Source organism: Marinomonas vaga (assembly GCF_055388305.1).
The window spans coordinates 1535515-1593185 of the sequence record NZ_AP043903.1 but is presented as its reverse complement, the minus strand read 5'-3'; the positions used below and the strand labels follow the sequence as shown (position 1 = coordinate 1593185).

General features: G+C 48.4%; 51 protein-coding genes, 2 tRNA genes and 1 pseudogene (2 of these 54 only partly in view). 26 read left to right on the top strand and 28 right to left on the bottom strand.

From position 1 onward, the window contains the following. On the top strand, positions 1 to 1009 hold the 3' portion of the coding sequence (gene nspC / locus ACZ5DR_RS07395) for a carboxynorspermidine decarboxylase (RefSeq protein ID WP_377366590.1). Its footprint begins 89 nt before the window's first position; the window shows 1009 of its 1098 coding nt (coding positions 90-1098); its start codon lies off the left edge, out of view; the stop codon is at positions 1007 to 1009. A gap of 42 nt (positions 1010 to 1051) precedes the next feature. Then, the gene (locus ACZ5DR_RS07390; RefSeq protein ID WP_377366592.1) at positions 1052 to 2296 is read left to right on the top strand and encodes a saccharopine dehydrogenase family protein; all 1245 of its coding nucleotides are present in this window, start codon (positions 1052 to 1054) and stop codon (positions 2294 to 2296) included. Between the two features lie 57 nt (positions 2297 to 2353). Here ACZ5DR_RS07390 and soxR (ACZ5DR_RS07385) read toward each other — a convergent pair whose 3' ends face one another. Further along, positions 2354 to 2800, bottom strand: a complete 447-nt coding sequence (gene soxR / locus ACZ5DR_RS07385; RefSeq protein ID WP_377366594.1) for a redox-sensitive transcriptional activator SoxR — start codon at positions 2798 to 2800, stop codon at positions 2354 to 2356. Between the two features lie 197 nt (positions 2801 to 2997). On the opposite strand from soxR (ACZ5DR_RS07385), the gene ACZ5DR_RS07380 reads away from it, so the two are divergent. Next, positions 2998 to 4128, top strand: a complete 1131-nt coding sequence (locus ACZ5DR_RS07380; RefSeq protein ID WP_377366597.1) for an efflux RND transporter periplasmic adaptor subunit — start codon at positions 2998 to 3000, stop codon at positions 4126 to 4128. A gap of 2 nt (positions 4129 to 4130) precedes the next feature. Then, positions 4131 to 7178, top strand: coding sequence for an efflux RND transporter permease subunit (locus ACZ5DR_RS07375; protein WP_377366599.1), 3048 nt, complete (start codon positions 4131 to 4133; stop codon positions 7176 to 7178). A 66-nt stretch (positions 7179 to 7244) separates the two neighbouring features. On the opposite strand, the gene ACZ5DR_RS07370 is transcribed toward ACZ5DR_RS07375, so the two are convergent. Further along, positions 7245 to 8435 carry a leucine-rich repeat-containing protein kinase family protein gene (locus ACZ5DR_RS07370; protein ID WP_377366601.1) on the bottom strand — a complete coding sequence of 397 codons (1191 nt, stop codon included), beginning with the start codon at positions 8433 to 8435 and terminating at the stop codon, positions 7245 to 7247. A 198-nt stretch (positions 8436 to 8633) separates the two neighbouring features. Between ACZ5DR_RS07370 and ACZ5DR_RS07365 the strand changes: the two genes are divergently transcribed. Further along, the gene (locus ACZ5DR_RS07365; RefSeq protein WP_377366604.1) at positions 8634 to 10253 is read left to right on the top strand and encodes a carboxylesterase/lipase family protein; all 1620 of its coding nucleotides are present in this window, start codon (positions 8634 to 8636) and stop codon (positions 10251 to 10253) included. A 63-nt stretch (positions 10254 to 10316) separates the two neighbouring features. Here ACZ5DR_RS07365 and ACZ5DR_RS07360 read toward each other — a convergent pair whose 3' ends face one another. The 5 genes from ACZ5DR_RS07360 to ACZ5DR_RS07340 all read right to left on the bottom strand — a co-directional run bounded on the left by ACZ5DR_RS07360 (position 10317) and on the right by ACZ5DR_RS07340 (position 14320). Continuing rightward, positions 10317 to 11333 (bottom strand): adenosine deaminase, encoded by a 1017-nt coding sequence (locus ACZ5DR_RS07360; RefSeq protein ID WP_377366606.1) that lies wholly within the window; start codon positions 11331 to 11333, stop codon positions 10317 to 10319. Positions 11334 to 11548: 215 nt separating this feature from the next. Then, positions 11549 to 12211, bottom strand: coding sequence for an anthranilate synthase component II (locus tag ACZ5DR_RS07355; RefSeq protein ID WP_377366607.1), 663 nt, complete (start codon positions 12209 to 12211; stop codon positions 11549 to 11551). A gap of 9 nt (positions 12212 to 12220) precedes the next feature. Next, a complete protein-coding gene (locus ACZ5DR_RS07350) occupies positions 12221 to 13606 on the bottom strand; it encodes an anthranilate synthase component I family protein (RefSeq protein ID WP_377366609.1) in 1386 nt (461 codons plus the stop codon). Then, a complete protein-coding gene (locus ACZ5DR_RS07345) occupies positions 13599 to 13784 on the bottom strand; it encodes a Trp family transcriptional regulator (RefSeq protein WP_464543909.1) in 186 nt (61 codons plus the stop codon). The genes ACZ5DR_RS07350 and ACZ5DR_RS07345 overlap by 8 nt, the downstream gene beginning before the upstream one ends. 152 nt (positions 13785 to 13936) lie before the next feature. Then, positions 13937 to 14320: a septal ring lytic transglycosylase RlpA family protein gene (locus ACZ5DR_RS07340; RefSeq protein WP_377366613.1), complete on the bottom strand. Its 384-nt coding sequence runs from the start codon at positions 14318 to 14320 to the stop codon at positions 13937 to 13939. A gap of 180 nt (positions 14321 to 14500) precedes the next feature. Here ACZ5DR_RS07340 and ACZ5DR_RS07335 point away from each other — a divergent pair, with 180 nt between their 5' ends. Further along, entirely contained in the window at positions 14501 to 14923 is a 423-nt protein-coding gene (locus tag ACZ5DR_RS07335) for an SRPBCC domain-containing protein (RefSeq protein ID WP_377366615.1), read from the top strand. Here ACZ5DR_RS07335 and soxR (ACZ5DR_RS07330) read toward each other — a convergent pair. Then, positions 14913 to 15383, bottom strand: a complete 471-nt coding sequence (gene soxR, locus ACZ5DR_RS07330) for a redox-sensitive transcriptional activator SoxR (RefSeq protein WP_377366617.1) — start codon at positions 15381 to 15383, stop codon at positions 14913 to 14915. The two genes, ACZ5DR_RS07335 and soxR (ACZ5DR_RS07330), sit on opposite strands and share 11 nt — an antisense overlap. Before the next feature lie 110 nt (positions 15384 to 15493). Between soxR (ACZ5DR_RS07330) and ACZ5DR_RS07325 the strand changes: the two genes are divergently transcribed. The 10 genes from ACZ5DR_RS07325 to ACZ5DR_RS07280 all read left to right on the top strand — a co-directional run bounded on the left by ACZ5DR_RS07325 (position 15494) and on the right by ACZ5DR_RS07280 (position 28169). Further along, positions 15494 to 16396 (top strand): hypothetical protein, encoded by a 903-nt coding sequence (locus ACZ5DR_RS07325; protein WP_377366619.1) that lies wholly within the window; start codon positions 15494 to 15496, stop codon positions 16394 to 16396. A 77-nt stretch (positions 16397 to 16473) separates the two neighbouring features. Continuing rightward, on the top strand, positions 16474 to 16785 hold the full coding sequence (locus ACZ5DR_RS07320) for a cupin domain-containing protein (protein ID WP_377366621.1): 312 nt from the start codon (positions 16474 to 16476) through the stop codon (positions 16783 to 16785). Between the two features lie 169 nt (positions 16786 to 16954). Then, the gene (gene cysP, locus ACZ5DR_RS07315) at positions 16955 to 17968 is read left to right on the top strand and encodes a thiosulfate ABC transporter substrate-binding protein CysP (RefSeq protein WP_377366623.1); all 1014 of its coding nucleotides are present in this window, start codon (positions 16955 to 16957) and stop codon (positions 17966 to 17968) included. 131 nt (positions 17969 to 18099) lie between these two features. Next, positions 18100 to 18957 (top strand): sulfate/thiosulfate ABC transporter permease CysT, encoded by an 858-nt coding sequence (gene cysT / locus ACZ5DR_RS07310; protein ID WP_377366625.1) that lies wholly within the window; start codon positions 18100 to 18102, stop codon positions 18955 to 18957. A 15-nt stretch (positions 18958 to 18972) separates the two neighbouring features. Beyond that, positions 18973 to 19830: a sulfate ABC transporter permease subunit CysW gene (cysW, locus tag ACZ5DR_RS07305; RefSeq protein WP_377366627.1), complete on the top strand. Its 858-nt coding sequence runs from the start codon at positions 18973 to 18975 to the stop codon at positions 19828 to 19830. 11 nt (positions 19831 to 19841) lie between these two features. Next, positions 19842 to 20963, top strand: coding sequence for a sulfate/molybdate ABC transporter ATP-binding protein (locus ACZ5DR_RS07300; RefSeq protein WP_377366629.1), 1122 nt, complete (start codon positions 19842 to 19844; stop codon positions 20961 to 20963). Between the two features lie 122 nt (positions 20964 to 21085). Then, positions 21086 to 23167, top strand: coding sequence for a sensor histidine kinase (locus ACZ5DR_RS07295; protein WP_377366631.1), 2082 nt, complete (start codon positions 21086 to 21088; stop codon positions 23165 to 23167). A 15-nt stretch (positions 23168 to 23182) separates the two neighbouring features. Further along, positions 23183 to 24550 carry a sigma-54-dependent transcriptional regulator gene (locus ACZ5DR_RS07290; RefSeq protein WP_377366632.1) on the top strand — a complete coding sequence of 456 codons (1368 nt, stop codon included), beginning with the start codon at positions 23183 to 23185 and terminating at the stop codon, positions 24548 to 24550. Between the two features lie 333 nt (positions 24551 to 24883). Beyond that, a complete protein-coding gene (locus tag ACZ5DR_RS07285; protein ID WP_377366634.1) occupies positions 24884 to 25915 on the top strand; it encodes a TAXI family TRAP transporter solute-binding subunit in 1032 nt (343 codons plus the stop codon). Between the two features lie 121 nt (positions 25916 to 26036). Beyond that, a complete protein-coding gene (locus ACZ5DR_RS07280; protein ID WP_377366636.1) occupies positions 26037 to 28169 on the top strand; it encodes a TRAP transporter permease in 2133 nt (710 codons plus the stop codon). A gap of 63 nt (positions 28170 to 28232) precedes the next feature. On the opposite strand, the gene ACZ5DR_RS07275 is transcribed toward ACZ5DR_RS07280, so the two are convergent. Continuing rightward, positions 28233 to 29156: a histone deacetylase family protein gene (locus ACZ5DR_RS07275; RefSeq protein WP_377366638.1), complete on the bottom strand. Its 924-nt coding sequence runs from the start codon at positions 29154 to 29156 to the stop codon at positions 28233 to 28235. Between the two features lie 251 nt (positions 29157 to 29407). Between ACZ5DR_RS07275 and ACZ5DR_RS07270 the strand changes: the two genes are divergently transcribed. Continuing rightward, positions 29408 to 31843 carry a bifunctional acetate--CoA ligase family protein/GNAT family N-acetyltransferase gene (locus ACZ5DR_RS07270; RefSeq protein WP_377366640.1) on the top strand — a complete coding sequence of 812 codons (2436 nt, stop codon included), beginning with the start codon at positions 29408 to 29410 and terminating at the stop codon, positions 31841 to 31843. Positions 31844 to 31882: 39 nt separating this feature from the next. Here ACZ5DR_RS07270 and cdd read toward each other — a convergent pair whose 3' ends face one another. The 10 genes from cdd to radC all read right to left on the bottom strand — a co-directional run bounded on the left by cdd (position 31883) and on the right by radC (position 41221). After that, positions 31883 to 32281 (bottom strand): cytidine deaminase, encoded by a 399-nt coding sequence (cdd, locus tag ACZ5DR_RS07265; protein WP_377366641.1) that lies wholly within the window; start codon positions 32279 to 32281, stop codon positions 31883 to 31885. Then, on the bottom strand, positions 32281 to 33249 hold the full coding sequence (locus ACZ5DR_RS07260; RefSeq protein ID WP_377366643.1) for an ABC transporter permease: 969 nt from the start codon (positions 33247 to 33249) through the stop codon (positions 32281 to 32283). Before ACZ5DR_RS07260 ends, cdd begins: the two co-directional genes overlap by 1 nt. Before the next feature lie 9 nt (positions 33250 to 33258). Next, a complete protein-coding gene (locus ACZ5DR_RS07255; protein ID WP_377366645.1) occupies positions 33259 to 34356 on the bottom strand; it encodes an ABC transporter permease in 1098 nt (365 codons plus the stop codon). Beyond that, positions 34353 to 35906, bottom strand: a complete 1554-nt coding sequence (locus tag ACZ5DR_RS07250) for an ABC transporter ATP-binding protein (protein ID WP_377366647.1) — start codon at positions 35904 to 35906, stop codon at positions 34353 to 34355. Before ACZ5DR_RS07250 ends, ACZ5DR_RS07255 begins: the two co-directional genes overlap by 4 nt. 77 nt (positions 35907 to 35983) lie before the next feature. Continuing rightward, positions 35984 to 36979, bottom strand: coding sequence for a BMP family lipoprotein (locus tag ACZ5DR_RS07245; RefSeq protein WP_377366648.1), 996 nt, complete (start codon positions 36977 to 36979; stop codon positions 35984 to 35986). Positions 36980 to 37200: 221 nt separating this feature from the next. Beyond that, positions 37201 to 38019 carry a bifunctional DNA-formamidopyrimidine glycosylase/DNA-(apurinic or apyrimidinic site) lyase gene (gene mutM, locus ACZ5DR_RS07240; protein WP_377366650.1) on the bottom strand — a complete coding sequence of 273 codons (819 nt, stop codon included), beginning with the start codon at positions 38017 to 38019 and terminating at the stop codon, positions 37201 to 37203. Positions 38020 to 38097: 78 nt separating this feature from the next. After that, positions 38098 to 39747 (bottom strand): leucine-rich repeat domain-containing protein, encoded by a 1650-nt coding sequence (locus ACZ5DR_RS07235; RefSeq protein WP_377366652.1) that lies wholly within the window; start codon positions 39745 to 39747, stop codon positions 38098 to 38100. Between the two features lie 166 nt (positions 39748 to 39913). After that, complete coding sequence (gene rpmG / locus ACZ5DR_RS07230; RefSeq protein ID WP_111637483.1) at positions 39914 to 40084, bottom strand: 50S ribosomal protein L33; 171 nt, start codon at positions 40082 to 40084, stop codon at positions 39914 to 39916. Positions 40085 to 40096: 12 nt separating this feature from the next. After that, on the bottom strand, positions 40097 to 40333 hold the full coding sequence (gene rpmB / locus ACZ5DR_RS07225; protein ID WP_055463997.1) for a 50S ribosomal protein L28: 237 nt from the start codon (positions 40331 to 40333) through the stop codon (positions 40097 to 40099). A 213-nt stretch (positions 40334 to 40546) separates the two neighbouring features. Next, positions 40547 to 41221, bottom strand: coding sequence for a RadC family protein (radC, locus tag ACZ5DR_RS07220; RefSeq protein WP_377366654.1), 675 nt, complete (start codon positions 41219 to 41221; stop codon positions 40547 to 40549). Positions 41222 to 41331: 110 nt separating this feature from the next. Here radC and coaBC point away from each other — a divergent pair, with 110 nt between their 5' ends. The 4 genes from coaBC (at position 41332) to slmA (ending at position 44882) form a co-directional block, all read left to right on the top strand. Continuing rightward, positions 41332 to 42558: a bifunctional phosphopantothenoylcysteine decarboxylase/phosphopantothenate--cysteine ligase CoaBC gene (gene coaBC / locus ACZ5DR_RS07215; RefSeq protein ID WP_377366656.1), complete on the top strand. Its 1227-nt coding sequence runs from the start codon at positions 41332 to 41334 to the stop codon at positions 42556 to 42558. Further along, positions 42555 to 43013 carry a dUTP diphosphatase gene (dut, locus tag ACZ5DR_RS07210; RefSeq protein ID WP_377366658.1) on the top strand — a complete coding sequence of 153 codons (459 nt, stop codon included), beginning with the start codon at positions 42555 to 42557 and terminating at the stop codon, positions 43011 to 43013. The genes coaBC and dut overlap by 4 nt, the downstream gene beginning before the upstream one ends. 320 nt (positions 43014 to 43333) lie before the next feature. Further along, positions 43334 to 44242: an acetylglutamate kinase gene (gene argB / locus ACZ5DR_RS07205; protein ID WP_377366660.1), complete on the top strand. Its 909-nt coding sequence runs from the start codon at positions 43334 to 43336 to the stop codon at positions 44240 to 44242. A gap of 43 nt (positions 44243 to 44285) precedes the next feature. After that, the gene (gene slmA, locus ACZ5DR_RS07200) at positions 44286 to 44882 is read left to right on the top strand and encodes a nucleoid occlusion factor SlmA (protein WP_377366662.1); all 597 of its coding nucleotides are present in this window, start codon (positions 44286 to 44288) and stop codon (positions 44880 to 44882) included. Between the two features lie 21 nt (positions 44883 to 44903). Here slmA and pyrE read toward each other — a convergent pair whose 3' ends face one another. Beyond that, a complete protein-coding gene (gene pyrE, locus ACZ5DR_RS07195) occupies positions 44904 to 45551 on the bottom strand; it encodes an orotate phosphoribosyltransferase (protein ID WP_377366664.1) in 648 nt (215 codons plus the stop codon). A 117-nt stretch (positions 45552 to 45668) separates the two neighbouring features. Here pyrE and ACZ5DR_RS07190 point away from each other — a divergent pair, with 117 nt between their 5' ends. Further along, complete coding sequence (locus ACZ5DR_RS07190; RefSeq protein ID WP_377366666.1) at positions 45669 to 46445, top strand: exodeoxyribonuclease III; 777 nt, start codon at positions 45669 to 45671, stop codon at positions 46443 to 46445. A 59-nt stretch (positions 46446 to 46504) separates the two neighbouring features. On the opposite strand, the gene ACZ5DR_RS07185 is transcribed toward ACZ5DR_RS07190, so the two are convergent. Continuing rightward, the gene (locus ACZ5DR_RS07185) at positions 46505 to 47419 is read right to left on the bottom strand and encodes a D-hexose-6-phosphate mutarotase (RefSeq protein WP_377366668.1); all 915 of its coding nucleotides are present in this window, start codon (positions 47417 to 47419) and stop codon (positions 46505 to 46507) included. Positions 47420 to 47668: 249 nt separating this feature from the next. On the opposite strand from ACZ5DR_RS07185, the pseudogene ACZ5DR_RS07180 reads away from it, so the two are divergent. Further along, a pseudogene (locus tag ACZ5DR_RS07180) lies at positions 47669 to 48028 on the top strand (ATP-dependent zinc protease family protein); the annotation flags it as partial. A gap of 120 nt (positions 48029 to 48148) precedes the next feature. After that, positions 48149 to 49054, top strand: coding sequence for a 30S ribosomal protein S6--L-glutamate ligase (gene rimK, locus ACZ5DR_RS07175; RefSeq protein WP_377366788.1), 906 nt, complete (start codon positions 48149 to 48151; stop codon positions 49052 to 49054). Between the two features lie 59 nt (positions 49055 to 49113). Here rimK and ACZ5DR_RS07170 read toward each other — a convergent pair whose 3' ends face one another. The 7 genes from ACZ5DR_RS07170 to ACZ5DR_RS07140 form a co-directional block, all read right to left on the bottom strand. After that, a complete protein-coding gene (locus ACZ5DR_RS07170; protein WP_377366670.1) occupies positions 49114 to 50073 on the bottom strand; it encodes a sensor domain-containing diguanylate cyclase in 960 nt (319 codons plus the stop codon). Between the two features lies 1 nt (position 50074). Next, positions 50075 to 51085 carry a response regulator gene (locus ACZ5DR_RS07165; protein WP_377366671.1) on the bottom strand — a complete coding sequence of 337 codons (1011 nt, stop codon included), beginning with the start codon at positions 51083 to 51085 and terminating at the stop codon, positions 50075 to 50077. A gap of 103 nt (positions 51086 to 51188) precedes the next feature. Further along, positions 51189 to 52367: a GAK system CofD-like protein gene (locus tag ACZ5DR_RS07160; protein ID WP_377366673.1), complete on the bottom strand. Its 1179-nt coding sequence runs from the start codon at positions 52365 to 52367 to the stop codon at positions 51189 to 51191. A gap of 37 nt (positions 52368 to 52404) precedes the next feature. Next, positions 52405 to 52752 carry an Hpt domain-containing protein gene (locus tag ACZ5DR_RS07155; RefSeq protein ID WP_377366675.1) on the bottom strand — a complete coding sequence of 116 codons (348 nt, stop codon included), beginning with the start codon at positions 52750 to 52752 and terminating at the stop codon, positions 52405 to 52407. Between the two features lie 3 nt (positions 52753 to 52755). Next, complete coding sequence (locus ACZ5DR_RS07150; protein WP_377366676.1) at positions 52756 to 55905, bottom strand: ATP-binding protein; 3150 nt, start codon at positions 55903 to 55905, stop codon at positions 52756 to 52758. Positions 55906 to 56061: 156 nt separating this feature from the next. After that, positions 56062 to 56137, bottom strand: a tRNA-Phe gene (locus tag ACZ5DR_RS07145). Positions 56138 to 56212: 75 nt separating this feature from the next. Continuing rightward, a tRNA-Phe gene (locus ACZ5DR_RS07140) sits at positions 56213 to 56288 on the bottom strand. Between the two features lie 119 nt (positions 56289 to 56407). On the opposite strand from ACZ5DR_RS07140, the gene trmL reads away from it, so the two are divergent. Together trmL and ACZ5DR_RS07130 are read left to right on the top strand one after the other, a co-directional pair. Then, positions 56408 to 56884, top strand: coding sequence for a tRNA (uridine(34)/cytosine(34)/5-carboxymethylaminomethyluridine(34)-2'-O)-methyltransferase TrmL (gene trmL, locus ACZ5DR_RS07135; protein WP_377366678.1), 477 nt, complete (start codon positions 56408 to 56410; stop codon positions 56882 to 56884). A gap of 12 nt (positions 56885 to 56896) precedes the next feature. Further along, positions 56897 to 57671, top strand: partial view of an ion channel gene (locus ACZ5DR_RS07130; RefSeq protein WP_377366680.1) — the 5' portion only. 326 nt of this gene lie beyond the right edge of the window; 775 of the gene's 1101 nt are visible here — the first part of the coding sequence; its start codon is at positions 56897 to 56899; the stop codon falls past the right edge of the window.

Below are 57671 nucleotides of genomic sequence, written 5' to 3'. Positions count from 1 at the left end.
GAAATCTTTGTTGGCACTGAAATGTTTTGCAACCTGGTCGGTGTTTGACCTGATGCAAGAGTACATGGATGGCACCACGTCCTCGTCTTTGTACGAAGTGAAGCTTGGGAAACAGAAGTTTGCCGGTGAGACACACGCTTACAGTGTGGCCTACGCAGACAATGAAATTGAAGACGTCCTGGAAAACAGTGACAAGATCATCTTCAACACCATTGGCCAATTCGAACGTTTTAAAGAAGCCAGCCAAGGCAAAACCCGTGGCCTGCGAGTGAACCCTCAGGTGAGTACCTCTGAGTTCATTATCGCCGACCCTGCGCGCCCATTTAGCCGCCTTGGGGAATGGGATCCAAAGCGTATCGAAAGCGTTATTGATGAGATCTCTGGCTTCATGTTTCACAACAATTGTGAGAACAACAACTTTGATCGCTTCGACGAGATGCTAACCTTAATTGAAGAGCGCTTCGGCCACTTGATTGAAAAAATGCAGTGGATCAGCCTAGGTGGTGGTATTCACTTCACAGGAGAAGGCTACCCAATTGACCAGTTCTGTGCGCGTTTAAAAGCGTTTTCAGACAAGTACGGCGTCCAAGTGTATCTTGAGCCAGGCGAAGCCTCTATTACTAAGAGCACGACATTGGAGGTCACCGTTTTAGACACCCTCTTTAACGGCAAAAATCTAGCCATTGTCGACAGCTCTATCGAAGCCCACATGCTGGATCTTTTGATCTACCGTGAAAGTGCGCGCATGTCTCCCTGTGACGGGGAACATGTATACATGATCTGTGGTAAATCTTGCCTAGCGGGCGATATCTTTGGTGAATTTAAATTCAACCATGAACTAAAAGTAGGCGACCGCATTTCCATTGAGGATGCTGCCGGCTACACCATGGTGAAGAAAAACTGGTTCAACGGCGTCAAGATGCCTTCCATCGCGGTGAAACAATTAGATGGCACCATTGAACTGGTTCGCGAATTTGATTACGACGACTTTATGCACAACCTTTCTTAATAAAGGTTGCTGCATCACTTCTAAACTGGAGAGTGTTCTACTATGAAAAAAAATGTACTCATCATTGGTGCTGGAGGGGTTGCACGCGTTGTGGCTCACAAATGCGCCCAACACAATGACACACTGGGCGATATCGCCATTGCCTCCCGCAGCGTTGCGAAATGCGAAGATATTGTTGCCAGTGTCCACGAGAAAGGCGCGCTAAAAGTTGAGGGCCGCATTCAGGCATATGCTCTTGACGCACTAGATGTTGCCGCAACGGTTAAATTGATCCAAGACACGAACTCTCAGATCGTGATCAACGTGGGTTCAGCCTTCATCAACATGTCGGTACTCGAAGCCTGCATGGAAACGGGCGTAGCTTACCTAGACACAGCCATCCATGAAGACCCAGCGAAAATCTGTGAAACACCACCATGGTACGCAAACTATGAATGGAAACGTCGCGAAGCATGTAAAGAGAAAGGCGTGACCGCAATCCTTGGCGTAGGTTTTGATCCGGGTGTAGTAAACGCCTATGCCGCCCTAGCGTACAACCACTACTTTGACAGCGTAAGCGATATCGACATTATCGACATCAACGCAGGTAGCCATGGAAAATACTTCGCGACTAACTTCGACCCAGAGATCAACTTCCGTGAATTTACCGGTGTTGTGTACTCTTGGCAGAATCGCGAGTGGAACGTCAACAAAATGTTTGAAGTAAGCCGTACCGACGATCTACCTGTCGTAGGTCAGCAAACGTCTTACATGAGTGGCCACGACGAAGTGCACTCTATTTCTCAAAACCTAGACGTACCAAACGTACGCTTCTGGATGGGCTTTGGTGAACACTACATCAACGTCTTCACGGTACTACAAAGCCTAGGTCTACTGTCTGAGCAGCCAGTTAAAACGGCAGAAGGTCTAGAAGTAGTTCCTCTTAAAGTCGTCAAAGCAGTCTTGCCTGATCCTTCTTCTCTTGCACCAGATTACACAGGTAAAACTTGTATCGGTGACAAGGTTAAAGGCATCAAAGATGGTGAAGAAAAAGAAGTCTTCATCTACAACGTTGCCGACCACAAAGACGCTTACAACGAAGTGGGCAGCCAAGGTATCTCTTACACGGCGGGCGTACCACCTGTCGCAGCAGCCATCCTGGTTGCCAACGGTACTTGGGACTGCGCAGAAATGCGTAACGTTGAGCAGCTAGACCCTCGCCCATTCCTCGGTCTATTGAACGAGATGGGGCTACCTACTCGCATCAAAGACGAAAACGGCGACCGTCCATTCGAATATCAGGCATAATTTCCAATGCCTTGAACCTAAAAGCCCAGCTCATGCTGGGCTTTTTTTATCGCTCACTTAAATACTCACATCTTTCAATAGTTGCGCTCCCGGACCTTGCTCAGCAACCACATCATCGGGGTTGCGCAATGGGCACTCTTCTAGAGATAAACAACCGCAGCCTATACACCCTTCCATTTGATCGCGAAGCTGTAACAAGTTGTTAATCCTGTCATTTAACATCACATGCCACTCGAAACTAAGCACACGCCATTCTTCCGCCGTGATTTTGCTCTGCGGTAATGTATCTAGATGTTCTTTAATCATAGCAAGTGAGATTCCCGCTCGCTGGGCAATGCGAATTATCGCTATACGACGCAGGACAGATCGATGATAGCGCCGCTGGTTTCCGGTATTACGCGAACTTTGAATCAGCCCCTTACTTTCATAAAAATGCAGGGTCGAAACCGCAACACCACTGCGTTGAGCAACCTCTCCTACCCCTAATAATTTGTTTGTATTCATGGTAAGAAATGTCATTGACCTCAAGTATACTTGAGGTAATATTATCCCCGTCGGTATGCACACTCAAGTGCCTTTTATCCATTTATTTTCATTGGAGCCGACATGCATTGCACAAGCTTTCCTACCTATCCCGGCATTAACTTTGTCTATGCCATGCCCCCATTAGTAGTCTTTATCTCCTTCCTTGGAGGTGGCCTATGAGCGACCAAGATCTTAAGTCACCTCTAGAAATAAACCAATCTACACCTATATGGATCTTTGCTGTGACGGGGCTGGTGTTAGCTGGGATCTTTGGTGGTATGTACTACATGAAAAATTATCGACAAGCCCAAGCTCCGGTTTGGCAACCTCAATCCGTCCCCGTCACAGCTATGCAAGTTAGGCCAACAGACTTACCTATCACACTCGCAGCAATCGGCACTTTAAGTGCAGCAGAGCAAGTGCTGTTAGCAGCAGAAACCGCAGGGCGTGTTGCCAATATTCATTTCAAGTCAGGTGACAGTGTCGAGCAAGGAGCTCCCTTGATTACCTTAAACGATGCTACGGAACAAGCGGCCTTAAATGCTGCAAAAGCCAACGCCAAATTAGCCAAAAGCCAACTGGATCGCTCAGAACGTCTTGCCGAAACAGGTGTTGAACCCTTAGATGCATTACAAGTTCGCCGCTCCACTTATGACCAATCACAAGCAGAGGTAACACGTGTCGAAGCCGCTATTCGTCAGAAGAAAATTTTCGCACCTTTCGCTGGGGAATTAGGTATTCGCCAAGTCAACCTTGGGGAGTACTTAAGTTTAGGTCAGCATGTTGTTTCTTTAACGGCATTAGACACATTATTGGTGACTTTCTCCGTTCCACAACAAGTGCTTGCGGAGATAAAAACAGGTGCTCAGGTAAAATTAAAAACTGACGCTTATCCAAATCGTTCGTTTACAGCAAGGGTTAATGCTATTGAGCCACAAGTGGATCCAGAGACACGCAACATCCAAGTTCAAGCAACACTTGATAACTCCGACCATGCATTACGTCCAGGTATGTATGTCAACGCCTCACTTTCTTTGAATACCCGCAAACAAGCATTGCTTGTCCCGAACACAGCAATACAAACCTCAGCTCAAGGCTACAGCGCCGTCATTATCCGTGGCAGCGATCCCCGCAAAGAGGGCAATGCCGAAATCATCAGCGTGCAAGTTGGTAAACGTATAGGTAATCAAATGGAGGTAACCTCCGGCCTCAATGCTGGCGATGTCATTGTCACAGTGGGACAAAACCGCATTCAACCTGGTGCCGAAGTCGCCGTGTCTGAGTTGAAAGGGACTGAGGAATACTAGCCATGCAGTTCACTGATTTATTTATCAAACGCCCAATCTTATCGATCGTTGTTAGTTTATTAATCTTACTAATAGGTGTCAGTGCTACCTACAACTTACAAGTACGCCAATACCCCAAAATGGAAAGTGCTACCATCACCATCGATACTGCATTACCTGGGGCGACTCAAGACATGATGCAGGGGTTTGTAACAACCCCCATTGCACAAGCTATATCCACCGCAAACGGTATTGAATACATTACCTCTTCATCGAAACAGGGTAAGAGTCATATTTCGGCAAAGCTGGTCCTAAACGCCGATGCGGATCGCTCGATGACAGAAATTTTATCTAAGGTTCAGACAATAAAATATCGACTCCCTGAGGGCGTCGCAGACCCAGTCATATCTAAAATCACAGACGGCGCATCAGCAATTCAATACATTGCATTTAAAAGCGATACCTTAGACGCCCCCCAAATTGTCGACTTTGCCGATCGTGTCGCCTTACCCCTAGTCACCTCTGTTTCAGGGGTAGCTTCAGCGCGAATGGATGGAGGGGCATCTTACGCAATGCGTATTTGGGTAGACACAACCAAACTCGCCGCTCGCAATATGACAGCCAGCGATATAGCCAACGCCTTACGCGCCAACAACATCCAAGCATCACCCGGACAACTGAAAGGCTCCGATACGGCGATTAATATTACCGCTGGTACGGATCTGCAAGATATTGATGCCTTCCGTGAAATGGTGGTCAAAGACAGCGTAAAAGGTGTGGTACGTTTAAGTGATGTAGCAACTGTGGAACTGGGGGCGCAAAATTACGACTCTGCTGCTATTGCAGATGGTACCAACGCGGTATTCCTTACTATTTCGCCAACACCAGACGGCAACCCGCTAGAAATCGTCGATGCTATTAAAAGCTTACTACCAGACATTCAGCGTGTTGCACCTCCTGGCCTAGAGGTGATCAACCGCTTCGATGTAGCACATTTTGTTAATGCCTCCATTGAGGAAGTCAAACACACCCTAATTGAAGCAATTCTCATTGTTATTGTGGTGATTTTTCTCTTTCTAGGCACGCTCCGGGCAGTGATTATTCCAGTCATCACAATCCCACTTTCGCTACTTGGTACCGCCGCCTTGATGCTGGCATTTGGTTTCTCTATCAACCTGCTCACCTTACTAGCAATGGTGTTGGCCATAGGTCTGGTTGTCGATGATGCCATTGTGGTAGTGGAAAACATTCACCGCCATATCGAAGAGGGATTAGAGCCTTTCAACGCTGCCCTGGTAGGGGCTCGAGAAATCATTAGCCCTGTTATTTCCATGACCATCACCTTGGCTGCTGTGTACGCTCCAATTGGTCTAATGGGAGGGTTAACAGGGGCGTTATTTAAAGAGTTTGCCTTTACCTTAGCTGGCTCAGTAATCGTATCAGGAGTGGTCGCTCTCACCCTATCGCCCATGATGAGCGGCAAGCTTCTCAGCTCAAAACAGTCTGAGTCAAAAATGGCTAAAATGGTCGAGTACTATATGGAAGGCATTACCAATGGCTATAGTCGCCTGCTCGATAAAATACTACGAGCTCGCGGTGCTGTACTCTTTGCTAGTGTCGCGATTCTAGCGGGCATAGTCATACTCTTCTTAGGCTCGGAAAAAGAGCTCGCACCACCAGAAGACATGGGCTACGTATTCGCTCAAACAAAAGCACCACAATACGCCAATGTTGATTATACTCGCCGCTACAGCGCTCAAGTCGATCAGATTTTTTCTGACATCCCAGAGTTCAACGGTAGCTTCTTTGCAATAGGTGGTGATAACGCCAACATAGGTTTTGGTGGCATAATTTTAGATGAATGGTCCCAACGAGAACGTTCAGCAGACCAAATTCAAGCAGAGCTTGCTGGCCGAACTGGACCAATCACTGGCGTCTATACGTCGTTATTTCAAGACAGCCCATTACCTGCCAGTAGCGGTGGTTTACCGGTACAAATGGTAATTCGTTCAACTAATGATTTCAGCACTATTTATGGCACATTAATGGGGTTAGTTGGTGCCTCTTGGGGAAGCGGCTTGTTTGCATTTGTCGACTTCGACCTGGCCTTTGACAGCGCCGAAGCACGAATCACAATTGACCGCGTTAAAGCAGGAGACATGGGGGTCTCTATGTCTGAGATAGCGAGCACTTTAGCCATTCTAGTGGGTGAGAACTACATCAACCGCTTTAATTGGTTTGATCGTTCATATGATGTGATAACCCAGTCACTCCAAGGACAACGTTTAACGCCCGACAACATCGGTGAATTTTATGTTCGCACTTCTGCTGGTAAGCTGATTCCTCTATCCACCATTGTGGATGTGGATGTGAAGCCTCAACCCAATATGCTACCTCAGTTTAACCAAATGAATTCCGCCACCTTATCAGCTGTATTAATGCCAGGCGTTACCATGGGACAAGCCGTCGACTTCTTACAATCACAACCACTTCCCGACGGCACAACCGTAGATTGGCTCTCTAATAGTCGCCAATTCATTCAAGAAGGCAACCAACTCACCATTTCATTCGGCTTTGCGTTAATTGTTATTTTCTTGGTGCTTGCCGCACAGTTCGAAAGCTTCCGGGATCCACTGGTTATTTTAATAACGGTTCCGCTGGCGATCTGTGGTGCATTAGCTCCTATCTATCTTGGCTACACCACACTGAATATCTATACCCAAATAGGACTGGTCACTCTAATTGGTTTGATTTCAAAGCACGGCATCTTAATGGTGTCCTTTGCCAACGATCTACAAATACAAAAACAAATGTCTAAAATAGACGCGATTCGTGAGTCCGCAGCGGTCCGTATGCGCCCGATCTTAATGACCACTGCGGCCATGGTGGCGGGACTCATTCCATTATTACTTGCAGCGGGGGCAGGAGCATCTAGCCGCTTCTCAATCGGTATTGTGGTCGTCATGGGAATGTTAATTGGGACATTATTTACTCTATTCGTGCTGCCCACATTTTATTGTCTGCTGGCTGGTGATCACCGCCACAGAGGCAAAGCCGTCCAAGATTTGTAATATTTGACTTATCTGACACTCAAAAGCCCAGCTCATGCTGGGCTTTTTTTATCAGCCTGACCCATCCTAGGGGGTTATCAGTCCGCGAATATCGTCTTCAAAATGGGCTAATGCTCGGCGTTCTATCGCCTGCACGCCTGCTTGTTGGGCAGGTGTTAGGTTGTGGTACTTTGACGCGGCCCCAAAATCCCCAAACAAGATATGTCCTGCTTGGTTAATCAGCACATTATGGGCGTATAAATCCCCATGACTGACTTGCTTGCTTTCTAGGTGTGCCACCAGATCCCGCATTTGCGTGATGATGTGTTCAGCTTGTTCTGCATTAAAGGTTTGCCCCTTGGTGAAGGTATCTCGAGTGCAGGTCTCCAAGCTCGGCGGCTGCCCTAAGTTATAATAGTCCGAGGAGATCAAATCCATGACTAAGGCAGCACAATCAGGCTCATGGATATGGGCCAAAGGTTTGACCAAGTTTTCGTGGCTGCCCACGGTCAAGCAAGCATCCAGCTCATCCTTGGGCGAACCATCGCTGGTGACTTCCCCTTTAAACACTTTCACGGCCACCTGCTCTGGAAAGGCGTATTCATCAGTACGCCAAGTGGCTCGGGAGATGACTCCTGACGCCCCCATGCCCAGCACTTCATGCAGCATGACATCTGATGAATGCACCTGTTTAAAGTCCAGATGCTCGTCCTGGGCTGGGCAAAACGGGTTCCCAGAAAAAGCCAACCAAGCCAACTTAGGTAAGGCCAATAGAGCCTCTGGGAAATGCGTTAAGGCGTTCGCAGAAATACGCAGTAAACCAAGATTGTGCAATTGAGCAAACGAAGTCGGCAAGGCTGTAAGCTGATTGCCCGCTAAGGCAAACTTTTCGAGTCTCGAAAGCTCACCTATGTTGTCAGGCAAAGCTTTAAGACAGTTATCGGTCAGAATCAGCCAACGTGTTTGTTTCGGCAAACACTGCTCTGACACGTACTCAATACGGTTATGCTTAAAGCCAATCATTTCTAGATTAGGCATGTCGCCTAACACATCTGGCACATGCTCAAACAGATTATTAGACGCAAAAAAGATTTTAAGATGCTTTAAGCGCGTCAAGTCAGAAGGTAAGTCCCGCAAACGATTATTTGATAAGTCGAGTACTTCGAGGGAATCCGCTAACTGATAAATTTCCTCTGGGAACTCTGCCAAAGATTCACTCAATTGCAGTCGCTTAATCCCCTTTAACTCGCCCTTACGTAATTGCTCTAAGGTGTGCACCTCGTCTCTCCGCCCCGTTCAAAAGCCCTATTATGCCTGAATCAAACAAGGCAATCCTGATCAATTAATAAACGCCCTATAATATTGACATTATCGCTATCTGATACCACCATTAGCGCTAATGTTCAGATGTACCGAACGTGATTGCACGATGCGATCATGCGCATCAAATGAGTAACATTATCAAGGAGAGTCGTTATGAAACCTAGCAATAAAGCAGGAAAGGTATTGCTGGCCGCCGCCATGGCTGGTTCTATCTCAGGCGGAGCCTTAGCTCAGCCCATCGTACAAGCGCCAGCAGGCCCTGTACAAGGTGTGACTGGCGAGACAGTCACCGTCTATAAGGGCTTACCTTATGCCCAGCCCCCTATCGGGGAAAAACGCTGGCGTGCACCAGAGCCCCTATCCCCTTGGACAGAAACACTCGTGGCAGACGAATTTGCCGCAGGCTGCCCACAACCCAGCGCTCCCGCTGATAACCTATACGCGCCTCAACTACCCAAGCTTTCCGAGGATTGCCTTTACTTGAATGTATGGGCCCCTAACAATGTAGAAAACGCCCCTGTAATGGTGTGGGTACACGGAGGCAGCTTGGTGTCTGGCGCGGGTCACGATCAGACCTATGACGGCACCGCATTAGCAGAACGAGGCATTGTGGTGGTCACCATCAATTACCGTCTTGGTATTCTAGGATACATGGCCCACCCTGAGCTGAGCGCGGAAAACCCAGACAATATCTCAGGTAACTACGGCTTACTGGATCAAATTCAAGCTCTGAAATGGGTACAAGACAACATCGCTGCTTTTGGTGGCAATCCTGATAGCGTCACCCTAGCGGGAGAATCCGCTGGCGGGTTAAGCGCTTTGTATTTGATGGCTTCCCCCAAAGCTCGAGGACTGTTCCAGCAGGCAATCGTTCAAAGCGCGTACATGATCTCCACCCCAGAACTGCGCACCTCTTCCCATGGAGATTTGCCCGCAGAAGCCATCGGCCAAAAAATATCACAGGCTTTGAAACTCAATGTGGAAGGGCTTCGTAAACTGGATGCCAATGATTTGGTTAACGCCGCTGCAAACGCTCACTATTTTCCATCCGGCACAGTGGATGGCAAGATTTTACGCCGTCAGCTAGTGGATACCTTTAATCGTGGTGAGCAAGCCCCTGTGCCAGTACTGGCAGGCTTTAACGCTGGGGAAATTCGCACCTTGCCGTTCCTCGCGCCACCAGCGCCTGATAGCGCCAGCGAATACGAATCCATTATCAAAGCCCGTTACGGGGATCTTGGCGAAGAGTTTTTGCGCCAGCACCCTTCCTCAGACATGAAGGAAAGCTCCCAAACTGCTGTACGGGATGCCATGTACGGTTGGACCGCAGAAAATCTAGTGCGCAAGCAAACAGAGCTAGGTAAGCCTTCCTATTTCTATTTCTTTGATCACCATTACCGTGCCACTGACGAGGCAGGCATTAACGCCTTCCATGCTTCAGAATTGCCCTATATCTTCGATACTTTTGATCGCACCGTTGCCGCTTGGCCGCGTCCACCTCTGACCCTTGAAGAAGCTCAATTCAGCGAGGCCGTATCAGAGTACTGGGCGTCCTTTATTCGTAATGGTCGACCAAAAGTAGAAGGCGCAGCAAACTGGCTTCCCTATGGTGAAGAGCGTAACTATGTGGCCTTGGAGCAACAGCCGCGCGCTGATAAGCACCTGATGCCAAACATGTTTGAGCTTAACGACGAGATCATTGCTCGTCGCTTCGCCCATGGCGGTCTACCTTGGAACTGGAACATCGGGGTCAAAGCACCTCAGACAAACTAATCCTTCCAGAAGCAACAAAAAAGGCCTCTTACATAAGAGGCCTTTTTTACGACTGAATGGGACTTAAGCAAACATCTCTTTTAAGGTCGCCAAATGTTTAGAGCGAGTTTCCAGATCCAACCAACTGCCCTCAAAAGCGTTACACGCCAGCTTATATAACTCCTCTTTGGTGATCTCTGTATCCTTCACCAAAGCAGCAAAATTATCGTTCATATAACCGCCAAAATAAGCGGGATCGTCCGAGTTTACTGTGGCGTTAAGGCCTAAGCGCAACATACTACGAATAGGATGTTCCACTAACGTATCCACCACACACAACTTGAGGTTAGACAAAGGACAAACCGTTAGGGTCAAACCTTGGCGTTTAATCGTTGCTACTAGGTTAGTGTCTTCCAAGGCGCGGTTGCCGTGGTCGATACGATCCACACCAATATCATCAAGGGCTTGCCAAACATACTCTGGCGGTCCCTCTTCCCCTGCATGCATGGTCACCTTCAAGCCTAGGGACTGACACTCATGAAATACATTAACGAACTTTTCAGGGGGATGGCCCAGCTCTGAACTGTCCAAACCCACCCCATCGATCCAATCTAAATAGGGTTTTGCGAGCTTCAATGTCTCGAATGCACTGGCTTCATCCAGATGACGCAAGAAGGACATAATCAGCTTAAAAGTGATCCCTAGATCCCGCTCAGCGTCTTTTAGAGCACCATAGATCCCTTTAATTTGAGTATCGAAGCTTACCCCTCGACTCAAGTGACCTTGCGGATCAAAGAAGATTTCCACATGTACCACATTGTCTTCGTGGACACGCTTCAAATACGCCATGGTGAGGTCATAAAAATCCTGCTCTTTCAGCAGCACGGACATCCCTTGGTAATACAAATCTAAAAAATCTTGCAGGTTTTCAAACTGATAGGCGGCTTTCAGCGCGTCCACAGAATCGTATTTCAACGCAACCTGATTACGCTGGGCGATAGCAAACATCTGCTCAGGTTCAAATGTACCCTCGATATGTAAATGCAATTCGGCTTTTGGCATTTTCATGGCCAAATCCAATAAAGATTGAGAGCCCGTCATTGATGTTCCCCTTACTAATAAAACCTTAAAACGTGACGCTGGGTGCGTCGAGGGCGGCCAGAGGCGCATAAGTTAAAATTAGCAGGGCTTAACAGGATTGAAAACCTAACTGGTTGTTTAAATTACATTTGGTGGACTAAATCGTCGTGAATGGTTAAGCAGAAACCAAAAAGAGGCGCCCTAAGCGCCTCTTCTGACTTTAACTCACATCCGAACTATACCTGAAATAAGAAGTTCTTGATCAGGTCACGGCCACCCTCTGTGGCAAAGGATTCTGGGTGAAACTGTATCCCCTGAATGGGAAACGTCTTATGGCGTACCCCCATGATTTCATAATCCCCACCTTGGTGGATGACGTCATGATTAGCAAAATCTGCCACCTCAAGGTCACCCACTACAGAAGTCACCTCTAAACACTCTGGCAAGCTCTCTGGCTCCGCCATCAAAGAGTGATAACGCATGATTTCCAGCTGATCAGGAATGTCATGAAAAATACCTTCGCAGTTATGGGAGATAGGACTGGTTTTACCGTGCATGGGCAAGTGCGCCTTAATGACATTACCGCCAAACACATGGCAAATACCCTGCATTCCTAAACACACACCCATCAGTGGGATGCTCTGTCCCAACTCACGAATGACACTGGCACACACGCCAAAATAGGCTTCGTCCTCAGGGGTGCCCGGCCCAGGGGAAATGATGATGCGATCCGGTGCGGCAGCCTTGATGTCTTCTAGAGTCACTTCGTCATTACGCTTCACCACCACCTCAAACTGCTCAATGCGGCCGCGGCTTTGTTCGCTCATCAAAATCTCACCAATGTATTGGTAAAGGTTGTAGGTGAACGAGTCATAGTTATCAATAATATAAACCTTCATGTTCTACCCTTACTGCTCTGGTGCAAATTGATCGAGGACACGCTTGGTGCCTGCGAACTTACGTTGGATTTCTAGGTACTCATCTGCGGCGTTAGAATCATAAACATTGCCACCACAGGTTTGCACATAGGCTTTACCCCCATTGGCAAACACAGTACGAATCGGAATCGCGAAGTTACAATCCCCATTAAAAGAGAACTGTCCCACGGCACCGCCGTATGGACCGCGACCATCGTTTTCCATGTCATCAATGATCTTCATGGCTTCGATCTTAGGCGCACCGGTCAGCGTCCCCGCGGGGAAATTGCTCGCTAATGCTGAGAACATGTCATGCTCTTCGGCGATAATGCCCACGATTTCACTGGAAATATGCTGTACATGGCTAAAGCGTTTAATGTCCATCAGAGAGCGCACCTTAACCGTACCAAAACGCGCCACACGACCGATGTCATTACGGTGTAGGTCAACAATCATATTGTGTTCAGCGATTTCTTTTGGATCATTTAACAAGGCACGAGCCAGGGCTACGTCTTCCTTATCATCCACGCCGCGCTTAGCTGTACCCGCTAACGGGAAGGTTTCCATTTCCCCTTGGCGCAAGCGGAATAACAGCTCTGGACTCGCGCCAATGACTTTTTGCTCACCAAATTTCACATAATACATTTGCGGTGATGGGTTCACTTCGCGCATTTGTTCGTAAATGCCGATGGTGTCGCCCTCTACGTCAAACCACTTCTTGAAGCCCACTTCACACTGGAAGATCTTGCCTTCGATGATGTCCTGCTTCACCTTGTCTACTGCGCTTGCATGATCTTCGCAACTCATGGACTCACCCGCAGGGGTGATCGTCAATGGGCCATTGGCAGGGATCGGCGCATCCAACAAGGCTTGCACTTGCTCTGATCGATCTTGATCGTAATAGAAGTAGAAAACCTCACCCGTCATCTTGTCCAAGATCAATCCATCTTTGTACAAACCAAAGCGGAACGCATCAAACATATCACTGGATTGCAAATCTAAGGTCGGCTCAAAATAATTCATACTGTCGTAGCCGATGTAGCCGGTTAAACCGCCAGCGTACATCCGAGACAAGATGTTTTGCGGCACAATGCTGCGCAACAAATAATAAGGGTTGTCAGACTCGTAAGCATTGGTTTCGCCGTCACGCTCTTGGATAAACAGCTTTTTTCCTTCCGCCCAGAGTAGCTTTTCTGGGTCAAAGCCAATGATCGAGTGGCGTGAGATGTAGCTTTCTTCCCCTAGGGATTCCAGCATAAAGCAGTTTTCAAATTGCTTTTCGACCTTTTTAAACATGCCGAAAAAGTCACAGTCAGAGCTTATGGTCACGTACTTAGGTTTACGTGGTAACTCGATGCGTGGTGGAAGGTTACTCATGTTCTTTTAATTCCTTCAGAGCGCGGGAACCACGAGTGACAGTGGCAATGCCCACACCTAATTGTTTGGCAATTTCTCGTTGTGGCACCCCTTCTTCCAGCAACGCAAAAATCTGTAAGCGGTGCTGCATCTCACTGATTTCGTTAGGCGTTAACAAAGCATTCAGCTTACGCGCCATGACCTCAGCATCTGGAGTGTCTAAAAAATAATGAATCAAATTCTGCACAGAGGCGTACCTTGATGTATCAATGTACTAGTACAATATAGATCCCATCAAACAATTGCAATCCGTCGGAATTATTTTTTTGATTTAGCGGGTCATTGAAAGGGCTAACGACCCAACACGTCCACTCGCACTTCTACAACTCCTACCCGGGTGTTGGCGATGCGCTGAAATGCGGCTTTGCTGAGGTCTATCACGCGCCCTCGGACAAACGGGCCTCGATCATTGATTCGTACGACAATGCTTTTGCCATTGTCTAGGTTGGTTACCTTGACTCGGGTGCCAAATGGCAGGCGTTTGTGGGCAGCCGTCATGGCGTTTTGGTTAAAGCGCTCGCCACTGGCCGTGGTACGCCCGTGGTATTTGTCTGCGTAATAACTGGCGCCCCCTTCTTCAGAAAAGCCCACGGCATCCTGATGACTAATGGGCCCACTGGAGCAAGCTGACAACATCAGTAACACACCAGACAGACCAACAAACCGAGCAAACATGAGCAACTCCTGCATAAAAGCCAATGATTCTATGTATTTAGCGTCCTAAAACTCTAGCGTTTAAAGCGCTTTTAAAAAAGCTTTACAGGATCGCAACATAAACCTAACCCAATCAACTCGACACCATTGAAGAGCTCGTCTATAAATAATCTCGCATACAGTTTTGGAGGGAGCCCTAATATGCAAATTACTGTGGAAACGACTATAAACGCTAACGTTGAAACCGTCTGGGAAGCTTGGACCAACCCAGCCTTCATTAAACAATGGAATGCAGCATCTAAAGATTGGTGCTGCCCACAAGCTGAAATTGATCTCCACGAAGGTGGCTATTTTAAGTACCGTATGGAGTCACGGGACGGAGCAATGGGCTTTGATTTTGTTGGGCAATTCACCCGTTTAAAGCTGCTCCACACCATTGAATACACCATAGAAGATGGTCGTCATGTAAGCATTCATTTCAAAGAAGATGACCAAGGGGTTCATATCTCTGAGACCTTTGATGCAGAAACTCAGTACTCGGAAGCAGAGCAAAAAGCGGGCTGGCAGGCCATCTTAGACAACTTTAAAAACAACGTCGAATCCGTCCCCCACATCACCCAGTGATCTGAGAGGGACATTGAAGAACCCGTTGGGGGCCTTGACCCGCTTCGGAACACACATCATCTGGGTTCAGCAGTCGGCAGGCTTTTAGGCTTAAGCAGCCACAACCGACGCAACCTGATAAATTGTTCTTCAGGCGTTCAATACGCTCAAGTTTCTGCTGCAAATGCACTTGCCACTTGGTTGCCACCTTATCCCAATCTTTCTTGGTTGCGGTGCGCTCCATGGGCAAGTCGGCCAGCTCTTCTGCCACCTCGTCCAAGGTAAAACCCACCATTTGCGCCACTTGGATTAAAGCAATCCGACGTAACATAGATGAATGAAAACGCCGCTGGTTACCAAAGGTACGACTGGCTCGAATCAATCCCCTTTTTTCGTAAAAGCGCAATGCGGACTGTGCCACACCACTTCTCAAGGCCAACTCACCAATGGTTAGTTGTTTGCTTTCTAAGCATTCCGACATGATAAAGAGAATCCTGAATTTCTTTCTTGACTTAAAGTTAACTTCAACTTTTATACTCGCCCTTCGATGAATGCACAAGTCCTAGAAACCTCATGAGGAAACCCTTCAGCATGCGACGAGATTTGTATTTGGTACTCGGTATTGGCTGCTTATGGATCGTTCAACACCTGAGCGCAGGATGGCTATCACCAAAGGTGCCATCACTTTGGCTGGAAGCAGGAGCCCTGTTTTGTGTTGTCCTCACACTGACTATCATGAGTTATGGGATGGGGTTGAGCACCCGCAGCAATACCCACTGGGGTAAGTTTTTTGTAATTGGCGGATTACAAGCCGCTATTCCTGCAATGCTCCTTTCTTTTGGACACCTGCCTATGGACCAAGCGGTCTCTGCATCCATGTTAGGTGCCATGCCCCTCTATCTCGGAATGCTAGCCCCTATTTTGCTACGCAATGTACCCATTAAGTTAGAAAACTACCTCAGCATTGCACTCGCAATGTTTGTGCTAGTGGCTTTGTTTTACCCAGAATTCATAGGCTCCAATCACTTAAACGGGCTTGTATTCGTCTGTGGGGCGCTGACCACTGCGGTCTCATTTATGCTGATCTTGCTGATTCTAGAATTCATCAAGCAAGAGCATCCGCTCATCATTGCCCGTAACGTTCTTGCCATTGTGCTGGCTCAGTTGTTCTTTATTAGCCTATTGATACGCCCTGACTTATTGGTGGATACCGCGCTTCCCAGTATTTTAGTGCTCCTCAACGATGCGTTAATGATCGCCACAGTTCTCTACTTTATTGGAGCCTTACTACTGCGCCGCTCAAAAAGCTCACCACCTTCCATCACCGGATTTTATTCAATGTTGTGTATTGGCGTTTTCTTCAGTGCCATTCATCATTACCACGCCATCCAACCCACTACTTGGGCGGCTTTGATTGTTATCTGCGCGGCCATGGCGGTGCAGACAGCCATGAGCCAAAGAGACACCAAAACCTGCTTTACAGGCGAGTGCTAACCCCTCGCCTGCTTTTCTTTTAAAGGCTTCTCAGGTAATTTCGTTGACTCCTCTCACTACGCCCAAAGGGATAGGTCATGAAGTTCATACAGAGTAAATCCTTCACTGCAGACAGAGCATGGGGGGCAATGGACATTGCCAATATGAATGGCATCACCACGCGTCTACATTGGACGGATCAGCCCTATAAATGGCACATCAATGATGGTGAAGAAGTCTTTGTGTTATTAGACGGTGTTGTGGATATGCACTTCAAGGAACACGGGGAAGCCAAGGTACAAACTATGACCGTCGGCGACATTTTTTATGCCTCCATTGGCACAGAGCATGTGGCTCATCCTGTTGGGGAAGCCCGCATTCTCGTGATCGAAACGGAAGGTAGCGTTTAACGTCAGGGAATCCAGCAATTTAATGACATTTTTAGTTATAAGCTAAGATGAATTGTGTCTCCCCATATTCCAAAATCTTGCATTTTTCATTCTTGTAATAACTAAATCTTTTAAATAAGCTATCTGTAAATTGAAAACCATTTACATTTAATGTGTTTAAAGGATTCCCATGAAAGCTAAATTAAACGTTATTAAGTCCGTTGCTGGCGCGTTGCTTCTTGGCTCTGCCGTGAATGCAAGCGCCGCTGATCAGACCATCTTGAATACGTCTTACGATATCGCTCGTGAGCTGTTTGCCTCTTACAACCCTGTGTTCCAAAAACACTGGGAAGAAAAGACCGGCAACACCATCGAGATCAAACAATCCCACGCGGGATCATCTAAACAAGCCCGCTCTATCCTGCAAGGCCTACCTGCTGACGTGGTGACATTTAACCAAGTCACTGACGTACAAATCCTGGCAGACCGTGGTGCACTTGTGCCTAAAAACTGGAAAAGCCTGTTGCCAAACAACAGCTCGCCTTACTACTCCACTACGGCGTTCCTAGTGCGTAAAGGCAACCCTAAAAACATCCATGACTGGGGCGATCTAGCCAAAGAAGACGTGGGTCTGGTTTTCCCTAACCCAAAAACCTCTGGTAATGGCCGCTATACTTACCTTGCTGCTTTGGGTTACGCCCAAGATCAGTTTGGTAAAGACGCAACAGACAAGCAAAATGCCTTTTTGAAAACCTTCCTTGGCAACGTGTCTGTATTTGATACCGGCGGCCGTGGTGCAACCACGACTTTCGTAGAGCGCGGCATCGGTGATGTACTCATCACTTTTGAATCAGAAGTAAACAACATCCGTAACCAGTATGGCGCAGACCAGTACGAAGTTGTCGTACCGAAAACGTCTATCCTAGCGGAGTTCCCAGTGGCAGTGGTTGAGCGTAACGCTAAGAAAAACGGTACACTGGACGTCTCTACTGAATATTTGAACTACCTATACAGTGAAGAATCGCAACGCCTACTGGCTGGCTTTAACTACCGTGTTCACAACGAAACAGTCAAAGCTGAAGTTGCGGATCGCTTCCCTGAAGTAAAACTACTAACGGTTGAAGAGATCGCTGGCGGTTGGCCACAAGCGATGTCTGATATCTTTGCTAACGGCAAGCAGCTAGACCAGCTACAACGCCGCTAAGCAGTGAGTAAGAGTGCCAAAGCACTCAAGCTATGTAAGAGCATTGATTAGCCGGGCGCCAAGTACCCGGCTTTCGCGTCTCTAAACTAATATGAGTCATTCGCACATCATTCGCCAAGGAGCGAACCAGCATGTCCACATCATTAAGCGTCGCCAGCGCTAAACCTCGCCATAAGCGAGTCTTGCCTGGCCTCGGTCTCAGCCTCGGCAGCTCGCTGTTTTTCATCAGCTTGATTCTCTTGTTGCCAATGACAGGCTTGATCATGCAAACCGCCGACATGGGGTGGTCTGAATACTGGCGCGTCATTACCGACGAGCGAGTGGTGGCAAGTTACAAAGTAACCATTTGGGCGGCGGTCATTGCCTCCGTTTTCAACGGAGTATTTGGCTTATTGTTGGCTTGGGTGTTAGTGCGTTACGAATTCCCAGGGAAACGTATTTTAGATGCCTTGGTAGATCTTCCCTTTGCACTGCCCACAGCCGTGGCGGGTATTACCTTGGCAACGCTTTATGCACAAAATGGCTGGTACGGCGAGTTCTTAGAGCAATGGGGCATTAAAGTGGCCTATACGCCTCTGGGTATCATAGTCGCCATGTCCTTCACCAGCATTCCTTTTGTGGTGCGTACGGTGCAGCCGATTCTTGAGGAGCTGTCCCCAGAGGAAGAAGAAGCAGGTATTACCTTAGGAGCCTCAGATTGGGCCGTGTTTCGGCGTGTGATCATGCCTTCCCTTTGGCCTGCGTTAGTCACAGGGGTGGCCTTGTCTTTTACCCGCAGTCTGGGCGAATTTGGCGCGGTGATTTTTATCGCGGGCAACATGCCTTACATCAGTGAGATCACGTCACTCATGATCTTTGTCAGTTTGCAGGAGTTTGACTTCCCTGCGGCCAGTGCGATTGCTTCTGTGGTGTTGATCGCGTCCTTAGTATTGCTGTTCGCAATCAATATTTGGCAAGCGCGCTACCTGAAGCGCTTACACGGACGTTAGGAAGGAGTCAGCATCATGTCATCGAAACAGAGACATCAACAGCGAATTGGCGATAGCCCAGCCGTAAAATACACCCTGATTGGCATTACTCTAGTGCTGACCCTGTTACTGTTGGTCGTGCCGTTAGTGAGTATTTTCCAAAAGGCCTTTATTGATGGTTTAGCCGTGTACTGGCAAAGCCTTGCAGAGCCAGACACTCTACATGCCATTGGCTTAACCCTATTCGTGGCATTACTCACCGTGCCCATTAACCTTGTGTTTGGGGTTTTACTGGCTTGGGCGGTGACACGCTTTGAGTTCCCCGGTCGTAAACTGCTGATGACCTTAATGGACATTCCGTTTGCGGTATCTCCGGTGGTCGCGGGTCTTCTGTACTTGTTGCTGTATGGCAGCAATGGCTGGATCGGTGAATGGTTGTTTGAAAATGACTTGCAGCTGATGTTCGCTTGGCCGGGCATTGTCATGGTGACCGTATTCGTCACCTGTCCATTTGTGGCACGGGAACTGATTCCCTTGATGCAACAACAGGGCCGAGAAGACGAAGAAGCCGCCGTGATTTTGGGGGCATCCGGTTGGCAATTATTCCGCCGTGTGACCTTACCCAACATTAAATGGGCCTTGCTCTATGGTGTGATCTTAACCAATGCCCGAGCGGTGGGTGAGTTCGGTGCGGTCTCCGTGGTATCAGGTAACATCCGTGGCGAAACCAACACCTTGCCTCTACATGTGCAGTTATTGTACGAGGATTACCAGGCCACCGCCGCATTTGCCAGCGCATCATTACTGGCGTTAATTGCCTTGATTACCCTGATTTTTAAAGCCTTCGTTGAATGGCGCCAAGAGCGCGCCCAAGAAGCAGAGTCGAAACACTAATAGGTGACAGTATGAGTATTCGCTTAGATAACATCTCAAAAACATTCGGTAAGTTCCAAGCTTTGTCGCCTATGTCTCTTAACATCGACGAAGGCGAAATGATCGGTTTGCTAGGCCCTTCAGGTTCGGGGAAAACCACCCTACTGCGCATTATTGCAGGCTTAGAGGGAGCGGATTCCGGCAACATTAAATTTGGCGAACGTGACGTGACCAACATACATGTACGTGACCGCCATGTGGGCTTTGTATTCCAGAACTATGCTTTGTTTCGCCATATGACGGTGGCTGACAACGTAGCCTTTGGTCTTGAAGTAATGGACAGCAAGCATCGTCCTGACAAAGCTGAGATCCAACGCCGTGTGCGCCATTTGTTAGAAATGGTACAACTTGAGCATCTTGCCAATCGCTTCCCCGCACAACTGTCTGGGGGACAAAAGCAACGTATCGCCTTAGCCCGCGCCCTCGCGACTAAGCCGGATGTTTTGCTATTGGATGAACCTTTTGGTGCCCTAGATGCCAAGGTTCGTAAGGAGCTGCGCCGCTGGTTACGCGGTCTACATGATGAGTTAGGGTTCACTAGCGTGTTCGTTACCCATGACCAAGAAGAAGCCTTAGAGCTATCTGACCGTGTGGTCGTGATGAGTAATGGTCGTATCGAGCAGGTAGATGAACCAGCGGCCCTATACGCTCAGCCAAACAGTCGCTTTGTGTTTGATTTCCTAGGCAATGTGAACGTGTTTGAGGGTCAATTTGAGCAAGGCCGTTGGTACAACGACCAAGCTTGGGTACAAGCCCCAAACAAAGAACAAGCACTTGGCTCAGGCCAATTGTACGTTCGCTCCCACGAGTTGGCCTTACGCAGTGAGCCCACCCAACAGGCCGCGTTGCCCTTAAAGGTTATCGCAGTGAACCCTATCGGTGCGGAAGTGCGGGTAGAGCTCGCGCCTTACGAATGGCAATCGGAGCAGATCTGGGAAGCGGATCTAAGCCATGGGGATTACCATCGCCATCCTGTTAAGCGAGGCGACATTGTTTACGCGGAACCTCAGGCAGGTTACTTCTTCCGCGACGGCGTCGACCAAGCCCCTGAATCACTTCAATGGACACCCGTGCAACAGGGCCTTCACGCCTAGAACCCAGTTCCTAAGTGTGACTCTCTTTGACGAGTGACACTTAGGACAGTCTTCCTTTCGCGCCTTTCTGTTGTATGCTTGGACAGCATGTCACCGTGTCCCTGTAGTCAATCTGAGAATTTATGGCGCTAACAACCAGTAAACGCATCGCCTGGATCGGTATCGCTTGGTGCGTTCTTTCCATCTTTATCGCCATTGGCGTCGGCAAGCTGTCCAAAGACTTGGGCTATCAAGCACTCCATGACGAGGTGTCTGACCGTCTGCTAGCGTCTATTCATCGAGTCCGTGGTGCCCTGAATGCATTCCATTACTTGCCTTTTTTGCTGACCCAGAACGAAGATGTGATTCAACTGGTGGACCAAGCCAGTGGTCTAGAAACCACCGAGCTGGCAGACAAGGTATCCCGATATTTGGAACAAACCAACCTGGTGGCCGGGGCCTCTGGTCTGTTCATCGTCAGCCAAACAGGCCGCACGGTTGCCTACAGTGATTGGCGGGATCAGCAATCCTTGTCTCCCAGTAACTTCGCCCAGTTACCACTCTTTCAGCTGGCAGAACGGGGCGAAGAAGGCCGCTTTTATGAGAATCCACCGCACTCCCAAGCGTTTTATTACCTATCGGCTCCCATCTACAAGCAAACCCAGTTTGTGGGTGCCGCCATCGTTCGTATCGACCTAGAGCAACTGCTGCCGGATTCTCCGCCTGACGAATGGTTTGCCATCAGCGATGACTCCGATGTGATTTTTATCGCCTCACAACCGGAGTGGCTGCGCCAACTTAAACCCAACATTGCCGACCAATCCAGCATTCCCCTATCAAACGGTATTAACGCCAGTCTCTGGACCATTGAGCGACAGCATTTTATCACCCAAAGCGTACGCCTTGATGATCTGGGCTGGACCTTTACCACCCTAGTGTCTGCCCGTTCCAACGAGCGTTATAGCAACATGCTGGCGACCATTACCGTAGCGGTTCTTTGGATCCTTGGAGTGTTAATGCTTTACCTTAGAGAGCGCCAGCTCAAGAAGATCTCACAACAGGAAACCCGCACCGCCTTAGCCCGCAGTGCCGAGCAACAGCGCTATATCATCAGTAACGCGGAAGTGGGTCTGGTCACTTTGAACAAAACCGGCCACATTCGTTTTATTAACCCCAAAGCCGCCCAGCAGTTTAACCTTTCCCCAGAACAGGCCATCGGCCAACCCATTGGCGAGTTATTAACGGATGTCCCCTCATCCTCTGCCCTTGGGCGAGCATTGAGTCAATTTGGCCAAGAACACTTTATCCCTGTGGTGGGAGCAGAAGCTCGAGGGGTACGCCAGCCTGATCAAACCTTCCCTGCCCTGATTTCTTTACGGGTGATTCATCATTTGCCTGAATACGAATACCTTGCAACAGTCGTTGATATCAGCCGCCGAAAACAGCTCGAACAAGCCTTGCTAACAGCCAATGAATCCCTTGAGCAAAAGGTTCAAGAGCGTACCCAAGCTCTCGAAAACGCCCAGCAGGAACTGGTGCAAACCAGCAAAATGGCCGCCCTAGGGCGTATGTCTACCGCCGTAGTCCATGAGTTAAATCAGCCCCTCACAGCCATGCGTACCTATATCGCTATCAGTCGCCAACTGCTTAACGAGCCAGACATGGTGAAGGAAAACCTGACCTTACTGGACGACCTTACTGAACGCATGGCGGTTATCACGTCCCAGCTGAAAACCTTTGCCTACAAAAAACCCGAACACGTGCACCCCGTGTCTCTCAGCACGGCCATTAGTCAAACTCAAATGCTGCTACGCCAGCGCCTAGAGCAAGAAGCGGTGACCCTAGATATCCAAGGAATCAATCCCGAGCACAGTGTACTCGGTGATAATGCCCGAGTAGAGCAAGTCCTAGTCAACTTAGTCAGCAATGCCTGCGATGCGTTAGAAGCGACGCCAGAAAAATGTATCCGTATGGCGTCTCAAGCAACGGTGAATCAGCTCATACTCACTGTAGAAGACAATGGTCCAGGCATCGCCCCCGACCACCAAGAACAATTGTTCGAGCCCTTCTTTACCACCAAGTCCATTGGCAGTGGCTTAGGGCTCGGATTGGCCATTGTTGCGGCCATCATTCGTGATTTAAAGGGCACCATTCGGGTGGATAAGAGCCCTATGGGGGGCGCACGTTTTACCCTAGTATTATCTAGCGCCAACACTATTGATTAGATAAAAAGAGTCACTATGCAAACACATTCACGAGGCACTGTTCTGTTAGTTGATGACGAAGCCATGATCCGGCAAGCCACAGCAAAATGGCTACAAATGGCAGGTTTAGAAGTCATCAGCGCCAGCTCCGCTGAAGAAGCCCTGACACACCTGAGTGAAGAATTCCGAGGCATCTTATTAACCGATGTAAAGATGCCCGGCATGAGTGGATTAGAGCTGATGCAGGTGGCCCACGAACGCATCCGTGACCTTCCGGTAATCTTGATCACAGGCCACGGAGACATCGACATGGCGATCCAAGCCATGCGCGACGGAGCCTATGACTTCATCGAGAAACCCTTTGTCCCAGAGCGCTTAGTAGAAACCCTATTGCGGGCCTGCGAAAAGCGTAGCCTAATGATCGAAAATCTAAGACTGCAAAATGACATCGCCACCCGCTCAGGTCTAGATGGCAAGCTCATCGGCATCTCCCCCGCTATTCAGCGCCTCAAGCGGGAATTACTGGCCTGCGCTGAGATGGATACCAATGTCATCATTTACGGGGAAACAGGCAGCGGTAAAGAGCTGGTCGCCCAGTGCTTGCACGAATTTAGCCATCGCAAACACAAACGCTTTGTCCCCATAAACTGCGGTGCTATTCCGGAACACCTAATCGAAAGCGAGCTATTTGGCCACGAAGCTGGGGCCTTTACTGGCGCAGCAAAACGTCGCATCGGACGCTTTGAGCATGCGGACGGAGGCACCCTGTTTTTGGACGAGATCGAAAGCACGCCTCCCCATTTGCAAATCAAAATACTGCGGGCCTTGCAGGAAGGTCAAATAGAGCGCCTCGGCTCCAATCAGACCATTCCTGTAAATATTCGAGTCATCGCGGCGTCCAAAGCAGACCTGCGGGAAGACGAGAATTTCCGTCAGGATTTGTATTATCGTTTAAACGTGTCCCAACTGTTTCTGCCACCTCTTCGGGAGCGTCCAGAAGATGTGCCTCTATTGTTTATACATTATGTGAATCAAGCGGCCAGTGAGCGGGATCGCACCAGCCGCCAGTTGAGTAGCCAAGATGAGCGCATCCTCCGCAGCCATCAATGGCCCGGGAACGTTCGGGAGCTTAAAAACATTGCCATTCGCTTCGCCCTGGACACCCGTGCAAGCCTTGCGGATTTGATTAATGGCCAGCCCAGCGTACAACCCAATGAAGACATCGAACACAAACCCCTGCCCTTGGCGATCCAAGTAGCGGCTTTTGAAGAAGAAGTGATCAAGCGCGCGTTACAAAGACACCAAGGCAACATCAAAGCGGTGATGGATGAGCTAGATCTGCCTCGTCGAACTCTTAACCAAAAAATGACTAAGTTCGGCCTAAACCGCTCCGACTATGTCTAATGGCGTTGTTCCTCTGAGCAATCGGCAAAATCACGCCGATTGCTCCAAATTCAGGGGAATTACCCCATTAAAACTTGCTTTAACACCCTCCCCATCCGCCAGCCAGTAACAAATGAGCCAATTTTTGCTTATCGAATTTCACGCAATAAGCAAGATTTTGCTCATAAGGATAATAAACTTTCCGCTTAAATAATAAATAAATCCAATTTAATCAAATGGTTATATGATTTATCCAACATTGGCATTGGCTTTGCCTATACTCTCATATGTGAGAGCGAGGACGCTCTTTCAGACTCCTCTGAATAACAACAAAGACAGATAGGAAACCACACAATGAAAATGAGTAAACGCACGCTAATCAAAGCTATGAGCGCCACTTTAATCATGGGTACTGCAGCAGGCACTGTCGGCCTAGCTCAGGCAGCTGACGCCAAGCGCTCCTACGTACTTGCGACGGCTTCTACAGGTGGTACGTTTTACCCAGTGGGTGTCGCCCTAGCCACTCTCACCAAAGTAAAACTTGAACCAACCATCGGCATGTCCATCTCTGCCATCAACTCAGCAGGCTCTGGCGAAAACATCAAACTGATGCGTGAGGACGAAGCTCAGCTTTCAATCCTTCAAGGTCTTTACGGCGCTTGGGCATGGGAAGGGGAAGGCCGCATGGCCAACGAAGGTCCACAAAAGAACCTGCGCTCCATCACCATGTTGTGGCAAAACGTTGAGCAGTTCGTTGTGAAATCCGACTACGTTAAATCTGGCACCATCACGGATATGAACAACCTTGCCAGCGAAAAATTCTCTATCGGTACGAAAAACTCAGGGACAGAAGGCTCTGGTCTAACCCTACTGAACAACATGGACATAGCGGTCGATGACCTAGACATGGCTTACATGGGGTATGCGGCGTCTGCTGATGCTCTTCAAAACGGCACCATCGACGGCATGAACATTCCTTCTGGTGTCCCAACTAGCGCCATTACTCGTGCCTACGCAGCCCTAGGTAACGACATCACAGTATTGGATTTCTCTGACGAGCAAATCGCTCAAGCCAATGGCAACTACCAGTTGTGGACACGCTTTGAGATCCCTGCCAATACTTACCCAGGCCAAACGAAGGCGATCAACACCATCGCACAGCCTAACTTCCTAGCCGTACGTGACGACATGTCTGAAGAGGACGTGTACCAACTCACTAAAACCATCTACGAAAACCTACCGTTCCTAAACGGCATTCACAAAGCAACCAAAGCCATGTCGATTGAAAAAGCCATCGCTGGTTTACCAGTACCACTTCACCCAGGTGCTGCCCGTTACTACCGTGAAGCCGGTCTGACTATCCCTGCTCACCTTATTACTGAGTAAGCTAGCCAGCATTAAACGGAACTTGCGTTAAGAGGGGCTTCTGGCCCCTCTCATTCCCTGCCAATTGGCAATTGATTCACTCACATCTGTGAGTCTTAACACTTATGACAGGTTGTTGATTATGTCTGAGACGACTCAGGGCACCCACGATCAAGAAATGGAAGACAAGCTCAAAGGCTTGGAACTTGCCCAACGGGAAGAGACCTCCACCACAGGACGCTTTATTTACTGGGCTGGAGTACTGTTCGCCCTTGCGCATATTTATTTCAATACCATTGGTACCATGTCAGAGCTTTGGGTGTCAGCCATTCACTTCAGCGGCTTTGCCTTAATTTGTGCGTTAATGGTGCCAGGATTTAAGGTTGCCAGTCAGTCTGGTCAACGGTGGGTATTGGCCTTTGATATCTGTATTGGCTTACTCGCCATTGGCACCACCATCTACCTGATGTTGTTTGAAGACGCTCTTTATGATCGAGGTGTGACCTTTATCACCAGCGATTGGGTGGTCTCTTTCATCGCCATTGCCATTGCCCTAGAGCTCACTCGACGTACCACGGGCTGGTTTATCCCCACTATGATTTTGGTGGCACTTACCTATGTATTTTGGTGGGGGCCTTATATCGATGGCATCTTTGGTTTTGCTGGCCTGAGCCTTGAGACGGTTATGTTCCGTTCTTACTTCTCTTCAGAGGGGATGTTTGGCTCCATTGCCCGTATCTCATGGACTTACGTGTTCATGTTTATCTTGTTCGGTGCTTTCTTGGTTAAATCTGGTGCTGGTGATTTCATCATTGAATTGTCACGTTGTGCTGCGGGCCGTTTTGTAGGCGGTCCGGGGTTCGTTGCGGTATTAGGCTCTGGGTTGATGGGCTCAGTGTCGGGTTCATCCGTTGCCAACACGGTATCCACTGGGGTGATCACCATTCCTATGATGCGTAAAGCAGGCTTTCCAGCACGTTTCTCTGCTGGGGTAGAAGCGGCCGCTTCTACCGGTGGGCAATTGATGCCGCCTGTTATGGGGGCCGGTGCCTTCATCATGGCCTCTTACACCCAGATCCCATACGTTGAGATCATTGCTGTTTCAACCTTGCCTGCACTGCTCTACTTTATGTCAGTCGGCTTTTATGTGCGGGTCGAAGCCATGCGCTCCCACGCCCATGCAGTGGAGCTTGAGAGCCGCAGCTTCGGTGAAGTGTTTAAAGAAGGCTGGCACTTCCTATTACCCTTAGCGGTATTGGTTGCCTTACTCATCTATGGCTTCACCCCAACTTACGCGGCGGGCATTTCCATCCTGGCAGTAATTGTGTCTTCTTGGTTGTCGAAGAATCCAATGAAACCAAGAGACATCCTAGACGCCTTAGCACAGGGCTCCCGTAATATGGCCACCACCGCCATTTTGCTCATCGCGGTCGGACTTGTGGTCAACGTGGTAGCCATGACAGGCATAGGTAACACCTTCTCCTTGATGGTATCCGAGTGGTCCAATGGCAGCCTATTGATCATGTTGGCCTTAGTAGCGTTAGCGTCTTTGATCTTAGGTATGGGGCTTCCTGTAACGGCGGCTTACATCGTCTTGGCAACCCTGTCTGCCCCTGCTCTGTACAACCTGATTGCCGAGTCCCATTTGATCAGCCTTGTGGTGGCGGGCAATTTGCCTGAAGAAGCCAAGGTCATCTTTATGTTGATTGACCCAGAAAAATACGCGCTGCTGTCCATGCCCATGAGCCAAGCCGATGCCACCGCCTTGATTGCTCAAGTACCACCGGATTTCCGTGGTCAATTACTTGAACAAGCGGTAGACCCAACGGTCTTGAGCGCAGCACTGCTGTCAGCACATATGATCATTTTCTGGTTATCTCAAGACTCTAACGTAACGCCTCCGGTCTGTTTGACGGCCTTTGCCGCCGCAGCGATTGCGAAAACCCCGCCGATGGCAACGGGCTTTACTGCTTGGAAAATCGCAAAAGGTTTGTACATAGTGCCACTGCTATTAGCCTACACCAACTTCATCGGTGGCGAAGCCCAAGACGTGTTACGTATCTTCGTATTCGCCTTGTTTGGCATCTATGCCTTTGTGGGCTTTATGGAAGGGTATTTAGAAGGCCCACTGAATATCTTGATGCGCTTACTGTCCGGTGTTGCGGCCTTGCTTATGCTTTGGCCACATCACAATATTCTCATCGACAGTGCTGGTTTGGTGTTGTTTATTGGTCTGTTTATTCTCAGCCGCAAACGCCGCCAAGCAATCGCCTAAAAAGGCCACACAAAAAAAGGGAGCTGATTAGCTCCCTTTTTTATGTTCGCTTCACGACAACCATTACAACTGGGTCAGTACCTTTAAATGGCTAAACACAGCCCGACCTAAGGCATCAGCGTTATAACCACCTTCCAACACAGAAATAATACGACCTTGGCTATGGCGAGCCGCCACATCCATGAGCTTTTCCGTTAGCCAAACAATGTCACTTTCCCGCAGGCGCAACTGCCCCATGGGGTCCTCTGCTAACCCATCAAACCCAGCTGAAATCATAATCAATTCTGGCGCAAAGGCTTCAAGTTTTTCGAATAACTCTGCCTCGTAGGCACGACGAAAATCTTCCCCTTTGGAGCCCTTTTCTAATGGCATGTGAACAATATTGTCATGGGATGCGCCGGGGTCTGGGTAGGGAAACAATGGGTATTGATAACTGGAGGCGTACAGCACATTGGGACTGGCTTGAAAGATGTTTTCGGTACCATTGCCATGGTGTACATCAAAATCAATGATGGCGATGCGCTGCACCCCATATTGATTGAGGGCATGTCGCGCCCCCACAGCAATGTTGTTAAACAAACAAAAGCCCATGGCACGGTCGTACTCCGCATGGTGACCCGGGGGACGTACCGAACAGAAGGCATTTTCCACTTCCCCAGACATGACCATATCGACCGCTTGTACCACGGCACCAGAGGCCCGCAGAGCAGCATCTAGGGTATTTGGCATCATTAATGTTTCTTGATCCAATTCCACATGGCCCTCTGCTGGCGCCTTAGCAAAAATAGACGCCACATAATCAGGATCGTGGGTGTCATTGAGTTGCTCTAAGGTCACCTCTTGGGCTTCACGCCAGCGTAGGAAGTCCATCAGTTGCCCTGCGATGAGTCGGTTCTGAATCGCTTCTAAACGTTCTGGTGATTCTGGGTGGTCGGCTCCCAGTTGATGCGCTTCGCACAAGGGATGCGTCACATAGGCAGTGGTCATTAGCAGGTCCGATTGTCTAAACTGTTCACCCAGATCAAGGGTGTCTGTTATTGTTATTCAATGTCGATTGATACAAGGCTACTATGTATCTAGGCTTCAACAAAGCCTGTCAGTCATATGAAGCCACACATCCATATCAGCAGCCTATCCGACATTGGTCTAGACTGCTAAAGAAACTGTGCATTCTCTGTCGTTGAGCGAAGGCCCTATCGCCGAGACGTTCGCTACAGGCTACTCAGGGAGACACTTGCATGCCCCAACACGCTCTGCAACCTTTGCTGGCGCCATCTTCCATCTTAGTCTTCACGGGGGAAGATGGCCAAAGTCCGCTGCTCTTGGCAGTGCTTCGCGCCCTGTCCTATGGTGGGCGCCGTGGCGTGACGACCCTTTTGGGCGTGCGTCCAGACGACGCTGTGGGCACTTTGCCGTTTGACCATATCAAGCACTTGAATGACATACAAAAAACGCCAGACCTAGCCATATTAGCGGGGGAAACTAACACCCCTTTGGTCTCCCTCATTGAACAATGCGGCGACGCAGGTATTGCTGCTTTATTAGTCTTAACGGGCACCCATGAATCACCAGATGACATCCAAAAAGCCGCCCGCCAGCACAACGTTCGCTTAATGGGCCCCAACAGTTTTGGTATTTGCCGCCCTAAACAAGGCTTCTCTGCATGGCTTGGCCTTACTCAGCCATTAGCGGGACGCCTTGCCCTCTTGTCTCAATCAGGCACAGTGGCCAGCGCTCTTGTGGACTGGGCCACTTGGCAGGGTATTGGCTTTTCACAGGTGGTGTCCATGGGCAGTCCGGTGGATGTGATGCCATCCCAAATACTCGACTTCCTATCTAACGACTTCGAGAGCCAATCCATCTTGATGTACTTACAAAAGATTGGCTCCACCACACGCTTTTTGAGCAGTTTGCGTGCGGCCAGCCGATCCAAACCCGTGGCCGTGGTCACCGAACACAATGTAGGGGCCGATCCTCGCGTATTAGACGCAGCCCTAAGTCGAACAGGCGCGGTACGTGGTCGTCGGTTAAATGATTTAGTCGCTGCAGCATCGGTCATGACCAATGCTCGACGGGTCAAAGGCGGCTCTCTAATGGTCATTGGCAACGGGGCTGGCCCAGGGGAACTCGCCGCCCAGCGGGCAGAAGAGCTCAACGTCAGCTTGTTGACCCCCAGCGAGTCACTGCGAAACCAGCTTGAAACCACTATGGCAGGCCGTGGCAGCGTTGGCCGCATTACCACTGCTTGGGCCAGCTGTGACGCAGATTTGTTTGTGGAGCTGGCGAACACCGCACTGCAGGATAAAGAATGTGGTGCCGTTCTGTTAATGCTCAGTCCCACCGCCCTGATCAACATTGCCTCCTTGTACGATCAAGTCCTCCAACTCCATAAGAAGCAAAAGAAGCTGGTAATGGTATGTATGCTAGGGGGCGGGCACATGGTGGCCATGCGCACACGCATTAACGAGGCAGGTATCCCTACGTTTAGAACCCCAGAAGCGGCCATTGAAGGTTTCCAATTCCTCGAGCAATTCCAGCGCAACCAGCTACTCGCAAAGCAAACACCTGATAGCCACGCTTTCCGATTTAACATTGATGTGGCTGCCGCCAGAGCCCAGCTAAAAGACTTGATCAAAGCAGGGAACACTTCCCCCAGTGCTGAAGATTTAAAGGGCGTTTTTGACTTATTCAACTTCCGTTTAATCGCTCGTCGCCAAGCCAACTATGTGCTGCAAGCGCCCATACATCTACGTGCCTTTCGAGACCCCGTATTTGGGCCAGCGATTGGCTTGTCTTTGGAAGGGGCAAACCAGTGGCACCACCAAACGGAAGCCGTCGCCCTACCGCCCTTGAACACCATCTTGGCGAAAGATTTGATCCACCGGGCCTTTCCCTCGGTGGAAGAATCCTTCGAGCTGGAAGACCTACTGCGCAGCTTCTCCACCATGGTGTGCGAGCTACCGGAATTTGAAAGCCTGTCCTTGGCGGATGTGCGGATCCATGACAGCGGCAGTATCTTTGCGGATGTGAGCGCCACATTAAAAAGCTGCCCTAAGCTGAAGCGCTACGAACACTTGGCGATCCAGCCTTACCCTCGCCAATGGGTCAAGCAAGTCACCTTGAAAGATGGCCAAGACATTACGCTACGGCCCATCTTGCCACGGGATTCATACATGATGGCGGATTTCGTTAAGAATCTGTCCCATGAAAGTCGCTATTTCCGCTTTATCGCCAATATTTCAGAGCTGACACCACGAATGATCTCCAGCTTGTCCCACATTGATTACGACCGAGAAATGGCCCTTATCGCGGTAGGAGAACAAGACGGACAACCTCAACTCATGGGAGCGGCACGCTTCAGCGACAATTTTGATGACAGCAGCTGTGAATTTGCTGTTGTCATTGGAGATGAACACCAAGGACAAGGACTGGCCGCCTTATTGATGCGCCGCCTCTTCTTAGTGGCGCACTTCAAAGGCATCAAAGAAATGAAAGGCACTGTGCTGGCACAAAACAAGCGCATGATCGATTTCTGCCGCCGCATTGGCTTCACCATCAAGCGAGACCCAGACGACATTAGTCTTGTCACCGCTTACGTGCGCTTAACACCTAAGTTCATCGACGGGGTCAAAGACGCCCTGAAAAAATCCTCCGCCCACAAAAAAGCCGACTGACCCGATAGGGACGTCGGCTTTAGCATGGCTAACTGACGATTACTTCAAATTGTCAGGACCAAATGAAAACGGCAACAGCTCGTTCATGGAAAGGGTTTTACGGACACCTTCTGGAGAACAGATATGGATCTGGGTATGTTCGTCAGCAAACTCACGAATCCTCTGACGACAACCACCGCAAGGCGTCACCAACTCCACACCCTTGCCCATCACATAGATCTGACGGATTCGATGCTCGCCACCCATCACCATAGCGGAAATGGCCCCTGCTTCTGCGCAAGTGCCTTCTGGGTAAGACGCATTCTCCACATTACAGCCAGAGAACACCGCTCCCGATTCCGTCTCAATCACCGCACCCACCTGAAATTTAGAGTAAGGCACATAGGCCCTACTCATAGCTTGCTCGCTCAGCTGGAGCCAGTCGTCATGATTCGACATTAGGCACGTTCCTTCACATACGGCTTACCGATGGCTTTTGGTCCCACCGCTTTACCGATAAAGCCCGCCAACAAGAGCACCGTCAGCACGTATGGCAAGACTTCAATCGCCTGAACCGGCACTTCCCCGATACCCGGCAAAGACACACCTTGTAAGCGCACCGCTACGGCATCCAAGAAACCAAACAACAGACAAGCAAACAGCACAGGCACTGGACGCCACTTACCAAAGATCAAAGCAGCCAAGGCCATGTAGCCTTTACCGGCACTCATATCCTTCAAGAAGCCTGCGTTGTGAGCAGTGGACAAGTAAGCCCCTGCGATACCACACAAGACACCACAGATGATCAAAGCGCGGTAACGCACCAGCGCCACCGAGATACCTGCGGTATCCACCGCATGAGGGTTTTCCCCCACGGCACGCAAACGCAAGCCAAAACGTGTTTTAAACACCACCCAATAAGTGGTTGGCACCATGGCAAAGGCCAAGTACACCAAAATATTATGACCGCTCAGCAATTCAGAATAGATTAGGCCAATCACAGGCACGTCTGCTAATTGCTCCGCAAACGGAAAGATAATCGGGGTAAAACGCGCGTCACCAGTAAGAGCTGGAGTCTGACCACCTTGGTTAAACCAATCCAGACCTAAGGTCACAGTTAACCCTGCCACTATGGTGTTAATCGCCACACCAGACACGATGTGATCACCACGGTGAGTAATACAAGCAAAGCCGTGAATCAGCGCCAAAAACACCGATGCGGCAATCGCGAACAATAGCCCTAGCCATGCAGAACCAAATACAGCGGCTGCGGCTGCGGCAGCAAACGCCCCCGCCAACATCTTGCCTTCAAGACCGATATCAACGATACCAGAGCGCTCTGAAAACAAGCCAGCTAAGGCCGCCAAAATCAAGGGTGTCGATACGCGTAAGGTCGCATCGAGAATCAGTATTAATGTTTCAAACATACCGCGCTCCTATGCTGCCGCTTTGCGTAAGAAATAGCCTTCAATTCGGCCTTTAAACATGTTTTCCAGCGCCCCAGAGAAGAGGATCACTAGACCTTGGATCACTACCACGATTTCAGGTGTGATGCTTGGAATCTCAAAAGCCAACTCCGCACCACCTTGGTACAAGGCACCAAACAAAATCGCAGCCAAAATAATTCCGATTGGGTGGTTACGCCCCATCAACGCTACCGCAATCCCAGCAAAGCCATAGCCTGCGGTAAAGTTTAGCAACAGGTTGTGGTTAACCCCCATGATTTCGTTGACGCCCACCAAACCCGCGAACGCACCTGAGATCAGCATCACCCAAATGGTCACTTTGGCATTATCAATCCCTGCATAACGTGCCGCTGTAGGGTTCGTGCCCACAGTACGTAGCTGGTAGCCCCAACGGGTATGCCAGACCAAGGCCCAATAAATCACACAGCCTAACAAGGCTAGGATAAAGGCTAGGTTCAAGGGCGAGTCACCAATGTCTAGGCCAAGAGGCGTGAAGATGTCATGCAAATAAGGTAGCCAAGCACTTTCTTGGAAAGTACGGCTAATTGGCGACATCATGCCTTCTTCTTTTAGCCAGTTCACCATTAGATAAACCATCAAGGAGGAGGCAATGAAGTTGAACATGATGGTCGTGATTACGATGTGACTACCACGTCGAGCCTGCAAATACGCTGGAATGTATGCCCAAGCAGCACCAAAGACCGCGCCACCAATAATGGCCAAGGGGGCGATAATGATCAGTGGCATGGAGCTGTCTAACCATAGGCACAACAAGCCCACGCCCAAACCACCGATATAAGCCTGACCTTCCCCACCGATGTTAAACAGCCCCGCCTTGAAGGCGATAGAGACCGCAAGACCGGTGAAGATTAAGTTCGTAGCGTAATACAGGGTGTAACCGATACCTTCGTCATAACCAAACGCACCGTATAAAAGATAGCCTGCCGCTTCGAATGGGTCCTGACCAATGGCCACAAATACCAAACCCGAAACAAAGAAGGCTAGCAGAATATTTAACAGTGGGATCAAGCCTACGCTGACCCAAACAGGGACTTTCGCCTGACTCATGGGTTTGCTCCTTGTCCCTCGTTCCACGCATTGGCCATCATCAAGCCAAGGGTGCGTTCATCCGCTTCGCTGGCAGGGACTTCGCCCACCACAGCGCCATCAAACATCACAATAATTCGATCACTCAAAGCCATAATTTCATCAAGTTCCACGGACACCAGCAAAATGGCTTTGCCTGCATCCCGTAGTTTAACAATCTGCTCGTGAATGTTTTCAATCGCCCCTATGTCTACCCCACGGGTAGGCTGGCCGATCAACAACACATCTGGGTTTTGCTCCACTTCACGAGCGATAACAATCTTCTGCTGGTTACCACCAGAGAAATTCGCCGTTTTTAACAGAGGGTTTGGAGGACGCACATCCCAATCCGCCATGCGCTGTTCACACTCTTTGAACATCGCTTTACGGCTCATCAACCAGCGACCGTTATAAGCTTCTGAATTGTGGTATCCCAACACGGCCGCTTCATAGGCTTCAAACCCTGTCACCAAGCCCATCTTATGTCGGTCTTCTGGCACATGAGCCATCTTTAGCTCACGCATCTGTGCCGCGTCTTTGGGGGCGTTAGGCGTAATGGTTTGACCGGCAAATTCAATCGACCCAGACGACATGGTTGCGATGCCTGACAGCACGTTTAGCAACTCACTTTGACCATTACCGGATACCCCAGCAATACCTAGGATCTCACCGGCTTTCAGCTCCAAAGAAACCTTCTTCAGACGCTCAACCCCTTGCTCATCAAATAGAGACAAGTCTTTCGCTGACAAGACAGTTTGCTGTGGCGTAGCATCGTCTTTATTAACCTTAAGACGTACTTTTTTACCGACCATGAGCTCAGCAAGCTCTTCTTTATCAGTGGTGGCCGTTTCACGGTGGGCTACCATTTCCCCTTGACGCATAACCGAAACGTTATCCGTGGAGGCAAGAATCTCGCGCAATTTGTGGGTGATCAAAATCACCGTCACACCCTGCTCTTTCAGGGATTTCAGGATTCTGAATAGGTGATCCGCTTCCTGTGGTGTTAACACCCCAGTAGGCTCATCAAGAATCAGAATTTTGGCACCACGGTACAAGGCTTTGAGGATTTCTACACGTTGCTGCAAACCCACTGGCAGGTCTTCTACAATGGCATCAACGTCCACATCTAGGTGGTATTCAGACTCAAGGCGTTTGAGCTCTTCTCGAGCGGCATCAAGACCATGCTTGAGCACGGCACCGCCTTCCGCCCCCAATACGATGTTTTCTAGTACCGAGAAGTTCTCGACCAACATGAAATGCTGGTGAACCATGCCGATGCCTACTTTGATCGCATCTTGGGAATTACGAATATCGACTTTTTCACCATCAATGGAGATCGACCCCGTATCGGCTTCGTAAAAACCGTAGATGATGCTCATTAGAGTGGATTTCCCTGCACCGTTTTCACCAATGATGCCGTGAATGGTGCCAGTGGGTACTTGCAGACTGATGTCTTTGTTTGCCTGCACGGCGCCAAAGCGCTTAGAGATCCCTTCTAACTCGATTGCGTATGGAGGTGTTTGATTGCTCATAAACCGTTCTATTTAAGAATTCTAAACAAAAAAAAGCAGCTACTCGCCCTGTTAGCGAGCAGCTGCTTGACTACGTATTAGTAGTTACAAGTATTGTCTGACATGTAGTCATGTACTTGGATATCGCCACTGATGATGTGCTGCTTCACATCTGCAATTTTAGTCTTCATCTCTTCAGTGATTAGACTTGCGTTGTTGTCATCAAGCGCCCAATCAACACCGCCTTCTGCTAGGCCAAGTACCGTTAGACCAGATGTCCACTCACCCGCGTTCGCATCTGCAAACACCTTGTAGGCAGCCAGATCCACACGCTTAACCATTGAGGTCAGCATAGTGCCTGGTTGAATGTGGTTTTGGTTAGAGTCAACACCGATGGCCAATTTGCCTTCGTCTTTAGCGGCTTGGTAAACACCGATACCGGTACCCCCAGCAGCAGCGAAGACTACGTCAGCACCTTGAGAGAATTGGCTTTTCGCAAGCTCAGAACCTTTAGTCGGATCGTTGAACGCTGCACCAGTAGAGCCAGTCATGTTTTGAATGACAGTTGCATCAGACGTGATGTACTTGGCACCTTGCTCGTAACCACAACCAAATTTGCGGATCAGAGGGATGTCCATGCCACCCACGAAGCCCACTGTGTCTGTTTTAGAAGCCATAGCCGCCAAAGCACCCACTAGGAAGGAACCTTCGTGCTCTTTGAAGACAATAGACTGCACGTTTGGCTGATCAATCACACCATCAATGATGCTGAACTGGATCTCAGGGAAGTCTTGCGCCACTTTCGACACAGCAGACGCCATGTTGAAACCCACAGCAACGATTGGCGTGTAGCCACGTTTAGCCAAGCGGCGTAGGTTTTGCTCTACCTGAGCTTCGTTTTTAGGCTCAGATTCACGAACTTGAATACCTGTGTCTTCTGTGTACTTCGTAATACCGTTGTAAACACCTTCGTTGAAGGATTTATCAAATTTACCCGCTTGGTCATAAACCACTGCTGGTTTGATATCAGCAGCTTGGGCAGAAGCCGCTGCGATTGCTAGCGCTGTAGCAGATACAAGAAAGACACCTTTCATTCTCATTCCTCTTTATATTGGTCTGGGTAGCCCGCTTTTAAGATAAAGCTGGCTAATCGGTCAAAAATAAACTGATTACCGTTTGAGCGCAATCCTCGCTTGCACAATTGCACTATTATTTCAGGGAAACCCTAAACAATGCGGCGATTCCCTGTAAAAGGTAGACGTTGAACGCATTTTTCGCTGTGAAATTAAAAATCAGCAATAAACATGCCCAGACGCTATTTTTGACATTGCACGCAGTAAACAGTGCTGCGTTGCCCCTGACGAATTTCTTTCAATGGGGTTTGGCACACTCGGCAAGGCTGCTCGGCCCGACCATAGACCTTAAGCTCCTGTTTAAAGTACCCGGGCTTACCATCACCACCAATGAAATCACGCAGGGTCGTACCGCCCTGCTCAATCGCGGCGGCCAACACGAGTTTAATCTTCTCTACAAACACGGCTAAGCGGGCTTTGCTGATGTTGCCAGCAGCTCGGGTTGGACGAATCCCCGCCATAAACAGGGCCTCATTGGCATAGATATTCCCCACACCAACGACCACTTTACTGTCCATAATGAACTGCTTGATCGCCTGTTTTCGACCCCGAGTCTTAGCGTACAAATAGTCCACATTAAAGGCTTGTGTTAACGGCTCAGGACCTAGGTGATTCAGCAATTCATGGTCTGTCCAATTCCCTTCTTGCCACATCATGGCACCAAAGCGGCGTGGATCGGTATAACGCAAAACCGGTGACTGCGCACCAAAATGGATATCAACATGGTCATGGAACAGCGGCGGCGTATTGGGTTCCACAAAGTACAAGCTACCGGACATCCCCAAATGAATGATCAAGGTCCCAGCATCCGTATGCACACCAATGTATTTACCACGGCGAGTCACATCCCGCACCGTTTGATTAGGCAGCTTTTCAGATACTTCGGCAGGGATCGGCCAACGCAATTGAGGCTGGCGAATCTCAATGGCAGAAATGGTTTTATTTAGAATATGCGGCGCAATGCCGTTTTTGGTGGTTTCGACTTCGGGTAATTCAGGCAAAAGAAAACCTCCTTATATTGAAGCGTTCAAGTATAAGGAGGTTTCTCACTGTAGACACGCTTTAGCGTAACTTAAGCTTTACTGCCTACAGCTTGTAGCGGTTGTAGAAGTCCCCACACCGATGTCATTACACGTAAATGAGGCACCCGCGATCTGAGCATTACCAATGTCCACCCGGCTAAGGCTAGAAAGTCCTGCCAACGCTGCTTTAAAGTCCGCCACCGTCGTATCCGTAATATTGGAATCACGAATATCCAGTCTTTCCAACGACGTATAGGAAGCCACATCGAAATTCGAGATATCACCATTTTCTATCTCTAAACGCGTCATCTTAGATTTAGTGAAAGGTAAATCCCCTCCTAGATCGTATGTCGCTCTATTGGAAGAACCGGCTCCATATTTTAGTTTTATTCGCTCAAGTTTTGGTAATGAGTAATTGTCGAATGCATCATAAGAAGTAATATTGGTGTTCTGGATATCAAGAAACCTCAAACTACCATCAGAACCACTGACACCATCCAAAATAGTCACTAGATCAGTTCCGTCGATATCGGTATTAGAAAGTTCCAACTTTTCTATATTGGACCAAACAATTCCACCACTTACCAATTCAGCAAGACTTAAAGTAGCCTTCGCCGTGTTACCACTCACTCTTAACTCAGTAACGTTATTCCAAGTTGTATTCCATTGATCAAAATCCGTCACAACCCCTTCCGATATAGACAGTTTTCTCAAACTAGTCAGTCCATCAATTGCCGCGACATCGGTATTAGTTAATGGTAGCCCCCAGAAGAAAAGGAACTCTAGATTGGTCTTATCTGCACTTGTATCATTGATAAACGCCGCCAAATCAAATTTTTCGGGCCGATTATCAGAGTCATACTCAGAAAGCTCTAGCTTAATTAACTTCGTCATTGAATCGATAGCATCATAGCTTTCTAAATTCAAATCATCGCCATTGCTATCAACTTGATCACTAATCAACAACCATCTTAGATTGATTAAAGCTGAAAGGTCTGAAATATCACTGATTTGGTTTTCATACAGTGTAAGCTTTTCTAGCTCCGTAAATTGTTGCAACCCTGCAACACTAGTAATACCAGCATCCTGCCGGTTAATCTCTTCAACCTGCTCTATGTAATCGAACTCTAGAGCAGTAAATTGAGCCTTTAGAACAGAATCGGTGATCAAGTTTAAATTTACGCTTGTACCACCAGTTGAACTACTGGTTACATAAGCATTCGCTTTGTCTTTATCGACATACCAACGTTCATTGTTATCATCACCATCACAGTCTGAGCTGTTATCGTCCTCGTAAAAACAAACAACTAAGTAGTCATCACTAGAAGATTTGATACTACCTGTACCATCAACGCTCATTTTTCCCGAATCAACAGACCAAGAGTATTCCTCAAGGAAATAATCGGAGCCATCTGCAGAATCAATGTAACCTTCTCCCCAGTTAACCGTATTACCTGAGCTGGCAAACACCGCCGTAGAAATATCCGTGACACCATTTGATTGTGGTGATGTTATAAAAAATCGCTTACCTAAAACCAACGACTCACTAAAACTTGTCGTTCCAGCCAAACTTGAATTATTTGAACCACTTGAGCTACCCGAATCAGTCGAGCTATCGCTATCGGAATCACTGTCCCCACCACAAGCCGTCAAAAAAACGACTGATGATAAGCCTAGAATTTTTAAAAACTGATGAGAAAATGGCATTGCTAAATCCCTGCATTTCGTTTTGAAGAGATTATAACTTAACCTATTTTTTGAACATTTGGTTACTTTTCGAACAAAAAATTTACACAAGACTTATAAATTGACAATTTATAAACACAAAAAAGCCGGCGCTAAGGCCGGCTTTCTCATTACAAATCAGGCGAAATTATTTAATTTTCGCTTCTTTGTACATCACATGCTTACGAACAACAGGATCGTACTTTTTCATCTCCAATTTGTCTGGAGTGTTACGCTTGTTCTTGTCAGTCGTGTAGAAGTGACCAGTACCTGCAGAAGATACCATGCGGATTAGATCGCGAGCGCCTTTAGAAGCCATAATTCAGATTCCTTATACTTTTTCGCCACGGGCACGCATTTCAGTCAAAACTGAATCGATGCCTTTTTTATCGATGATACGCATACCTTTAGAAGATACACGAAGACGAACGTAACGGCTTTCACTTTCTACCCAAAAACGGTGCCAGTGAAGGTTAGGAAGAAAGCGACGCTTAGTGTGACGCTTTGAGTGAGAAACGTTATTACCTGTAATAGGACGCTTCCCAGTAACTTGACATACGCGAGACATAATTAAATACCTTATGCTATCCGAAGATTATTGGAAGTTTGCACTTCCTCAGGCGGAGCGTGGGTCACTCTGGAACTCTTTAAAATTACAACATCAAAGAGGACGCGGGGGCCACAAAATCCCGTACCGAGGATATAGCGGCGCGAATTCTCTCACAGCGCCCCCTAAACAGCAAATCATTTGTTAAAAAATGATCAATCGCCTTCATCTTAGTTAGACCAAACCTCGTTCGGCCAAAGACAGAGGCCGCTCATCCCCAACAATAAAGTGGTCCAGCAATCTCACATCAATAAGATCTAATGCTTTGCGAATACGCTCGGTAATATTGATGTCCGCTTGGCTAGGCTCTGCCACACCGGATGGATGGTTGTGAGCCAAGATTACCGCTGCGGCATTATGGGTCAGCGCCGCTTTGACCACTTCTCTTGGGTACACTGCCGCACTGTCCACTGTGCCCATAAACAGCTCTTGATATCGAATAAGCCGATGTTGGGAGTCGAGAAATAAAACCGCAAATATTTCACGCTGGGCATGGCGCAACTGAGTGGATAAATAGGTACGTACTGCTTCGGCGCTGTTAAATACCGTGTCTCGTGTCAGCTGCTCTTGCAGATGTCGTTTCGACATTTCCAGCACCGCTTGCAGCTGGGTGTACTTCGCATCCCCTAAACCAAAGCCCTTGCAGAACTCTTCCCTTGAAGCAGACAACATAGGCCTCAGCCCACCAAACTCTTGCAACACCCGCCGCGCCAGCTCTACGGCACTCAGACCTTGAGTCCCCGTTCGCAGGAAGATCGCCAGCAACTCTGCATCGCTCAATGCATGAGCTCCTTGCTCTATGAGCTTCTCCCTTGGGCGTTCGCTGGCTGGCCACTGTTTAATACTCATACGCACCTCCATGTGATACTCTTTGACTCATTAAATCCGACCTTTTAGCGCTTCGTCCTGAAATGCCAAACAAGGTTAATTTTTCATCACTTTGTTACAAGAAGCTAAGTATGTCTAGTCTCGTCAACAAACGGATTCTAGTAGGTATCACTGGTGGCATTGCCGCCTATAAAACCATTGAACTGATTCGCTTACTGAGTAAAGCCGGTGCGGATATTCAGGTGGTGTTAACCGAAGGAGGCAAAGCCTTCGTCACAGAGATGACACTGCAAGCCGTGTCTGGCCACCCAGTGCGCAGTTCACTACTCGATCCAGAGGCCGAACAAGGCATGGGGCACATAGAATTGGCCAAATGGGCGGATCTCATCATGATCGCCCCAGCGTCAGCTGACTTTATGGCACGCTACGCACAGGGCATGGCAAATGATCTGCTCACGACCCTATGTTTGGCGACGGAAGCCCCTGTAGCCTTGGCGCCCGCCATGAACCAAGCCATGTGGAAGCACCCAGCCACCCAAGCAAACCTCGTGACTCTTCAATCACGTGGTGTTGCCATCATGGGTCCAGCATCCGGAGCACAAGCCTGTGGGGATGTGGGTGCGGGACGCATGGAAGAACCGGCGGACCTATTCGCCGCAATTGAGCAGCTTGTCACACCGGTACAACAAAACTTAGCAGGACAGCACTGGGTCATCACCGCAGGGCCCACCATGGAAGCCATCGATCCCGTGCGCTATATCAGCAATCACAGCTCTGGAAAGATGGGTTACGCCTTAGCTAAGGCGGCTCAAGCCCGTGGTGCCACAGTGACGTTAGTCAGTGGCCCCACGCAAATAGCGCCTCCGGCCAACGTAAAACTTGTGGCCATTAAAAGCGCCCAAGAAATGCTCTATGCCTGCCGTGCCGCGACGGCAAAAGGTGCGGATGTATTTATCGGGGCTGCGGCCGTTGCGGACTTTCGTATGAAGGACGTGGCGGAGCAAAAAATGAAAAAAACCAGCGACAGCAATGACCTAACACTTACGTTGGTGAAAAACCCTGACATCATTGCCACCCTATCGTCAGAGCAAGCCGCCCAATGCATGGTGGGGTTCGCGGCAGAAACCCAAAATGTTTTAGAGTACGCCCGCAAGAAGCTCGAGAGCAAAGGCCTTGATCTTATCATTGCAAACGACGTCTCACGCAGTGACATCGGCTTCAATCAAGACCAAAACGAAGTGACGGTACTGTCAAAAGATCAGCAATGGTCGCCAGAAAAATCCACTAAATCTGCTTTAGCGGATGAGCTGGTTGAACTTATTTTTCAATATCAACAGACACAAACGAGTGACACATGAAGCACCCTATTCAACTTAAAATTCTGAGTCCCAAAATCGGCAAAGAGATTCCTCTGCCTGCCTACGCCACAGAAGGCTCTGCAGGTCTCGATCTTCGTGCTTGTTTAGATGAAGCCGTCGTTTTGGAGCCGGGGCAAACCACCCTGCTACCAACGGGTTTGTCCATCTACATTGAAGATCCTAATCTTGCGGCCACCATACTGCCTCGTTCAGGACTGGGTCACAAACACGGTATCGTGCTGGGCAATCTAGTCGGTTTGATCGACTCGGATTACCAAGGGGAGCTGATGGTCTCTTGCTGGAACCGCGGACAAACCGCTTTTACCATTGAACCTGGCGAGCGCGTCGCCCAGCTTGTGCTGCTGCCGGTGGTGCAAGCAGAGTTCAACATTGTCGAAGAATTCGAAGCGACAGAACGCGGTACTGGGGGCTTCGGCTCCACGGGCATGAACTAAGCCTTTTGGATGAGTGGAGCATGAGAGTTGAGTTTTTCTCAACTTCTTTGCTCCATGAATTCACCCACCTCACCTATCCGGACTTACGTAATTAAATATCTCTGTAAGCGGTCAAATTTGCGTCAATTTATTTATTTTATCGCTAGAGTGAAACGCAAGTTCACGTTATTATTTTGACCCATAAGTGGTCGCTTACACTCATTGAAAGAACGGCACGTCATCGTTCTGATACATTTCTTCTGTAAGATTTAGACCTAACGCCTTGATCCAAACGCTCATATTCTGGATCGCCTACGAATAACAACAGGAGTTACCAAGCCGTGGCTTACACTCGCGAATCTGCCCTTGATGTTGCTCAAGTACTGAGTGAATCACTTCCATACATCCAACGTTTTGCTGGCAAAACGCTGGTCATCAAATACGGCGGCAACGCCATGACTGATGAAGCTCTACAAGCAGGATTTGCACGAGACATCGTATTGATGAAAGCCATCGGCATTAACCCGATTGTCGTACACGGTGGCGGCCCACAAATCGGTGAAATGCTACAAAAGCTCAACATCGAATCAAAATTCATCAATGGAATGCGTGTCACTGACGGCGCCACCATGGATGTGGTTGAAATGGTCCTAGGTGGCCAAGTAAACAAAGACATTGTTAATCTGATCAACCGTGCGGGCGGGAAAGCCATTGGTCTGACTGGTAAAGACAGCAACTTCATCAAAGCGAAAAAGTTGTTTGTGAAGCATCAAGCAGAAGGCATGTCTGCCCCAGAACAAGTAGACATTGGCCACGTTGGCGAAGTGTCTAGCATTGATACCAGTGTTCTAAGCGTCTTAGAAAACAGTGATTTCATTCCTGTTATTGCCCCTATTGGTGTGGATGACGAAGGCAACTCTTACAACATTAATGCTGACCTAGTTGCAGGGAAAGTCGCTGAAGCAGTGAATGCCGAGAAGCTCATGTTATTGACAAACATTTCAGGTGTTCAAGATAAGCAAGGCAATGTACTAACGGGGTTAAGCACCGCTCAAGTGGATGCACTGATTGCAGATGGCACCATTTACGGTGGCATGCTACCTAAAATCAGCTGTGCTTTGTCTGCGGTCAATGCAGGCGTTACCAGCGCAGTGATTGTTGATGGACGAGTTCCCCACGCCACTCTATTGGAAATCTTTACCGATACGGGCGTCGGCACCCTGATCACCAACCAAAACAAAGACGCTTAACTCGCTAAACTATTAATGACGATACGCGATAGGCAGTGATGATATGAGTACTAAAAAAAGCGACAGACGCACGGAAATCTTACAAGCACTGGCAGCCATGTTAGAGAGCAGCCCAGGTGCTCGTATCACCACTGCGGCCTTAGCAAAAGAAGTGGGCGTGTCTGAAGCCGCGCTTTACCGCCACTTTCCTAGTAAAGCGAAGATGTTTGAAGGCTTGATTGAGTTCATTGAAGAAACTCTGTTTTCACGCATTCATCGAATTATTCAGGATGAAAGTGACGTGACGGCTCGTTTGGAAATGATCCTCACCCTGACCCTTGGCTTTGCAGAGCAAAACCCGGGCATGTGTCGCCTGCTTACAGGTGATGCCTTAGCTGGGGAAACAGAACGCCTTCGCGTGCGCATTGCGCAATTGTTTGATCGTATTGAAACCCAATTACGACAAGTGATTCGAGAAGCCGACTTGAAGCAGTCTTTGCGCCCAGTCATGGGCACAATGCCCTGCGCTAACTATTTACTCGCGCTATTGGAAGGCAAAATTCGCCAATATGTGCGAACTGAGTACAAAACCAAGCCATTGCAAGCTTGGTCGGAACAATGGGAAGCCATTGCTCCAACATTGATGGCTGGCCGCTCTTAATCATAAGAACGGCCATCATCATTACACGCCGTATTGATCACGGTATGCTTTGATTGCAGAAAGATGTTGAGCAAACTCAGGAGAGTCCTGTTCAGCCAGATACGTCATGATGTCGTTAAGGGAAACAATGCTCACCACAGGCATAGAGAAATCTCTCTCAACCTCTTGGATAGCAGACAGTTCGCCACGGCCACGCTCTTGACGGTTTAACGCAATCAGCACACCTGCTGGCGTCGCACCCGCATTGTTGATGATGTCCATCACTTCGCGGATGGCAGTACCAGCAGTAATAACATCGTCAATGATCATGATCTTGCCTTGAAGCGGAGCCCCTACAAGGGTGCCACCTTCACCGTGATCTTTCGCTTCTTTGCGATTGAATACGTAAGGCGTATCAATGTCGTGATGATCGTAAAGCGCAACGGCTGTGGTTGTTGCTAAAGGGATACCCTTGTAAGCTGGGCCAAATAGGACATCAAATGGCACGCCCGCTTCAACCAAGGCAGCAGCGTAGAAACGACCCAATTTCGCCAGAGCTTGTCCAGTACTGAACAGGCCAGCGTTAAAGAAATACGGGCTTACACGACCCGATTTAAGTGTAAATTCGCCAAAACGTAGTACATTTTGCTCAATGGCGAACTCTATAAAGTCTCTTTGGTACGGTTTCATGCCAACTCCAGAAAGATTAAAAACTACAAATGAATTGCCTCTCGTGACAGGAATATGCTTTCCTGACGAACAATGGGCGCTAATATAACACACGGCTAGGAATTGTAGGGACCAGAAATGAAGGTCATCAGCCTTAATGTAAACGGTATAAAACAAGCAGCGGAACGTGGGTTCTTCGACTGGATGCTGCGTCAGAACCCAGATGTTGTGTGTCTGCAAGACATTCAAGCGGACGAACGCAGCCTTAATGACAGTGTTTTCTTCCCACCTGAGTACAATGCGTACTTCTTTGATTCACTCAATGATCCGGAAGAAGCTGGGGTTGCGATCTACTCGAAATCCATGCCTAAAGCGATTATGACAGGTATGGGGTTTTCGGAGTGCGACTTTGAAGGACGCTTTATTCAAGCGGACTTCGATAAAGTCAGCATCGGCTCCTTTTTGACACCTCATGGGTCTAACCATGAAGAAGCCTTACAAGAGCATAAGTACCGCTTTATGGAAGGCTTTAAGAACCACTTGATCAAAACACGTCGTAAACGTCGTGAATTTATCTTCTGTGGTACGACCAATGTGGCTCGTTCCCCTATTGACGTGAGCAGCTGGTTCGTCAATCAACGTAACTCTGGCTTTTTGCCTGAAGAGCGCAAATGGATTAACGAGATCTTCAACGATCACGAATACATTGATGCGTTCCGCCAGGTAAACAAGCAAGATAAGCAATACACTTGGTGGCCAGACTACGAACGGGCTTGGAAGCTGGACGAAGGGGGTCGCTTGGACTACCAGATCGCCACACCAGGCCTTAAGCACGTGATCCAAGGGGGCAGCGTTTATAAAGGTCAGCGTTTCTCTGACCATGCGCCACTGATCATGGAATACGATCTAGATTAATGAAGCACCATCAAAAAAGCCCAGCACTTAGTTGGGCTTTTTCTTAATACCTAAAAGCATTAGGCATCCAAAGCTTCAGCCTTAACGCTAACACGCAACTGATGCATGTCACCGGGCTTAATTGTGTAACGGTTTACCAAAGCATTTGCCGTTTCAACACACACAAACTCTTGATACTCGTGATCTTCTAAATCGGTACGCAATTTTGCCAAGGCTTCCCCTGGGTTCCAAAGTACCGTAGATTCACTGCCCTCTGTTTCGATGATCAGCTTACGGGACAATACAGGGTCCACCAGTTCAATACTGTTTGGAGCATTCACATAAACCCGATCAAGGGTATCACAAGGACTCACAGAGCCACTCTGCTGAAACTCTTTGCCCTCGTTAAACTTATCGATGTAAGTCACACCGTCCAAGCCAACTACTTGAGCCTGCTCTTGGCTGCCTACTTTAAAATAGGTATGCAAAGCCTCAGATACCGGCATGGAAGCTTCTGAAAGGTTTGCAGCAGAAAAGTTAACACTGAAGCCTTCCCCGAAGCGGAACACTTGTCGCAATTCAAACGCATGGGGCCACATTTCTTCAATCAGCGGATGATCTTCTGAGGCCAAACGAATCACAATCTTGGCATCGCCATTTTTGAAGCGTCCGACTTCCACCAACTCCCAGCGGAAGTAGCGCGCCAAACCATGGGCGGGAAAATCTTCGTCCTCAGCATTGGCTCCAAACCAAGGCCAACACACAGGCACACCAAAATGGCGGCGACCAAAGCGGGTTTGTGCCCCTTCATTGGTGGATTGAAACAACAGGTCAGGCTGACCTGCTGGAATAAAACTCACTAAATGACCGCCCCAAAGTGCAATACGGGCAGTGTAACTTGGCTGATCAATAATGATCTCATCACAATCTCTAAGACTTGCAGGCAGTATTTCTCCACCTAGCGCTTCCAGCTCTTGAATTAGCTGAGCATTCATTCGTCGCTCCAATCGTTCACGCAGTAGAGCCATATTAGCCCTTCAATCGGGTATTACAATAGTTTGACGTGATGCTTAACATTCAAATGGCAAAATAATGTCAGAATACAAAATAACACTTACCAATTCTGAGATATTAAGCTATAACGCAATCCATAAAAGGCTGTCTAAAACGCACCTTGAAAACCTATCTTTCACATCTCACTTTGGCTACATTTAAAACGCCAACCTCATTGAGAATTTTGCATTATGACTGATTTTTTTGATCAAAAAATGGTGGTGGGTAACGCCGAATGGTGCGCTTTTCCATCACTGAACATCCCAGCTATTAAAGCGCGTGTGGATTCAGGGGCAAAGACATCCTCACTGCATGCGGTCAATATCCAAACCTTCCAGCGTTCAGGACAACTCTGGGCCGCATTTGACGTACACCCTATCCAAGACAGTCGCAAAGTCGTGATCAGTTGTGAAGCTGAAGTCATTGACCAGCGCGTGATCAAAAGCTCTAGCGGTGACCGTGAGCGCCGTTTTGTGATCCGTGTACCGCTTCAGCTGGGAGATCGCACTTGGGAAGTGGAAGTCACCTTGACGGATCGTGACAGCATGGGCTATCGCATGCTCCTAGGCCGTGAAGCCATGAATGGCCGCCTGCTAGTGGACCCTCAAATCAGCTGTATTTTCGGTGATCGCTTGCAAGAATCCTTAGCCGATCTTTATCAAGCCCCTGAGATCAAAGAAGGCGGCCTTAAGATTGGCGTATTAGCCAGTAATCCTGAGCTGTACAGTAATCGCCGCATCATCGAAGCAGGTGAAGCCCGCGGTCATGAGATGCAGTTTTTGAACGTGCGTCATTGCTATATGAAGCTGGACGCTACCACCCCAGAGATCCATTATCGGGGCGGACGTATCTTGAACGATCTCGATGCGGTGATTCCACGCATTCGTCCAAGTATGACTTTTTATGCTTGTACACTGTTGCGTCAGTTTGAATCACTGGGCATTTTTTGCTTAAACGACTCCGTCTCGATCGCTCAATCCCGGGACAAGTTACGCTCGCTGCAACTCTTACTAGAGCATGGATTGGCCATACCCACCACAGGTTTTGCCAACTCACCACTCGACACAACGGATTTGATTAACATGGTGGGTGGCGCCCCATTGATTGTGAAGTTGCTAGAGGGCACTCAAGGTAAAGGCGTGGTATTGGCAGAAACCAAAAAAGCAGCCGAATCGGTTATTAATGCGTTCAAGAGCTTAAATGCCAATATTTTGGTGCAAGAGTTCATTAAAGAAGCCAGTGGTAAAGACCTACGTTGCTTCGTCATCGACGGCAAGGTTGTGGCTTCCATTCAACGGGTGGCGGCTCCTGGCGAGTTCCGCGCCAACATTCACCAAGGTGGCCGAGCCGAGCTTGTGAAAGTGACCGCAGAAGAAAAACGCATCGCCATAAAAGCTGCCAAAGCCATGAACCTTAAAGTGGCTGGGGTGGATCTTATCCGCTCTAACAATGGCCCATTGCTATTGGAAGTGAACTCCTCCCCAGGCCTACAAGGCATTGAAACCGCCACCAACGAAGACATCGCCACGCGCATGATCACGGCGATTGAAAAGCGCCTGGCGAGCAAACTTAGCTAGTCCCTTCAGATAAAAAAAGGCCACCCTAGGGTGGCCTTTCTTATATTAAACACACGGTACTAACCGTTGGCTTTCACAGTTTGGTTACGACCACCTTCTTTGGCTTTATACAAAGCACTGTCAGCGGCTTCCAGCCATTGGGCTGTCGTCTTATGGGATTCATCAATCTCACAAACCCCCATACTGATGGTGATCTTAATCTCACCTTTGCCTGTTTTAATCACGGCCTGCTCAATTTCAGAGCGCATTTTTTCACAATATTGGTAGGCGCCATTGATCCCAGTGTTGGGCAACAAAACGCAAAACTCTTCTCCGCCAAAACGTCCCACAAAGTCTCCCTTACGGGAACCCGATGACAGTATCTTCGCCACTTCTTGAAGCACCTGATCCCCAATAGGATGACCATAGGTGTCATTTACCTTCTTAAAAAAGTCGATGTCCGCCATCACTAAAGAATGCGGCCCTGCATTCCCCTTAGCAAAGGAATCAAATGTGACCTTGATCGCACGATCTAGACTAGAACGATTGTTTAGCTCGGTTAATCCATCAATTTTGCTTAACTGATCCAACTTACGATTGGCAGAGGATAAGGCTGCCTTATTAGTCGCCACATCCGTCACATCGTAGACCACCAAGCACAAATGGGTCACTGTGCCATTGGCATTGTTGATTGGTCTGATCACCACGTTTTGGAACATCTTTTCTGAAAGGCTGGTGATGGAGCGATAGGATTTAAACGGAAACAAATACGGTCGCTGCTCCCAGGAAACATATATGGGCGTACGTAGCGCCAACACATTATCAAGCTTCTGCTTTAGCCAATCTTGATTAATGGTTGGAAAAATCGAGAACAAGGATTTGGTACGAGCATTGCTGGAACTGACGCCAGAATGGTTTTCCATAAAGCCATTCCAAAGCTCCACTTCATAGCGATTATTAAGTACCACTAGCCCCACATCGATATGCTGAAGCATATCAAACAGCCAATGCAGCTCAGTCATGTCCGCTTGCTGGTTCATCTTAGTCTTCCTCTACCAAATAGGACAAAAGATGCTCAAGCACGGGCAAAGAGTCTTCTGTAAACAACATCATCAAATCACAGCTAATTTTATAGTTTTCAACTTCATACACGATTTCTACGGCGAGGGTTCGTTTCCACTGAGCACGCTTCACATTGATGAGATCCGCTACCTTGATATGCTGCCCCATCACCACTGGATGACTGTGGCTAAAATCGATATTCAGCTGATCACCGAGGGCTTTGATAAAGGGCCCAATCAATACAGATGACACATCCATTAACAGCTCAATTTCCATGTCACGGTCAATCTTTTCCGTTACATTTAACAGCTTAGCCATATCTGGGAAGCTGGAGTCAGAGAAGATCAGCAGGGCTTCCATAGCAATACCTGCTCCGACGAAGCCCTGAGTCACCGCTGAACAGCGACCGTTGTTCATGGCGCCATAGCTGAGGGCCATTTGCAACTCACTGACTTCTAGGATGTTTACCTTAGGTACAGGCAGTTTTACGAAGACATTCAACATATCCGCTAGAACACTCGCCGCACGCCCCATAGAGACATTCGACACCTCTTGTAGACACTGGCTCAGGGAGAAGTCTTCAACCACATCCCCTAAAATCAGTCCTCCTTCCGCATGTTCCATCCCCATTAGATGATGAGCTTCCAGAGCCGCAACCAGAACGGCTGAATCCACAGGTTTTTTCAAAAAGTCGATGGCACCTAAAGCTTTTACTCGCTCTAGGGCTTGAGCCTGAATGTCACCCGATACAACAATCACTTTTGGAGGATTCGCAATGGACTTTAACGCCTCAAGGGTTTGATAACCGTCCATTACAGGCATATTTAGATCTAAAAATAATAGGTCAACGGGGTGCTGACCAATATGATCAACTGCTTCCTGTCCATTATTAGCGAACTCTACTTGAGCATCCCATTCAGAGGGCAGAATGCGAGACAGCTGCTTTCTAGCAATGCCTGAGTCATCACAGATAAGAATTCGTTTACTCATGACGCTTTGGGGTACCTACTAATGGGCGTTAAATGTATAAATATATGATGATAGTATCTTTTTTAATCAATCATTTGTAGCAAAAAAGTGAACCTACACTCAGTTACACGAACGATAGCAAGGCATGAACCACCAATTGCTCATCGTACCTATCAGGCTTACTTGTTACCAATGGCGTTTTGACCACCTGCACTCCCCAGCTCTCCAGCAATCCCTCATCGAGGTCGCCATAATCATAGGTATCATCGAGTAACAACCAGTCTAACACTCTACTCTGGGCGTTAGACTCAGGCTCATCCCCCAGTAACATGGAAATCAAATAGCGCACCCGATCCATTACCCCCCAGCCTTGCTGCTCTGGGTCATCTCCCAAATTTGGCAGGTATATTTTCGGATTGAGGTTTTTAACAATCGCCCCAGACACCCCTTCCACCAATAAATTAGCCACTATGCTGGTAAAAAAGCTCCCCGGCGGATAGCAAATCAACGCAGCTTCCGCAATCTGATCTGCTCGATCTTTAGGGAGTGTTGGCGAGACCGGAGTGTAAGTGCTTACACCATCATTTAGCCAGATATTACGTATCGGTGAATCAAGTGGTTCAACTTCTTTGCCAGTAATCAGATGCTGACCGATCACCTGCTTTCCATTGGCAAGCGTGACCCCAAGGTGATACCCCTCATCAATAATGGTTGTTACTTGTCCTAGGGTTTCCACTAATCGAGAAAACAAAAATACGATGGGATCGAGTAGTTCTTGATTATTCAAATAACCACCAGCAATAATCAAGTTACCTACGCTTGCTCCTCTTAGATCAAAACCATCTGGAAGCTTCTTTTGTAGTCGGGACAACTGAGTCTGGATCAGCACCTTCATCGGAGCAACAATATTTGCCATCAGAGGGTGTTCCCCATCAACCAAGCTCTCAAGCTCTTGAAGTAGGCTTGCTGAGGATACTTCGTGACTCAATCGGTAACTAAACAACTGGTAAACATCTGGCTGACCTAACACTGTTTCATCAGCCAGGGCCATTATACGGCTTCGCAAATCCCCCACCGCAGGCATATTAAACGCCAAACGTAACTTTGCGGAGCTGCCTCCAGAGTCAAATGGAGTCACCATATGAATAGAGTGATGGGTATAACGTTTTAAACAACGGGAGATTTTATTTAGGGCCGACCCACCGCTGAAAAAAAGCAGTGCGGGCCCTAATTCAGGTGAGCTTTGGTAACGGTGAACCCGAACCATATCAGGAACAATTAACTTTCTCGATACACTGGGCATTGGAAGCCTTAACAAGAAGCCATAGAAGAATGACTTACTATAACGCTAATGTTTCCTTGATCTCTAGTAGTAGCGTTTTATAGGCTGCTTTTAACACTCTCATCAAGGCTAAAACTTGCCCATCATCATTAGCCTTTGCCGCGTCTTCTAGACGTTTACACAGGTCAGACAATGATTGCGCGGAGACCTCCGAAGAAGCCCCCTTTAATCGATGGGCAATCGATCGAACCTTTTCAAAATCCATACCCGCCACGGCCAACTCAAGTCGGTCCATGATTTCTTCGCTTTCTCGCAAATATTCACTCGCTACCAAGGCCATCAATTCCGCATTTTCGCCCATTCGACTGTTGTAATCTTTGTAGTCAAAATGCTCTAACACACTCATAAATCATCCTAAAATATTATCAGGGATCCATCGACTCAGTGCGTCTTGCAAATGTTGTTTGGTCACTGGTTTGGGAATGTGATCATCCATTCCAGCATCAAAACATAGTTTGTCGTCCCCTTTCATCGCATTAGCACTTAAGGCGACGATAGGTACTCGGCAAGACGTAGCACTGCCTCCAGACAACTGACGAATTCTTCTGGTCGCCTCATAGCCATCCATAACTGGCATTTGGCAATCCATAAAGATCAAATCATAGGGCTCTTTTTCGGCATACTCTAAAGCTTGAGCACCGTCCGCAGCCACATCAACACTTGCCCCTAAGACACCTAACATGCCCTTAGCAACAATCTGATTCGTCAAATTATCTTCTACTAATAATATTTTAGCAGTTACCCTAAATTCTGACTGTGTCTTTGCGTTAATTGGAGTGACGGTTTGTTGCGTTGATAGGGCTTGCTCAATAGAGGCTATTAAGGCCTTACGATGAATCGGCTTATAAATAGACGTGGCACAAAATTGCTCCACCTGACGCAGGTCCGTATTCTGCTCGGCCAACAAAACAACTTGAGAGGTATACTGACGTAACCGCTCAGTGGCGCCCCCTAGAAGATAAGCATCGTCCACAAAAATGATATCTTTTGAAGCTAATTCATCGGGCAATTCTGATTCATGACCAATGACAGTCAATGGTTTAGCATAATTGTCCATCAAGGCCTTTAGGTAAGACACATCCGTTTGGCTTGAAGCTATGTAATAACTCTGGGCCAGCATGACTGAAGGCGCCTCCAACTCGGTCATGGCTTTTGTTTCAAATGGTAAAACACACCAGAAAGTTGAACCTTCCCCTAAAGTACTGGCGACCCCAACGTCTCCATCCATGGCCTCTACTAACTCACGGGAAATCGCTAACCCGAGTCCAGTTCCGCCATAGCGACGAGTGGTAGAGCTGTCCGCTTGCTTAAAGCGCTGGAACAGACGGGACTGTAATTCATCAGAAATACCAATCCCAGTATCGATTACTGATATGCGAATCTGGGTATTTCCATTAGTTTGACTTAACACCTCCGCCACCAGGCGCACAGTCCCTCCTGCCGGAGTAAACTTGATGGCATTTCCAACCAGGTTGACCACCACCTGACGCACCCGCAAGCGATCACCATAGGCCCACATTGCTGGCAGCAAAGTCTCTGGAGCGACCAGTGTCACACCTTTTTCGAGGGCTTTGATACGCATCAAACTCGCCACATCTTCCAGCAGATCTTGGAGATCAAAATCTGCATAATCTAGCTCAAGCTCACCCGCTTCGATCTTAGATAGATCCAAAATATCATTGATTAAATCCAGCAAGGCATCGCCGCTTTGACTGGCTAATTCAACTAGCTTCTGTTGATCAAGAGAGAGTGACTTGCCCTGTAGCAACGACAAACTCCCCAACATACCATTTAAAGGGGTGCGAATTTCATGGCTCATATTGGCGAGAAATCGGCTTTTCGCCTGATTCGCTTCTTGAGCATCGGCAATGGCATGTTTCAGCTTCTGCCCAGACTCACGTAATGCCGCGTTAGCAAGGGAAAGCTCCTTGGTTCGGGCATCCACCTGTCGCTCCACTTGTGCCGCGTGACTGAACACTAGACAAAACATCCACCCCAATAAACCCGCGACAAATAGGCCACCCACTAAAACAAAGTGCGTTCCCCAAGGCTGAGTAATAAAACGATAACGACTGACATGCACCAATTCCCATCGATGCGCCCCCACAGGAATCATAGCCCTATGAGCGGAAGGAAAATGCCCTTGAGCTAGCCCTTGCATTAAAGACTCACCATCGAACTCCGCATTACCACTGGCAGACAGAATGTAAGGCTGGCTATTCCCCTTAGCACCAATACGATCCACCAAATATACTTGTGTATTGCCCAATTCATCGGGGCCCAAAATGCGGCTGGTCAAATCTGCTACTTCAAACAATCCGGTGGCCATGGCCACAAGCTTTTGCCCTTGGTACACAGGCAAAAACATCAGCACTGCTTTCGCATCCTGTACCAAAGTAATAGCGGGAGTCGGATGGGCGGCGTTGAGACGAATCGCCTCATTGATAGCGTTGCGGCGCAAGCGCTCAGAATATACGTCAAAGCCAAGGGCTAGCTTGTTCGGCTCTAGCGGATAAATCAGCCCCACTGACACATAGCGATCTCGTTCATCGACCGGAGCCAGCTTACCGTCACTATTGCGCTGAACAACCCTGAACGGCTCCCCATAAATATCACTCATATACCGCTCAAAACCCGGCAATTCAGAGCGAGAAATCACACTGTTAATCGACAAGGCTTTTAAAGCCCGGTCTCGGGCCATGATGTTGCTAGCATAATCAGAAAACTCATCCACGGTAATCACATTACTACCACGGACGTACCCAGCCAGCCCGTACAAAATGTCCACTGAGTTTTTAATACGTTCGCTTAGGGCATTGGCATTCAGCTCAGCATTACTTTGAAACACCTGCTGTTGCTTATTTAACTCAAAATACGCCGTAGAGACAGAGATCAAAACCGTGGTCAAAGCAACAATAAAGAGGGAAACCAAGACTCGCCCAGGACGATCAAAATACACTTCAAACCGTTTACGGAAGACCACTGCTAACCAGGGCACCGTCACAATGACGCCAACGGAATCCCCTAACCACCAGCTGAGCCAATTAAGCGGTACCTGAGAACTAGGTAAAATCTCAAAGAAATACAAAACACTAGTGCCCACACTCGCACTCACCAAACAGCCAATCGGACCGCCTAGTAAAATGAACAAAAGCACGTGGCGCACATTAAAAAACTCAAGACGCCCACCGATGAAGCGTCTAATAAGCCCATAACTGAAGAAGGTTTGTAGGGTACTTCCTGCCGCAATCAATGCAGGAATCAGAAAAGCAATGTCACCCGTATTTGAAAACCCAACGGACACATTGACAGCCATGGAGCCAAAGAACACACCAAAGGCAGCGCGATAACCAAATAGCAAACAAGCGGCTATGGCCACACCGGATGCAGGCCAGATCACCGTGGCATAACCAGGCGGCACCGCAAACAACAAACCAAGCCATCCCGCTAAGAAATAACTGATAGCCGTGAAAGACAAAACTTTAATTAGATGCGTCATAGAAGAGAGCGATACCTTTCTATCTCTAAACTAAGCCGTCTGAGAGCTACGGCAAGATTTTTATAATAGATCGGAATATAGCAAATAACATGCACAATCGCTGTAACTAAGTGCGTAAGGGCTAAAGATAAGGCAAGGAAAAAATATTTCTAGAAGTGGTGCCCAGAGGCGGAATCGAACCACCGACACGAGGATTTTCAATCCTCTGCTCTACCGACTGAGCTATCTGGGCATATCAAAAAAATGATGCAGGTTTAGGTCACTGCGGGACACTAAAAAGCCAGCTAAAAGCTGGCTTTTTAAATAATGGTGCCCAGAGGCGGAATCGAACCACCGACACGAGGATTTTCAATCCTCTGCTCTACCGACTGAGCTATCTGGGCAAGTGCGGCGTATTATAAACGACCGACTAAGCTCGTCAACAGTTTTTTAATTTTTTTAACAATAAGTTAGTAAATCGGGCAGCTCTGGTATGATGGTGCCAAGATAAGGAGTGAGTGACATGCTACACATCGTTTTATATCAACCCGAGATTCCACCCAATACAGGCAACGTCATTCGACTGTGTGCCAACACCGGATATACATTACACCTCATTGAGCCCCTTGGATTTGAGCTAGAAGATAAGAAGCTTCGTCGAGCGGGATTGGATTACCATGAGTTTGCTCACATAAATCGTTATCAAGATTGGGAACACTTCTTGAAACAAAACGAAGGCCAACTTGGCACTGTCTATGCTCTGACCACAAAAGGCAGTCACACTCACAGCGAATCCGAGTTTAAGGCCAATGATGTCTTAGTGTTTGGTCCGGAAACCCGCGGTTTACCGGCGGAGTTTATCGAAGCCCTTCCCCCTGCACAGCGATTACGTTTGCCAATGCAGCCAGGATCTCGCAGTTTGAACCTGTCCAATACGGTTGCCGTAATGGTTTATGAATCATGGCGTCAATTAGGCTACGCTATGCCAGCGGACACCTAATAGGACGCCCATATGGTACTAGGACACATTCTTAATCGAAGAGCACGCTCTAGACAGAAGTTCCGCAAACAAGTTCACCTAAGGGCCATGAGCGATCTACATCGTCGCTTCATGATGCTGGCGGCCGTGGTAGGCGCTCACAGCATTGCCATGGTCTATTTTGAAGACTTGGATTGGTGGCAAGCCTTTTGGCTTACAATGACTTCTGCCAGCACCACTGGCTACGGTGATTTGTCTGCGGCTACCTTCTGGGGCCAGTTTGCCACGATTGTTCTGATCTATGGCTTGGGGATTACCCTGCTCGCCCAGATTGCCAGTGACTACGTGGAAATCCGTCTGCAACACAAAGAAATGAAAATTAAAGGGCGCATGGAGTGGAGTGATATGCAGGACCATTTACTAATCATCAATACCCCAACCACTAACACTGAGCGCTACCTAAATTTATTGGTACAGCAGGTGTGCAATACACCGGAGTTGGAAGATGTTCCAATCCAAATACTCACCCCCAAGTTTCCAGAAGGCTTACCTGAAACCCTTAGGTCACAAGGAGTAGTCCATCACACTGGCGACGCTACAACCCCAGGCATGCTCAACTCTGCAGCCATAGATAAGGCCAAATACGTGGTTGTGCTATCCCCTGACAATCTTGACCCCCACAGTGATAGCTTGGTTTTCGACGTGCTGCACCGTATTAAAGAAATCGGATCAAGCGCCTTCATATTGGCAGAGGCCATTGATGATGCAAACCGAGACCGTTTTCGACAGGCAGGCGCTCGAGCGGTCA

Excerpts from the sequence above, each read along its gene's own strand:
- ACZ5DR_RS07390 (WP_377366592.1), top strand. The coding sequence starts at position 1,052 with ATGAAAAAAAATGTACTCATCATTGGTGCTGGAGGGGTTGCACGCGTT.
- soxR (WP_377366594.1), bottom strand. The coding sequence starts at position 2,800 with ATGAATACAAACAAATTATTAGGGGTAGGAGAGGTTGCTCAACGCAGT.
- ACZ5DR_RS07380 (WP_377366597.1), top strand. The coding sequence starts at position 2,998 with ATGAGCGACCAAGATCTTAAGTCACCTCTAGAAATAAACCAATCTACA.
- ACZ5DR_RS07375 (WP_377366599.1), top strand. The coding sequence starts at position 4,131 with ATGCAGTTCACTGATTTATTTATCAAACGCCCAATCTTATCGATCGTT.
- ACZ5DR_RS07365 (WP_377366604.1), top strand. The coding sequence starts at position 8,634 with ATGAAACCTAGCAATAAAGCAGGAAAGGTATTGCTGGCCGCCGCCATG.
- ACZ5DR_RS07360 (WP_377366606.1), bottom strand. The coding sequence starts at position 11,333 with ATGACGGGCTCTCAATCTTTATTGGATTTGGCCATGAAAATGCCAAAA.
- ACZ5DR_RS07355 (WP_377366607.1), bottom strand. The coding sequence starts at position 12,211 with ATGAAGGTTTATATTATTGATAACTATGACTCGTTCACCTACAACCTT.
- ACZ5DR_RS07350 (WP_377366609.1), bottom strand. The coding sequence starts at position 13,606 with ATGAGTAACCTTCCACCACGCATCGAGTTACCACGTAAACCTAAGTAC.
- ACZ5DR_RS07345 (WP_464543909.1), bottom strand. The coding sequence starts at position 13,784 with ATGGCGCGTAAGCTGAATGCTTTGTTAACGCCTAACGAAATCAGTGAG.
- ACZ5DR_RS07340 (WP_377366613.1), bottom strand. The coding sequence starts at position 14,320 with ATGTTTGCTCGGTTTGTTGGTCTGTCTGGTGTGTTACTGATGTTGTCA.
- ACZ5DR_RS07335 (WP_377366615.1), top strand. The coding sequence starts at position 14,501 with ATGCAAATTACTGTGGAAACGACTATAAACGCTAACGTTGAAACCGTC.
- soxR (WP_377366617.1), bottom strand. The coding sequence starts at position 15,383 with ATGTCGGAATGCTTAGAAAGCAAACAACTAACCATTGGTGAGTTGGCC.
- ACZ5DR_RS07325 (WP_377366619.1), top strand. The coding sequence starts at position 15,494 with ATGCGACGAGATTTGTATTTGGTACTCGGTATTGGCTGCTTATGGATC.
- ACZ5DR_RS07320 (WP_377366621.1), top strand. The coding sequence starts at position 16,474 with ATGAAGTTCATACAGAGTAAATCCTTCACTGCAGACAGAGCATGGGGG.
- cysP (WP_377366623.1), top strand. The coding sequence starts at position 16,955 with ATGAAAGCTAAATTAAACGTTATTAAGTCCGTTGCTGGCGCGTTGCTT.
- cysT (WP_377366625.1), top strand. The coding sequence starts at position 18,100 with ATGTCCACATCATTAAGCGTCGCCAGCGCTAAACCTCGCCATAAGCGA.
- cysW (WP_377366627.1), top strand. The coding sequence starts at position 18,973 with ATGTCATCGAAACAGAGACATCAACAGCGAATTGGCGATAGCCCAGCC.
- ACZ5DR_RS07300 (WP_377366629.1), top strand. The coding sequence starts at position 19,842 with ATGAGTATTCGCTTAGATAACATCTCAAAAACATTCGGTAAGTTCCAA.
- ACZ5DR_RS07295 (WP_377366631.1), top strand. The coding sequence starts at position 21,086 with ATGGCGCTAACAACCAGTAAACGCATCGCCTGGATCGGTATCGCTTGG.
- ACZ5DR_RS07290 (WP_377366632.1), top strand. The coding sequence starts at position 23,183 with ATGCAAACACATTCACGAGGCACTGTTCTGTTAGTTGATGACGAAGCC.
- ACZ5DR_RS07285 (WP_377366634.1), top strand. The coding sequence starts at position 24,884 with ATGAAAATGAGTAAACGCACGCTAATCAAAGCTATGAGCGCCACTTTA.
- ACZ5DR_RS07280 (WP_377366636.1), top strand. The coding sequence starts at position 26,037 with ATGTCTGAGACGACTCAGGGCACCCACGATCAAGAAATGGAAGACAAG.
- ACZ5DR_RS07275 (WP_377366638.1), bottom strand. The coding sequence starts at position 29,156 with ATGACCACTGCCTATGTGACGCATCCCTTGTGCGAAGCGCATCAACTG.
- ACZ5DR_RS07270 (WP_377366640.1), top strand. The coding sequence starts at position 29,408 with ATGCCCCAACACGCTCTGCAACCTTTGCTGGCGCCATCTTCCATCTTA.
- cdd (WP_377366641.1), bottom strand. The coding sequence starts at position 32,281 with ATGTCGAATCATGACGACTGGCTCCAGCTGAGCGAGCAAGCTATGAGT.
- ACZ5DR_RS07260 (WP_377366643.1), bottom strand. The coding sequence starts at position 33,249 with ATGTTTGAAACATTAATACTGATTCTCGATGCGACCTTACGCGTATCG.
- ACZ5DR_RS07255 (WP_377366645.1), bottom strand. The coding sequence starts at position 34,356 with ATGAGTCAGGCGAAAGTCCCTGTTTGGGTCAGCGTAGGCTTGATCCCA.
- ACZ5DR_RS07250 (WP_377366647.1), bottom strand. The coding sequence starts at position 35,906 with ATGAGCAATCAAACACCTCCATACGCAATCGAGTTAGAAGGGATCTCT.
- ACZ5DR_RS07245 (WP_377366648.1), bottom strand. The coding sequence starts at position 36,979 with ATGAAAGGTGTCTTTCTTGTATCTGCTACAGCGCTAGCAATCGCAGCG.
- ACZ5DR_RS07235 (WP_377366652.1), bottom strand. The coding sequence starts at position 39,747 with ATGCCATTTTCTCATCAGTTTTTAAAAATTCTAGGCTTATCATCAGTC.
- rpmG (WP_111637483.1), bottom strand. The coding sequence starts at position 40,084 with ATGGCTTCTAAAGGCGCTCGCGATCTAATCCGCATGGTATCTTCTGCA.
- rpmB (WP_055463997.1), bottom strand. The coding sequence starts at position 40,333 with ATGTCTCGCGTATGTCAAGTTACTGGGAAGCGTCCTATTACAGGTAAT.
- radC (WP_377366654.1), bottom strand. The coding sequence starts at position 41,221 with ATGAGTATTAAACAGTGGCCAGCCAGCGAACGCCCAAGGGAGAAGCTC.
- coaBC (WP_377366656.1), top strand. The coding sequence starts at position 41,332 with ATGTCTAGTCTCGTCAACAAACGGATTCTAGTAGGTATCACTGGTGGC.
- dut (WP_377366658.1), top strand. The coding sequence starts at position 42,555 with ATGAAGCACCCTATTCAACTTAAAATTCTGAGTCCCAAAATCGGCAAA.
- slmA (WP_377366662.1), top strand. The coding sequence starts at position 44,286 with ATGAGTACTAAAAAAAGCGACAGACGCACGGAAATCTTACAAGCACTG.
- pyrE (WP_377366664.1), bottom strand. The coding sequence starts at position 45,551 with ATGAAACCGTACCAAAGAGACTTTATAGAGTTCGCCATTGAGCAAAAT.
- ACZ5DR_RS07190 (WP_377366666.1), top strand. The coding sequence starts at position 45,669 with ATGAAGGTCATCAGCCTTAATGTAAACGGTATAAAACAAGCAGCGGAA.
- ACZ5DR_RS07185 (WP_377366668.1), bottom strand. The coding sequence starts at position 47,419 with ATGAATGCTCAGCTAATTCAAGAGCTGGAAGCGCTAGGTGGAGAAATA.
- ACZ5DR_RS07170 (WP_377366670.1), bottom strand. The coding sequence starts at position 50,073 with ATGAACCAGCAAGCGGACATGACTGAGCTGCATTGGCTGTTTGATATG.
- ACZ5DR_RS07165 (WP_377366671.1), bottom strand. The coding sequence starts at position 51,085 with ATGAGTAAACGAATTCTTATCTGTGATGACTCAGGCATTGCTAGAAAG.
- ACZ5DR_RS07160 (WP_377366673.1), bottom strand. The coding sequence starts at position 52,367 with ATGCCCAGTGTATCGAGAAAGTTAATTGTTCCTGATATGGTTCGGGTT.
- ACZ5DR_RS07155 (WP_377366675.1), bottom strand. The coding sequence starts at position 52,752 with ATGAGTGTGTTAGAGCATTTTGACTACAAAGATTACAACAGTCGAATG.
- ACZ5DR_RS07150 (WP_377366676.1), bottom strand. The coding sequence starts at position 55,905 with ATGACGCATCTAATTAAAGTTTTGTCTTTCACGGCTATCAGTTATTTC.
- trmL (WP_377366678.1), top strand. The coding sequence starts at position 56,408 with ATGCTACACATCGTTTTATATCAACCCGAGATTCCACCCAATACAGGC.